This window comes from Streptomyces sp. NPDC017979 (genome assembly GCF_044328175.1).
Taxonomy (GTDB): domain Bacteria; phylum Actinomycetota; class Actinomycetes; order Streptomycetales; family Streptomycetaceae; genus Streptomyces.
Genome location: NZ_JBIRGU010000010.1, coordinates 1 through 57,671, shown reverse-complemented (window position 1 = coordinate 57,671; position 57,671 = coordinate 1). Strand labels below are relative to the sequence as shown.

General features: G+C 72.6%; 49 protein-coding genes and 1 pseudogene (1 of these 50 running past the window's edge). 18 read left to right on the top strand and 32 right to left on the bottom strand.

Going from position 1 to position 57,671, the window contains the following annotated elements; genetic code table 11:
• Both ACH4E8_RS24095 and ACH4E8_RS24090 read left to right on the top strand, forming a co-directional pair.
• Nucleotides 1-2,768, top strand: the 3' portion of a protein-coding gene (locus ACH4E8_RS24095; protein WP_398451399.1) for an AAA family ATPase. It extends 10 nt beyond the left edge of the window; 2,768 of the gene's 2,778 nt are visible here — the last part of the coding sequence; its start codon lies off the left edge, out of view; its stop codon occupies nt 2,766-2,768.
• Between the two features lie 181 nt (nt 2,769-2,949).
• Nucleotides 2,950-3,324, top strand: coding sequence for a beta/gamma crystallin domain-containing protein (locus tag ACH4E8_RS24090; protein ID WP_398451397.1), 375 nt, complete (start codon nt 2,950-2,952; stop codon nt 3,322-3,324).
• Between the two features lie 128 nt (nt 3,325-3,452).
• Here the strand turns inward: ACH4E8_RS24090 and ACH4E8_RS24085 are convergent, their stop codons facing one another.
• From ACH4E8_RS24085 to ACH4E8_RS24075, 3 genes are all read right to left on the bottom strand, one after another.
• On the bottom strand, nt 3,453-4,610 hold the full coding sequence (locus tag ACH4E8_RS24085) for an acetyl-CoA C-acetyltransferase (RefSeq protein WP_398451395.1): 1,158 nt from the start codon (nt 4,608-4,610) through the stop codon (nt 3,453-3,455).
• 29 nt (nt 4,611-4,639) lie between these two features.
• The gene (locus ACH4E8_RS24080; RefSeq protein WP_398451885.1) at nt 4,640-5,251 is read right to left on the bottom strand and encodes a TetR/AcrR family transcriptional regulator; all 612 of its coding nucleotides are present in this window, start codon (nt 5,249-5,251) and stop codon (nt 4,640-4,642) included.
• A gap of 280 nt (nt 5,252-5,531) precedes the next feature.
• Entirely contained in the window at nt 5,532-6,353 is an 822-nt protein-coding gene (locus tag ACH4E8_RS24075) for an SDR family oxidoreductase (RefSeq protein WP_398451883.1), read from the bottom strand.
• Between the two features lie 54 nt (nt 6,354-6,407).
• Between ACH4E8_RS24075 and ACH4E8_RS24070 the strand changes: the two genes are divergently transcribed.
• Together ACH4E8_RS24070 and ACH4E8_RS24065 are read left to right on the top strand one after the other, a co-directional pair.
• Nucleotides 6,408-7,556, top strand: coding sequence for an acyl-CoA dehydrogenase family protein (locus tag ACH4E8_RS24070; RefSeq protein WP_398451393.1), 1,149 nt, complete (start codon nt 6,408-6,410; stop codon nt 7,554-7,556).
• Nucleotides 7,556-8,518, top strand: coding sequence for an acyl-CoA dehydrogenase family protein (locus ACH4E8_RS24065; protein ID WP_398451392.1), 963 nt, complete (start codon nt 7,556-7,558; stop codon nt 8,516-8,518). The genes ACH4E8_RS24070 and ACH4E8_RS24065 overlap by 1 nt, the downstream gene beginning before the upstream one ends.
• A 369-nt stretch (nt 8,519-8,887) precedes the next feature.
• Here the strand turns inward: ACH4E8_RS24065 and ACH4E8_RS24060 are convergent, their stop codons facing one another.
• The 5 genes from ACH4E8_RS24060 to ACH4E8_RS24040 form a co-directional block, all read right to left on the bottom strand.
• The gene (locus ACH4E8_RS24060; protein ID WP_398451390.1) at nt 8,888-9,391 is read right to left on the bottom strand and encodes a pyridoxamine 5'-phosphate oxidase family protein; all 504 of its coding nucleotides are present in this window, start codon (nt 9,389-9,391) and stop codon (nt 8,888-8,890) included.
• 43 nt (nt 9,392-9,434) lie between these two features.
• Nucleotides 9,435-10,157, bottom strand: coding sequence for a VWA domain-containing protein (locus ACH4E8_RS24055; RefSeq protein ID WP_398451388.1), 723 nt, complete (start codon nt 10,155-10,157; stop codon nt 9,435-9,437).
• Between the two features lie 176 nt (nt 10,158-10,333).
• Nucleotides 10,334-11,794, bottom strand: a complete 1,461-nt coding sequence (locus ACH4E8_RS24050; RefSeq protein ID WP_398451386.1) for a glutamate synthase subunit beta — start codon at nt 11,792-11,794, stop codon at nt 10,334-10,336.
• Nucleotides 11,787-16,346: a glutamate synthase large subunit gene (gene gltB / locus ACH4E8_RS24045; protein WP_398451384.1), complete on the bottom strand. Its 4,560-nt coding sequence runs from the start codon at nt 16,344-16,346 to the stop codon at nt 11,787-11,789. The genes ACH4E8_RS24050 and gltB overlap by 8 nt, the downstream gene beginning before the upstream one ends.
• 929 nt (nt 16,347-17,275) lie before the next feature.
• Nucleotides 17,276-18,004, bottom strand: coding sequence for a VIT1/CCC1 transporter family protein (locus ACH4E8_RS24040; RefSeq protein WP_398451382.1), 729 nt, complete (start codon nt 18,002-18,004; stop codon nt 17,276-17,278).
• Between the two features lie 262 nt (nt 18,005-18,266).
• On the opposite strand from ACH4E8_RS24040, the gene ACH4E8_RS24035 reads away from it, so the two are divergent.
• From ACH4E8_RS24035 to ACH4E8_RS24005, 7 genes are all read left to right on the top strand, one after another.
• The gene (locus tag ACH4E8_RS24035; RefSeq protein ID WP_398451380.1) at nt 18,267-19,325 is read left to right on the top strand and encodes an ADP-ribosylglycohydrolase family protein; all 1,059 of its coding nucleotides are present in this window, start codon (nt 18,267-18,269) and stop codon (nt 19,323-19,325) included.
• 77 nt (nt 19,326-19,402) lie between these two features.
• Complete coding sequence (locus ACH4E8_RS24030; RefSeq protein WP_398451882.1) at nt 19,403-20,818, top strand: ADP-ribosylglycohydrolase family protein; 1,416 nt, start codon at nt 19,403-19,405, stop codon at nt 20,816-20,818.
• Nucleotides 20,745-21,950, top strand: a complete 1,206-nt coding sequence (locus tag ACH4E8_RS24025) for an ADP-ribosylglycohydrolase family protein (protein WP_398451378.1) — start codon at nt 20,745-20,747, stop codon at nt 21,948-21,950. The genes ACH4E8_RS24030 and ACH4E8_RS24025 overlap by 74 nt, the downstream gene beginning before the upstream one ends.
• Nucleotides 21,951-22,167: 217 nt before the next feature.
• Complete coding sequence (locus ACH4E8_RS24020) at nt 22,168-23,685, top strand: ADP-ribosylglycohydrolase family protein (protein WP_398451376.1); 1,518 nt, start codon at nt 22,168-22,170, stop codon at nt 23,683-23,685.
• A complete protein-coding gene (gene rbsK / locus ACH4E8_RS24015; RefSeq protein WP_398451374.1) occupies nt 23,682-24,602 on the top strand; it encodes a ribokinase in 921 nt (306 codons plus the stop codon). Before ACH4E8_RS24020 ends, rbsK begins: the two co-directional genes overlap by 4 nt.
• Nucleotides 24,599-25,825, top strand: coding sequence for a CaiB/BaiF CoA transferase family protein (locus ACH4E8_RS24010; protein WP_398451372.1), 1,227 nt, complete (start codon nt 24,599-24,601; stop codon nt 25,823-25,825). The genes rbsK and ACH4E8_RS24010 overlap by 4 nt, the downstream gene beginning before the upstream one ends.
• Entirely contained in the window at nt 25,822-26,631 is an 810-nt protein-coding gene (locus ACH4E8_RS24005) for an HpcH/HpaI aldolase/citrate lyase family protein (protein WP_398451370.1), read from the top strand. The genes ACH4E8_RS24010 and ACH4E8_RS24005 overlap by 4 nt, the downstream gene beginning before the upstream one ends.
• A 359-nt stretch (nt 26,632-26,990) precedes the next feature.
• Here ACH4E8_RS24005 and lgt read toward each other — a convergent pair whose 3' ends face one another.
• The 11 genes from lgt to hisI form a co-directional block, all read right to left on the bottom strand.
• A complete protein-coding gene (gene lgt / locus ACH4E8_RS24000; RefSeq protein WP_398451368.1) occupies nt 26,991-27,926 on the bottom strand; it encodes a prolipoprotein diacylglyceryl transferase in 936 nt (311 codons plus the stop codon).
• Between the two features lie 167 nt (nt 27,927-28,093).
• Nucleotides 28,094-28,930, bottom strand: coding sequence for a DsbA family protein (locus tag ACH4E8_RS23995; protein WP_398451366.1), 837 nt, complete (start codon nt 28,928-28,930; stop codon nt 28,094-28,096).
• Nucleotides 28,931-29,017: 87 nt separating this feature from the next.
• Entirely contained in the window at nt 29,018-29,830 is an 813-nt protein-coding gene (trpA, locus tag ACH4E8_RS23990; RefSeq protein WP_398451364.1) for a tryptophan synthase subunit alpha, read from the bottom strand.
• The gene (trpB, locus tag ACH4E8_RS23985; RefSeq protein ID WP_398451362.1) at nt 29,827-31,065 is read right to left on the bottom strand and encodes a tryptophan synthase subunit beta; all 1,239 of its coding nucleotides are present in this window, start codon (nt 31,063-31,065) and stop codon (nt 29,827-29,829) included. The genes trpA and trpB overlap by 4 nt, the downstream gene beginning before the upstream one ends.
• A gap of 197 nt (nt 31,066-31,262) precedes the next feature.
• A complete protein-coding gene (gene trpM / locus ACH4E8_RS23980) occupies nt 31,263-31,457 on the bottom strand; it encodes a tryptophan biosynthesis modulator TrpM (protein WP_398451360.1) in 195 nt (64 codons plus the stop codon).
• A 13-nt stretch (nt 31,458-31,470) separates the two neighbouring features.
• Nucleotides 31,471-32,280 carry an indole-3-glycerol phosphate synthase TrpC gene (gene trpC, locus ACH4E8_RS23975; RefSeq protein ID WP_398451358.1) on the bottom strand — a complete coding sequence of 270 codons (810 nt, stop codon included), beginning with the start codon at nt 32,278-32,280 and terminating at the stop codon, nt 31,471-31,473.
• Between the two features lie 148 nt (nt 32,281-32,428).
• Nucleotides 32,429-32,902, bottom strand: a complete 474-nt coding sequence (locus tag ACH4E8_RS23970; protein ID WP_398451356.1) for a DUF2752 domain-containing protein — start codon at nt 32,900-32,902, stop codon at nt 32,429-32,431.
• Between the two features lie 103 nt (nt 32,903-33,005).
• Nucleotides 33,006-33,284: an HGxxPAAW family protein gene (locus tag ACH4E8_RS23965; RefSeq protein WP_398451354.1), complete on the bottom strand. Its 279-nt coding sequence runs from the start codon at nt 33,282-33,284 to the stop codon at nt 33,006-33,008.
• Nucleotides 33,285-33,452: 168 nt separating this feature from the next.
• Nucleotides 33,453-34,133, bottom strand: coding sequence for a TIGR02234 family membrane protein (locus ACH4E8_RS23960; RefSeq protein ID WP_398451352.1), 681 nt, complete (start codon nt 34,131-34,133; stop codon nt 33,453-33,455).
• Between the two features lie 6 nt (nt 34,134-34,139).
• Nucleotides 34,140-35,699: an anthranilate synthase component I gene (locus tag ACH4E8_RS23955; RefSeq protein WP_398451879.1), complete on the bottom strand. Its 1,560-nt coding sequence runs from the start codon at nt 35,697-35,699 to the stop codon at nt 34,140-34,142.
• A 17-nt stretch (nt 35,700-35,716) separates the two neighbouring features.
• Nucleotides 35,717-36,118, bottom strand: coding sequence for a phosphoribosyl-AMP cyclohydrolase (gene hisI / locus ACH4E8_RS23950; RefSeq protein WP_398451350.1), 402 nt, complete (start codon nt 36,116-36,118; stop codon nt 35,717-35,719).
• A 131-nt stretch (nt 36,119-36,249) separates the two neighbouring features.
• On the opposite strand from hisI, the gene ACH4E8_RS23945 reads away from it, so the two are divergent.
• The gene (locus ACH4E8_RS23945) at nt 36,250-36,888 is read left to right on the top strand and encodes a TIGR03085 family metal-binding protein (RefSeq protein WP_398451348.1); all 639 of its coding nucleotides are present in this window, start codon (nt 36,250-36,252) and stop codon (nt 36,886-36,888) included.
• A 443-nt stretch (nt 36,889-37,331) separates the two neighbouring features.
• Here the strand turns inward: ACH4E8_RS23945 and hisF are convergent, their stop codons facing one another.
• The 7 genes from hisF to hisD are packed head-to-tail and all read right to left on the bottom strand — an operon-like array spanning nt 37,332 to nt 42,692.
• Nucleotides 37,332-38,087 carry an imidazole glycerol phosphate synthase subunit HisF gene (hisF, locus tag ACH4E8_RS23940; RefSeq protein ID WP_398451346.1) on the bottom strand — a complete coding sequence of 252 codons (756 nt, stop codon included), beginning with the start codon at nt 38,085-38,087 and terminating at the stop codon, nt 37,332-37,334.
• Nucleotides 38,084-38,812 carry a bifunctional 1-(5-phosphoribosyl)-5-((5-phosphoribosylamino)methylideneamino)imidazole-4-carboxamide isomerase/phosphoribosylanthranilate isomerase PriA gene (gene priA, locus ACH4E8_RS23935; RefSeq protein WP_398451344.1) on the bottom strand — a complete coding sequence of 243 codons (729 nt, stop codon included), beginning with the start codon at nt 38,810-38,812 and terminating at the stop codon, nt 38,084-38,086. The genes hisF and priA overlap by 4 nt, the downstream gene beginning before the upstream one ends.
• On the bottom strand, nt 38,809-39,453 hold the full coding sequence (hisH, locus tag ACH4E8_RS23930; RefSeq protein WP_398451342.1) for an imidazole glycerol phosphate synthase subunit HisH: 645 nt from the start codon (nt 39,451-39,453) through the stop codon (nt 38,809-38,811). The genes priA and hisH overlap by 4 nt, the downstream gene beginning before the upstream one ends.
• The gene (locus ACH4E8_RS23925; protein ID WP_361548149.1) at nt 39,450-39,614 is read right to left on the bottom strand and encodes a hypothetical protein; all 165 of its coding nucleotides are present in this window, start codon (nt 39,612-39,614) and stop codon (nt 39,450-39,452) included. The genes hisH and ACH4E8_RS23925 overlap by 4 nt, the downstream gene beginning before the upstream one ends.
• Nucleotides 39,611-40,204, bottom strand: coding sequence for an imidazoleglycerol-phosphate dehydratase HisB (hisB, locus tag ACH4E8_RS23920; RefSeq protein WP_398451340.1), 594 nt, complete (start codon nt 40,202-40,204; stop codon nt 39,611-39,613). Before hisB ends, ACH4E8_RS23925 begins: the two co-directional genes overlap by 4 nt.
• Nucleotides 40,201-41,313 (bottom strand): histidinol-phosphate transaminase, encoded by a 1,113-nt coding sequence (locus ACH4E8_RS23915; RefSeq protein ID WP_398451877.1) that lies wholly within the window; start codon nt 41,311-41,313, stop codon nt 40,201-40,203. Before ACH4E8_RS23915 ends, hisB begins: the two co-directional genes overlap by 4 nt.
• 56 nt (nt 41,314-41,369) lie before the next feature.
• On the bottom strand, nt 41,370-42,692 hold the full coding sequence (gene hisD, locus ACH4E8_RS23910) for a histidinol dehydrogenase (protein ID WP_398451338.1): 1,323 nt from the start codon (nt 42,690-42,692) through the stop codon (nt 41,370-41,372).
• Nucleotides 42,693-42,944: 252 nt separating this feature from the next.
• Between hisD and ACH4E8_RS23905 the strand changes: the two genes are divergently transcribed.
• The 5 genes and pseudogenes from ACH4E8_RS23905 to ACH4E8_RS23885 all read left to right on the top strand — a co-directional run.
• Nucleotides 42,945-44,489, top strand: coding sequence for an oxidoreductase (locus ACH4E8_RS23905; protein ID WP_398451875.1), 1,545 nt, complete (start codon nt 42,945-42,947; stop codon nt 44,487-44,489).
• Nucleotides 44,490-44,678: 189 nt separating this feature from the next.
• Complete coding sequence (locus tag ACH4E8_RS23900; protein WP_398451336.1) at nt 44,679-45,701, top strand: hypothetical protein; 1,023 nt, start codon at nt 44,679-44,681, stop codon at nt 45,699-45,701.
• Between the two features lie 11 nt (nt 45,702-45,712).
• A complete protein-coding gene (locus tag ACH4E8_RS23895) occupies nt 45,713-46,453 on the top strand; it encodes an LON peptidase substrate-binding domain-containing protein (protein ID WP_398451334.1) in 741 nt (246 codons plus the stop codon).
• Nucleotides 46,454-46,474: 21 nt separating this feature from the next.
• Nucleotides 46,475-46,990, top strand: coding sequence for a Cys-tRNA(Pro) deacylase (ybaK, locus tag ACH4E8_RS23890; protein ID WP_361959949.1), 516 nt, complete (start codon nt 46,475-46,477; stop codon nt 46,988-46,990).
• Between the two features lie 329 nt (nt 46,991-47,319).
• Nucleotides 47,320-48,165 (top strand): annotated as a pseudogene (locus tag ACH4E8_RS23885) (IS630 family transposase); the annotation flags it as partial.
• A gap of 1,177 nt (nt 48,166-49,342) precedes the next feature.
• Here ACH4E8_RS23885 and ACH4E8_RS23880 read toward each other — a convergent pair.
• The 5 genes from ACH4E8_RS23880 to ACH4E8_RS23860 form a co-directional block, all read right to left on the bottom strand.
• Nucleotides 49,343-49,876, bottom strand: a complete 534-nt coding sequence (locus tag ACH4E8_RS23880) for a hypothetical protein (RefSeq protein WP_398451332.1) — start codon at nt 49,874-49,876, stop codon at nt 49,343-49,345.
• Nucleotides 49,877-50,381: 505 nt separating this feature from the next.
• On the bottom strand, nt 50,382-51,053 hold the full coding sequence (locus tag ACH4E8_RS23875; protein ID WP_398451330.1) for a hypothetical protein: 672 nt from the start codon (nt 51,051-51,053) through the stop codon (nt 50,382-50,384).
• 34 nt (nt 51,054-51,087) lie between these two features.
• Nucleotides 51,088-51,915, bottom strand: a complete 828-nt coding sequence (locus tag ACH4E8_RS23870) for an ABC transporter permease (RefSeq protein WP_398451328.1) — start codon at nt 51,913-51,915, stop codon at nt 51,088-51,090.
• Entirely contained in the window at nt 51,912-52,886 is a 975-nt protein-coding gene (locus ACH4E8_RS23865) for an ABC transporter ATP-binding protein (protein ID WP_398451872.1), read from the bottom strand. Before ACH4E8_RS23865 ends, ACH4E8_RS23870 begins: the two co-directional genes overlap by 4 nt.
• Before the next feature lie 107 nt (nt 52,887-52,993).
• Nucleotides 52,994-54,232 carry an NYN domain-containing protein gene (locus ACH4E8_RS23860; RefSeq protein WP_398451326.1) on the bottom strand — a complete coding sequence of 413 codons (1,239 nt, stop codon included), beginning with the start codon at nt 54,230-54,232 and terminating at the stop codon, nt 52,994-52,996.
• 241 nt (nt 54,233-54,473) lie between these two features.
• On the opposite strand from ACH4E8_RS23860, the gene ACH4E8_RS23855 reads away from it, so the two are divergent.
• Entirely contained in the window at nt 54,474-54,650 is a 177-nt protein-coding gene (locus ACH4E8_RS23855) for a hypothetical protein (protein WP_398451324.1), read from the top strand.
• 87 nt (nt 54,651-54,737) lie between these two features.
• Here ACH4E8_RS23855 and dnaE read toward each other — a convergent pair.
• The coding region (gene dnaE, locus ACH4E8_RS23850; RefSeq protein WP_398451322.1) for a DNA polymerase III subunit alpha at nt 54,738-57,671 on the bottom strand (2,934 nt) is incomplete at its 5' end.

Below are 57,671 nucleotides of genomic sequence, written 5' to 3'. Positions count from 1 at the left end.
GCCGAGACACAGAGTGCAAGGCGATCGAAGAGCTGGTTGCCGGAGCGCGGGCCGGCCGCGGTGGCGCGCTGGTGGTGTGCGGTGAGATCGGCATCGGGAAGACCGCGCTCCTTGAGCACGCCCGCGGTGTCGCACCGGGGTTCCGGGTGGAGCGTGCGGCCGGCGTGGAGTCCGAGACGGAGTTCGCGTTCGCCAGCCTGCACCAGTTGTGTGCGCCGCTGTTGGACCGGCTGGGCTCGTTGCCCCGCCCGCGGCAGGCCGCTTTGGAGGTGGCGTTCGGGCTGCGCGACGGCGACCCGCCGGACCCGTTTCTGGTGGCGCTGGCCGCCTTGGGCCTGTTGACCCGGGCAGCCGAGGAACGGCCGCTGCTGTGTCTGGTGGATGACGCCCAGTGGTTGGACGCGGCGTCCGCGCAGGCCCTCGCCTTCGTGGCGCGGCGGGTGGAGGCCGCGCGGCTGGCGCTGGTGTTCGCGCTGCGCGACCCCGACCCCGGCCCCTGTGACGTACGCACGTTCGCAGGGCTGCCGACGCTGGACTTGGCCGGGCTCGGTGAGGCGGACGCGCGGAAGTTGCTCGCCACGGCGGTCAGGGCGCCGTGGGACGAGCGGATATGCGACCGGGTCATCATCGAAGCGGGGGGCAACCCGCTGGTCCTGACGCAGTTGCCGCTGAGCGCGGAGCCGGCGAAGCTGGCGGGCGGATTCGGGTTGCCGAACGAACTGAGCGTGCCGCGCAAGATCGAGGAGTGCTTCCAGCGCCGGTCGCGCGACGTGCCGACCGAGACGCGGTTGCTGCTGCTGGTCGCGGCGGCCGAGCCGCTCGGCGACACCGCGCTGATGTGGGCCGCGGCCGAGCACCTCGGCATCCGCGCCGACGCGGCTGCACCGGCGGAGACGGCCGGGCTGGTGGCGGTCGGCACCTGGGTGCGGTTCCACCATCCGCTGATGCGTTCGCTGGTCTACCGGGCGGCCACGTCGTCCGACCGCCGCCGCGTGCACCGGGCGCTGGCCGCGGCGACCGACGCCCGGACCGAGCCCGACCGGCACGCCTGGCACCGTGCGCAGGCCACGCCAGGGGCCGACGAGGCGATCGCCGCGGATCTGGAACGCTCGGCCGATCGGGCACGGGCCCGCGGCGGGCTGGCCGCGGCAGCCGCGTTCCTGGAGCGGGCGGTCGCGCTGACGCCCAAGCCCGGCGACCGTGCGCGCCGCGCGCTGTGCGCCGCGCACGCCAAGCACCGGGCCGGTGCGCCCGATGCCGCTCTGGAGTTGCTGGCTCTCGCGAAGGCCGGGCCGCTGCCTGCCGCGGAACGCGCCCGGGTGAAGTTGCTGGGTGCCCAGATCGCGTACTACACGACGGGCAACGACGACGTGCTCGGGATGCTGCTGGACGTCGCGACGGAGCTCGCCCCGTTGGACGCCCCGCTGGCCCGCGAGACCTTCCTGCAAGCACTGGAGTCCTCCCACCTGCCCAGCTCGTCCGGGCGCGGGGTGCTGGAGGTGGCCGAAGCCGCCCAGGCCGTGCCGGCACCGTCACCGTCTCCGTCACCGTCAACGTCTCCGTCGACGTCGACACGAGTGGTGGAGCTCTTCCTCGACGGGCTGGTGGCCAGAGCCACCCACGGATACGAAGCATCCGTACCCGTCCTGAAGCGGGCGCTGGCCTCGCTCGGTCACCGCGGTCACGACCCTCGCCGGCCGGCCGGGCCGGAAGGAGACGACGCCGACGGCCGTTGGTTGCTGCTGGGGTGTCGCGTCGCGATGGCGCTGTGGGACGACGAGGCGCTCCACGCGCTCGCCGTTCGCCGCGTCCGCCTCGCCCGACAGGACGGGGCGCTGACGGCACTGCCCACCGCGCTCAACTGCCTCGCCGCCGTGTCCTTGTTCACCGGCGAACTCGCCCGGGCCGCCGAACTGGGCGCCGAGGCCGCCGCGTACACGCGGGAGACGGGTGCCGCGCCGCTGCCCAGCAACGACATCCTGCTGGCGGCTTGGCGCGGTCAGCGGACCGCGGTCGACACGCTCCACGCGGCCATCGTCCGGGAGGCCGTCGGGCACGGCGGGGGCGGTCTGGCCCAGTACTCCCTGGCGGTGCTGCACAACGGCTTGGGAAACTACGACGTCGCCCTCGCCGCCGCGGTACCGCCGTGCGAGTCCGACGAACTGGTGCACAGCAGCATGGTGCTGCCCGAGCTGATCGAGGCGGCCGTCCGCGCCGACCAGCCGGACCGCGCCACCACCGCCCTGAGACTGCTGAGTTCGCGAGCGCGCGCCAGCGGCACCCAGTGGGCCCTCGGACTTGCGGCCGTCTCACGTGCGCTGACCAGCACCGGGCCGGCGGCCGAAGCGTCGTACGGCGAGGCGATCGAGCGGTTCGGCCGCTGCCGGATGGTCGCCCATCTCGCCCGCGCCCACCTCGTCTACGGCGAGTGGCTGCGCCGCGAACGCCGCCGTCAGGACGCCCGCGAGCAGCTCCGCATCGCTCATCGGATGCTGTCCGACATGGGTGCGGAGGGGTTCGCCGCCCGCGCCGCCCGCGAGTTGCGCGCCACCGGTGAGCAGTGTCACCGGCGGGCCGCCCGACCGGCCGATGCGCTCACCGCCCACGAGCTGCACATCGCGAGGCTGGTGGCCACCGGGGCCACCTCCAAGGAGGTCGGCACGCAGTTGTTCCTGAGCCCGCGCACCATCGACGCCCACGTGCGCAACATCTTCCGCAAGCTCCACATCACGTCCCGCCGCCAGTTGCGCAACCTGCCGCTGCCCTGACCCGCGGGCCGCCCGCGCGAGCTTCCCCGAAGGATCGCCGGGTGTAGGCGATGTTTGCCGATGCGACGGCGGTACGGCGGTCGCGACCATGGAAACGCGTCCCGGGGACGACCGCACCGGATCCACGGCGGCCGGGCTCCCGGACGTACGGGCACGTGTCCGCATCGAAGAAGGAGAAAGCATGAAGCTGTCCTCACGTCGGCCTCTCGCAGTCGCCGTCGCCACGGTGGCCGCCATGGCCGCGATGGCCGTACCCGCCGTCGCGAGCGCCCCGAGCGGCGACTTCTCCACGCTCATCAACGGCGTGCCCTGCAACCAGACCGACTTTCTGGAGATCCACAACAACAACGGTCAGAGCACTCTCTGCTTCGCCAACGGCGGGTCCATGCCGGTCGCCATCTACGGCGTCAACTGGGTCGAGTCCGGCAACAACAGGGTGAAGCTCCAGTTCCAGCGGAACCTGAACAACCCGACGCTCGAAAACGTCACCATGGCGAAGTGGAGCTCGTGGAACCCCGGCCACGTCCACAAGATCATTCGGATCGAGATCTACTGATATCCGAAGGGTGAGCGTCCCTCCGTGACGCCGTGTCCCCGGGCGGGCGCTCCAAGGGCCGCGCCCGCCCGGGGACCGTGCTGGGGCGTGTCTGACGAAGCCCGCCGGTGCGGGCGGCGCACGGGGCGTCAGATGCGTTCGATGATCGTCACGTTCGCCTGGCCGCCGCCCTCGCACATCACCTGGAGGCCGAGCCGGCCGCCCGTGCGCTCCAACTCGTACAGCAGGGTCGTCATCAGCCGGGCCCCGGTGGCGCCCAGCGGGTGGCCCAGCGCGATCGCGCCGCCGTTGACGTTCACCTTCGCCGGGTCGGCGCCCGTCTCCTTGAGCCAGGCGAGGACGACGGGGGCGAACGCCTCGTTGATCTCGACGAGGTCGATGTCGTCGAGGGAGAGTCCGGTCTTCTTCAGGGCGCGGGCGGTCGCCGGGATGGGGGCGGAGAGCATCCGGATGGGGTCCTCGCCGCGGACGGAGAGGTGGTGGATGCGGGCGCGCGGCGTCAGGCCGTGCTCCCGGACCGCGGCCTCGCCGGCGAGCAGCAGCGCCGCCGCGCCGTCGGAGACCTGGGAGGAGCAGGCGGCGGTGATGGTGCCGCCCGGCACGACCGGGTCCAGGGCGGCCATCTTCTCCAAGGAGGTGTCGCGGCGCGGGCCTTCGTCGCGCACGACGTCTCCGTACGCGACGGTCTCGCGCTCGAAGCGGCCCTCGTCGAGCGCGCGGACGGCGCGCTCGTGGGAGCGGAGCGCGTACTCCTCCTGGTCGCGGCGGGTGATGCCCCACCGGGTGGCGATCAACTCGGCGCCGTGAAACTGGTTCACGGGCCGGTCGCCGTAGCGGGCGCGCCAGCCCTCGCTGCCGGCGAAGGGGCCGTCGGTCAGCCCCAGCGGGTCGGCGGCCCGGCGGGAGGCGTACGCGATGGGGATCATCGACATGTTCTGGGTGCCGCCCGCGACCACCAGGTCCTGGGTGCCGGAGAGCACGGCCTGCGCGGCGAAGTGGACGGCCTGTTGGGACGAGCCGCACTGGCGGTCCACGGTCACGCCCGGCACCTCCTCCGGCAGCCCGGCAGCCAGCCACGCCGTACGGGCGATGTCGCCGGCCTGCGGGCCGACCGCGTCCAGGCAGCCGAAGACGACGTCGTCGACGGCGGCCGGGTCGATGCCGGAGCGCCGGACGAGCGCGGTGAGGACGTGGGCGCCCAGGTCGGCGGGGTGGACCCGGGCCAGTCCGCCCCGGCGCCTGCCGACGGGGGTGCGGACCGCTTCCACGACGTATGCCTCGGCCATCGCGCTCTCCTCCTGCTTCCCGTGGGGTTCTACGTGCGTACGGCGATGCCGTCCAGGACCATCGACAGGTACTGGCGGGCGATCTCCTCGGGGCTGTGCTGGCCGCCCGGGCGGTACCAGGACGCGGCGACCCACACCGTGTCGCGCACGAAGCGGTACGTCAGCCGGACGTCGAGGTCGGCGCGGAAGGCCCCCTCCGTGACGCCCCGTTCCAGCGTCCCGAGCCACGCCTGTTCGAACTTCTGCTGCGAGTCGGTGAGGTAGTGGAAGCGGGGCTGGGCGGCCAGCGCCCGGGACTCCTGCTGGTAGATCGCGACGGCGGCCCGGTGCCGGTCGATCTCCCGGAAGGACTCGGTGACCAGCGCTTCGATGGTCTCGCGGGGGCCGAGTTCGGCGGCGAGCACGGCGTCGTACCCCTCCCAGAGCTCGGCCAGGAAGGTGGCGAGGATCTCGTCCAACATCGACTCCTTGGAGTCGAAGTGGTAGTAGAGGCTGCCGGCGAGCATGCCGGCCTCGTCCGCGATGCGGCGGACGGTGGTCGCGTTGTACCCGTGGGCGGCGAACACCTCGGCGGCGAGGTGGAGCAGTTCGCGACGGCGCTCCGGCGAGGCCGTCACCTGGGTCTTCTTCGTCTTCGGCACGGCTCCATTGTCTTCCGTCACGGGACTGGTCCTCGGCGGTGGCCCCGGGACGGGGCCCGTCCGGAAGGTGCCGTGCGCTTGCCTGCGCTTGCTTTCGCCTTCGGAGGTGGGCGCAGGTGCTCTGCGGGTGCGTTGCTCTCTGCGGCCCGGTGGTTGGTGGCAGCGAACACCGGAGCGCCGGGGTCCCCGCAGGGCACAGGGGGGAGAACTGCGCAGCCGGCCCGCCGGGGGCCCGCGGACGTCGCAGCACAGCGCACCGTACGGCGAGACCGGGTCCCGTTCATGCGCGTTGGCTGCTGACCGGGATGACCTCGCCGGTCAGGTAGGACGCGTAGCCGCTGGCCAGGAAGACGATCACGTTCGCGACCTCCCACGGCTGCGCGGACCGGCCGAACGCCTCCCGCTCGGTCAGCTCCGCGAGGAGTTCGGGCGAGGTCACCTTCGCCAGGTGCGGGTGCATCGCGAGGCTGGGGGCGACGGCGTTGATCCGTACGCCGTGCTCCGCCGCCTCGATCGCGGAGCAGCGGGTCAGCGCCATGACACCGGCCTTCGCCGCGGCGTAGTGCGCCTGGCCGGCCTGGGCGCGCCAGCCCACGACGGACGCGTTGTTGACGATCACGCCGCCGCGACCGGTCGTGCGGAAGGCGCGCAGCGCGGCCCGGGTGCAGCGGAAGGTGCCGTTCAGGGTGACGTCCAGGACGCGACCCCACTGGTCGTCGGTCATGTCGACGACGGGGGCCGTGCCGCCGAGGCCGGCGTTGTTGACGACGACGTCCGGCCCGCCGTGCACCTCTGCGGTGCGGGCGAAGAGGGCGGCGACCTGGGCTTCGTCGGTGACGTCGCAGGGCTGCGCGGCGACCGCGTCCGTACCGAACTCGTCGGCCAGCGCGGCGCGCGACTCGACGAGGCGGCGCTCGTGGGCGTCGCTGATCAGGACCCGGGCGCCCTCCTCCAGGAAGCGGCGGGCGGTCGCGCCGCCGATGCCGGCACCGGCCGCCGCGGTGATCACGGCGGTGCGGCCGGCGAGCAGGCCGTGGGGCGGTGCGTACGCGGGCGGCTGCGGTGTTCCCGGTGCGTTCGGCGTCCCGTCTCTTTTGTTCACCACGGCGGCACGTTAACCTACCAAACACTTGTTAGGGAAGCGGGAGGGGACGCTGTGGACCTGGAACTCGGGGCCGAGGACGAGGCGTTCCGGCGCGAGGCCCGCGACTGGCTCGCCGCGCACGTGCCTCGTGAACCCCTCCCGTCCCTGGAGACGCGCGAAGGGTTCGCCGAGCACCGCACGTGGGAGGCGGAGTTGGCGGCGGACCGCTGGTCCGTGGTGTCCTGGCCGGCCGCGTACGGCGGCCGGGGCGCCGACCTCGTGTGCTGGCTCCTCTTCGAGGAGGAGTACTGGGCGGCGGGCGCGCCCGGCCGGGTCTCCCAGAACGGCATCAGCCTGCTGGCGCCCACCCTCTTCGACCACGGCACCGCCGAGCAACGCGCCCGGGTGCTGCCGTCGATGGCGAGCGGCGAGGTCGTCTGGGCGCAGGCGTGGTCCGAGCCGGAGGCGGGGTCCGACCTCGCGGCGCTGCGGTCGCGCGCGGTGCGCACGGAAGGCGGCTGGCTGCTGCGGGGGCAGAAGACCTGGTCGTCCCGGGCGGCCTTCGCGGACCGGGCGTTCGGGATCTTCCGCACGGGCCCGGAAGTCGTGGTGGACCGGCCGCACCGGGGGCTGACGTATCTGATGTTCGACCTCCGCGCACCGGGCGTGACCGTGCGGCCGATCGGACGGCTCGACGGCAAGCCCGCCTTCGCCGAACTCTTCCTCGACGACGTGTTCGTCCCCGACGCCGACGTCATCGGCGAGCCGGGGCAGGGCTGGCGGATCGCGATGTCCACGACCGGCAACGAGCGCGGGCTCACGCTCCGCTCCCCCGGCCGCTTCCTCGCTGCGGCGGACCGACTCGTGACGCGTTGGCGCACGGCGGGGGCGCCGGGCGGGGCGCTGCGGGACCGGGTCGCGGACGCGGTGATCGGGGCGCGGGCGTACGAACTCTTCACCTGGGCTGCGGCGTCCCGGTTCGCCGGGGGCGAGTGCCTCGGAGCGGAGTCCAGTCTGAACAAGGTCTTCTGGTCCGAGTACGACATCGCGCTGCACGAGACCGCGCTCGACCTGCTGGGCGAGGAGGGCGAGTGCGGCGACACGGCGTGGGCGGAGGGTCATCTGTTCGCCCTCGCCGGCCCGATCTACGCCGGGACGAACGAGATCCAGCGCGACATCATCGCCGAGCGGCTGCTCGGCCTTCCGAAGGGCCGCCGCTGATGCGCTTCTTGTTGACGTACGAGCAACGCGCCTTCGCCGCGTCGTTGGACGCGCTGCTGACGGCGGGGGACGTGCCGGCCGCGGCGCGCGCGTGGGCCACGGGCGACCGCGATCCGGGGCGCGCGCTGTGGGCGCGGCTCGCGGAGACGGGGCTCTTCGCACTCGCCGCGGACGAGGAGTACGGAGGCGTGGGGCTGAGGCCGCTGGAACTTGCCTTGGGCTTCGTGGAGTTGGGCCGCCACGGGATGCCGGGCCCGGTGGTGGAGACGGCGGCGGCTGCGGTGTTGTTGGGCGAGGTGGGTGCGGGGCGGGTGCTCGCGGGGCTGGTGGGCGGCGAGACCGTGGCGACGGTGGTGCTGTCCGCCGGCGGGCGCTACGCGCTGGACGCGGACGCGGCGGACGTGGTGCTGGTGGAGTCGGCCGGGGTGCTGCGGGTGGCGCCCGGGCACGGTCCGGTCCGGGTCTCGTCGGATCCGGTACGGAGGTTGGCGGTGCCGGAGGGGGGCGGTGAGGTGGTGGCGTCAGGCGTGGACGCGGGTGCGGCGGCCCTGCTCGCCCGCCTCCTGACGGCGGCGCAGTGTCTGGGCGTGGGCCTGGCCCTCCTGGAGCGCACGGTCGCGTACGTGACCCAACGCGTCCAGTTCGGCGTCCCGATCGGCTCCTTCCAGGCGGTGAAGCACCGCCTCGCGGACACGTTGGTGGGCCTGGAGTTCGCCCGCCCCCTGGTGTACGGCGCCGCGCTCACGCTGACGGCGAGGGATGTGGCGGCGGCGAAGGTGGCGACGTCGGAGGCCGTTTACGCGGCGGCGGGGGCGGCGCTCCAACTCCACGGCGCGGTGGGCTACACGGAGGAGCTCGACCTCGCGCTGTGGCTGCGCAAGGCACGCCCGCTGCGGGGGGCGTGGGGCACGCCGGCGGCGTGCCGCGAGCTGGTCCTCGCGGGCGACACCTCACACGGGTGACGGGTGCGCCGGGCGCGCCTTGCGCTGTTCCCTGCGGCTCGGTGGTGGGCTTGTCGCGCAGTTCCCCGCGCCCCCAAAAACCCCGCCGTACACATACCGCCACGTCAGTCCCCGCAGCCCGGTGGTGGGCTTGTCGCGCAGTTCCCCGCGCCCCCATAACGCCCGCCGTACACATACCGCCACGTCAGTCCCCGCGGGCCGGTGGAGGGTTACTCGCGCAGTTCCCCGCGCCCCCAAAAACCCCGCCGTACGGCATACGGCCGCGTTAAACGCCGCGGGCCGGTGGGCGGCTTGGAGCGCAGTTCCGCCCCCTATGCCAGAGGGCGTGGGGGGCGGACCTGCGCGACAGACAACAGCACGCCCACAGGGCTAGGCGCGGCGGATCGTGCGGAGGGGGGTGCCCGGGTGCCACGTCTGGACCACCAGTTCGGCGCCCTCGACCAAGGTGCGGACCGCGTCCGCGAGGTCCGCGCGGAAGAGGTGGAACGGCTCCGGCGGGTGGACGGCCCCGACGAAGCGGGCCAGTTCCGCGGGGTCGGTCACCAGGGCCGCCCGGCCCGACACGCGGACGTCGCCGAGGCTGGACGCTTCGTCGCCCGAGCCCGGGTTCGCGTGGAGGGCGAAGCGCGGGTCGCGCAGGAGGTCCTTCGCCTTCCAGGAGTCGTACATCATGCCGAGGTACAGCTCGCCGTCACGGAACGTGACCTCCAGGCCGCTCACCCGGGGCGAACCGTCCTTGCGGAGCGTCGCGAGGACGTGGTGGAGGTGCTGCTGGAAGCGGGCCCGGACGGTGTCCGCGAAATCGGGCTCGGCCGCGTGGAAGTCCGCCCAGGAGGTGCGCGAAGACGGCTGAGGAGGGGTCTCGGTGCTCATGGAGCACAGTTCAGCACCCCATCCGGACACCTGCCGTCTGGATTCAGCGGACGATGCCCTGCGCCCGCGCCGCCGACAGCCACCTCGGGAACTCCGCCAGCATGCGGTCGTAGAGCTCCGCGTCCGCGACCTTCGACGGCTCCGCGCCGGCGTGGAAGAAGCCCGCGTTGTCCACGGCGCGCTTGGTGGGGACCGGCAGTTCGTCGAGCTTGCGCAGGAAGTCGAACTGGGTGCTGCGCGTGTTGCCGAAGCCGACGAACTGCCAGAACAGCGGCAGCTTCGACGACTTGCACAGGTAGCGCTCCGCCGCGAGCTTGTTGATCGGGCCGCCGTCGGTCTGGAAGACGACCAGCGCGGGGTCCTTCGCTCCGCCGTCCGTCTGGTCGACGTAGTGGTCGATCACCGCGTCCATCGCCAGGTGGTAGCTGGTCTTGCCCATGTGGCCGAGCCCGGCGACGATCTCGGCGACCCGGCCGTGGTGGTTGTCCAGGGAGATCTCGGTGACGGCGTCGACGTCGGTGGAGAAGAAGACGGTGGGGACCCGGCCGTCGTCGTCGAGGTTCGCCGAGAGGCTGAGGACCCGGTCGGCGAACGCCTGCACGCTGCCGTCGCGGTAGTAGTCCTTCATCGAGCCCGAGTAGTCCAGCACCAGGTAGACCGCGACGCGCTGCCCCTCCATGCTGTGCTTGCGCAGCGAGCGGCCGGCCTTCTTGTAGAGGCTGACGAGCCCTGGGGCCTTCTCCTGGACCTTGCGGAGGTCGATCATGTCGCGAGATTACGCCATCTGTGCGATATCACCGGCAGGATCACCGCCACGGGTCGCACACATGTCGCACGCGTCGCGCACACGCCGCGGCGCCCGCCCTCAGTCCGGTCGGGGACAGGGCGAGCGCCGCGTTCAGTTCCGTACGCCGTTGTACGGGACGTCTGTGTGGTGTTCCGTCAGACCGTGAGCGCGCGGTCCGTCGGGCGGATCGGCGCGGGCAGGTCGCTCGCGCCCGTCAGGTAGCGGTCCACGCCGCGCGCGGCCGAACGCCCCTCGGCGATCGCCCACACGATCAGCGACTGGCCGCGGCCCGCGTCGCCCGCGACGAAGACCCCGTCCACGTTCGTGGCGAAGTCGGCGTCGCGCGCGACGTTGCCGCGCGCGTCCAGCTCCAGGCCGAACTGGTCGACCAGGCCGTTGGACTGGTCGATGCCGGTGAAGCCCATGGCCAGGGTGACGAGCTGCGCCGGGATGCGGCGCTCGGTGCCCGGCTTCGGGGTGAACTTGCCGTCGACGAACTCGACCTCGACGAGGTGGAGCGCCTGGACGTTGCCGTCCTCGTCGCCCTCGAAGTGGGTCGTCGAGACCGAGTACACACGCTCGCCGCCCTCCTCGTGTGCCGAGGTGACCTTGTACAGCATGGGGAACGTCGGCCACGGCTGGCCGGTGCTGCGCTCCTCGCCCGGCCGGGGCATGATCTCCAGCTGGGTGACGGACGCCGCGCCCTGGCGGTGGGCGGTGCCCACGCAGTCCGCGCCGGTGTCGCCGCCGCCGATGACGACGACGTGCTTGCCCTCGGCGGTGATCGGCGGGGCGACGAAGTCGCCCTCCTGGACCTTGTTGGCGAGCGGCAGGTACTCCATCGCGTAGTGGATGCCGGCCAGTTCGCGCCCGGGCACGGGCAGGTCGCGGGAGACCGTGGCGCCGGCCGCGATGACCACCGCGTCGTAGCGGCGGCGCAGCGCGGCGGCGTCGATGTCGCGGCCGATCTCCACCTCGGTGCGGAACTTGGTGCCCTCCGCGCGCATCTGCTCGATGCGCCGGTTGATGTGCACCTTCTCCATCTTGAACTCGGGGATGCCGTACCGCAGCAGCCCGCCGATGCGGTCGGCCCGCTCGAAGACGGCGACGGTGTGGCCGGCGCGGGTGAGCTGCTGGGCCGCGGCGAGCCCGGCCGGGCCGGAGCCGATCACGGCCACGGTCTTGCCGGAGAGCCGCTCCGGGGGCTGCGGGGTGACGTCCCCGGAGTCCCACGCCTTGTCGATGATGGAGACCTCGACGTTCTTGATGGTCACCGCGGGCTGGCTGATGCCCAGCACGCAGGCCGACTCGCAGGGCGCGGGGCACAGCCGGCCGGTGAACTCCGGGAAGTTGTTGGTGGCGTGCAGCCGCTCGGACGCGGCGGTCCAGTCCTCGCGGTAGGCGAAGTCGTTCCACTCGGGGATGAGGTTCCCGAGCGGACAGCCGTTGTGGCAGAACGGGATGCCGCAGTCCATGCAGCGGCCGGCCTGCTTGCTGATGATCGGCAGCAGGGAGCCGGGGACGTAGACCTCGTTCCAGTCCTTGACGCGCTCGGCGACGGGGCGGGTCTCGGCGACCTCGCGCCCGGTGGTCAGGAAGCCCTTGGGGTCAGCCATTGGTCGCCGCCTCCATCATCTTCTCGGTGGTCTCCTGCTCGGAGAGACCGGCGAGCTCAGCGGCGTCCTTGGCGGCGAGCACTGCCTTGTACGTGGTCGGGATGATCTTGCTGAACCGGTCGGCGTTGGACGCCCAGTCGGCGAGCAGCTTCTCGGCGACGGTGGAGCCCGTCTCCTCCTGGTGGCGGCGCACCACGTCGTGCAGCCACTGCTTGTCGGCGTCGCTCGGGGCCTCGACGGCGGCCAGGTTCCCCGCGTTGACGTTGTCCTCGTCGAGGTCGATGACGTACGCGACGCCGCCGGACATGCCGGCCGCGAAGTTGCGTCCGGTCTCGCCGAGGACGACGGCGTGGCCGCCGGTCATGTACTCGCAGCCGTGGTCGCCGACGCCTTCGGAGACGACGGTCGCACCGGAGTTGCGGACGCAGAAGCGCTCGCCGGTGCGGCCGCGCAGGTAGATCTCGCCGCCGGTGGCGCCGTAGGCGATGGTGTTGCCCGCGATGGTGGAGTACTCGGCGAGGTGGTCGGCGCCGCGGTCGGGGCGGACCACGATCCGGCCGCCGGACAGGCCCTTGCCGACGTAGTCGTTGGAGTCGCCCTCCAGGCGCAGCGTGATGCCGCGCGGCACGAAGGCGCCGAAGGACTGGCCGGCGGAGCCGGTGAAGGTGATGTCGATCGTGTCGTCCGGCAGGCCCGCGCCGCCGAAGCGGCGGGTGACCTCGTGGCCGAGCATGGTGCCGACGGTGCGGTTGATGTTGCGGATGGCGACCTGGGCGCGCACCGGCTGGGCGGCTTCGGCGTTCTGTGCGGAGAGAGCGTCGGAGGCCAGCTTGATGAGCTGGTTGTCGAGCGCCTTCTCCAGGGCGTGGTCCTGGGCCACCAGGGCGTGCCGGACGGCGCCTTCGGGCAGCTCGGGCACGTGGAACAGCGGGGCGAGGTCCAGGCCCTGGGCCTTGAAGTGGGTCACGGCCCGCTCGGTGTCGAGCAGTTCGGCGTGGCCGACGGCCTCCTGGAGGGTGCGGAAGCCCAGCTCGGCCAGGAGCTCGCGGACCTCTTCGGCGATGTACTCGAAGAAGGTGACGACGTGCTCGGCCTTGCCGGCGTACCGCTCGCGCAGCACCGGGTTCTGGGTGGCGATGCCGACCGGGCAGGTGTCCAGGTGGCAGACGCGCATCATGACGCAGCCGGAGACGACCAGCGGCGCGGTCGCGAAGCCGAACTCCTCGGCGCCGAGCAACGCGGCGATGACCACGTCGCGGCCGGTCTTGAGCTGCCCGTCGGTCTGCACGACGATCCGGTCCCGCAGGCCGTTGAGCAGCAGGGTCTGCTGGGTTTCGGCGAGGCCCAGCTCCCAGGGGCCGCCCGCGTGCTTGAGGCTGGTGAGCGGGGATGCGCCGGTGCCGCCGTCGTGGCCGGAGATCAGCACGACGTCGGCGTGCGCCTTGGAGACGCCGGCGGCGACCGTGCCCACGCCGACCTCGGAGACCAGCTTCACGTGGATGCGGGCCTGCGGGTTGGCGTTCTTCAGGTCGTGGATGAGCTGCGCCAGGTCCTCGATCGAGTAGATGTCGTGGTGCGGCGGCGGCGAGATCAGGCCCACGCCCGGGGTGGAGTGCCGGGTCTTGGCGACCCAGGGGTACACCTTGGGGCCGGGGAGCTGGCCGCCCTCGCCGGGCTTGGCGCCCTGGGCCATCTTGATCTGGATGTCGTCCGCGTTCACCAGGTACTCGCTGGTGACGCCGAAGCGGCCGGAGGCGACCTGCTTGATGGCGGAGCGACGGGTGGGGTCGTAGAGGCGCTCGGGGTCCTCGCCGCCCTCGCCGGTGTTCGACTTGCCGCCGAGCCGGTTCATCGCGATGGCGAGCGTCTCGTGGGCCTCGCGGGAGATGGAGCCGTACGACATGGCGCCGGTGGAGAAGCGCTTGACGATCTCGGAGACGGACTCGACCTCGTCCAGCGGCACGGGGGTGCGGTCGGCGGCGAAGCCGAACAGGCCGCGGAGCGTCATCAGCCGCTCGGACTGCTCGTTGACCCGCTGCGTGTACTGCTTGAAGACGTCGTAGCGCCCGCTGCGGGTGGAGTGCTGGAGGCGGAAGACCGTCTCCGGGTCGAACAGGTGCGGCTCGCCCTCGCGGCGCCACTGGTACTCGCCGCCGATCTCCAGCGCGCGGTGCGCCGGGGCGAGGCCGGAGGCCGGGTACGCCTTGGCGTGGCGGGCGGCGACCTCGTCGGCGATGACCGCGAGGCCGGCGCCGCTGATCTTGGAGGCAGTGCCGTGGAAGTACTGCTCCACGAAGCCCTCGTCCAGGCCGATGGCCTCGAAGACCTGGGCGCCGCGGTAGGAGGCGACGGTCGAGATGCCCATCTTGGACATCACCTTCAGCACGCCCTTGCCGAGGGCGTAGATCAGGTTGCGGATCGCCTGCTCGGGCTCGATGCCGTCGATGAAGGTGCCCGCGCGGACCAGGTCCTCCACGGACTCCATGGCCAGGTACGGGTTGACCGCAGCGGCGCCGTAGCCGATGAGCAGCGCGACGTGGTGCACCTCGCGGACGTCGCCGGCCTCGACCAGCAGCCCGACGTGGGTGCGCTGCTTGGTGCGGATGAGGTGGTGGTGGACCGCGGAGGTCAGCAGCAGCGAGGGGATCGGGGCGTGCTCGGCGTCCGAGTGGCGGTCGGAGAGCACGATCAGCCGGGCGCCGTCCTCGATGGCCGTGTCGACTTCGGCGCAGACGGCGTCGAGGCGGGCGGCGAGGTCGACGTGACCGCCGCCGACGCGGTAGAGGCCGGAGATCGTCGCGGCCTTCATGCCCGGCATGTCGCCGTCGGCGTTGATGTGGATGAGCTTGGCCAGCTCGTCGTTGTCGATCACCGGGAACGGCAGGGTCACGCTGCGACAGGACGCGGCCGTCGGTTCGAGCAGGTTGCCGCCCGGGCCGAGGGAGGAGTGCAGGGAGGTGACCAGCTCTTCCCGGATGGCGTCCAGCGGCGGGTTCGTGACCTGCGCGAAGAGCTGGGTGAAGTAGTCGAAGAGCAGCCGGGGCCGCTCGGAGATGGCGGCGATCGGGGAGTCCGTGCCCATGGAGCCGATGGGCTCCATGCCGGCGCGCGCCATGGGGGCGAGCAGGACGCGCAGCTCTTCCTCGGTGTAGCCGAAGGTCTGCTGGCGGCGGGTGACGGAGGCGTGGGTGTGGACGACGTGCTCGCGCTCGGGCAGGTCACCCAGGCCGATGATGCCGGCCTGGAGCCACTCCTCGTAGGGCTGCTCGGCGGCGAGGGTCGACTTGATCTCGTCGTCCTCGATGATGCGGTGCTCGGCGGTGTCCACGAGGAACATCCGGCCGGGCTGGAGGCGGCCCTTGCGGACGACCTTGGCGGGGTCGATGTCGAGGACGCCGACCTCGGAGGAGAGCACCACGAGGCCGTCGTCGGTGACCCAGTAGCGACCCGGGCGCAGACCGTTGCGGTCCAGGACCGCGCCGACCTGGACGCCGTCGGTGAAGGTGACGCAGGCGGGGCCGTCCCAGGGCTCCATCATCGTGGAGTGGTACTGGTAGAAGGCGCGGCGGGCCGGGTCCATCGAGTCGTGGTTCTCCCACGCCTCGGGGACCATCATCAGCACCGCGTGCGGCAGGGAGCGCCCGCCGAGGTGGAGCAGTTCGAGGACCTCGTCGAAGGAGGCGGAGTCGGAGGCGTCCGGGGTGCAGACCGGGAAGATCCGCTCCAGGTCACCCTTGCCGAAGAGGTCGGTGGCGAGCTGCGACTCCCGGGCCCGCATCCAGTTGCGGTTGCCCTTGACGGTGTTGATCTCGCCGTTGTGCGCCACGAAGCGGTACGGGTGGGCCAGCGGCCAGCTCGGGAAGGTGTTCGTGGAGAACCGCGAGTGCACCAGCGCGACGGCGGTGGCGCAGCGGCGGTCGGAGAGGTCCGGGAAGAAGGGCTCCAGCTGCCCGGTGGTGAGCATGCCCTTGTAGACGATGGTGCGCGCGGAGAGCGACGGGAAGTACACGCCGGCCTCGCGCTCGGCGCGCTTGCGCAGCACGAACGCCTTGCGGTCCAGGTCGAGCCCGGCGCTGGAGCCGTTGCTGACGAAGAGCTGGCGGAAGACCGGCATGGTGGCGCGGGCGCCGTTGCCGAGCAGGTCCGGGGTGGTGGGGACGGCACGCCAGCCGAGGACGGTCAGGCCCTCCTCCGCGGCGATCGTCTCGATGTGCGAGACGGCGCCATCGGTGTCGTCCACGGGCAGGAAGGCGATGCCGACGGCGTACGAGCCGGCCTCGGGCAGCTCGATGCCGCTGACCTCGCGCAGGAACGCGTCGGGCACCTGGAGCAGGATTCCGGCGCCGTCTCCCGAGTCGGGCTCGGAGCCGGTCGCACCGCGGTGCTCCAGGTTCCGCAGGACCGTCAGCGCCTGTTCCACCAGCTCATGGCTGGCAACACCGGTCAGGGTGGCCACGAACCCGACGCCGCATGCGTCGTGTTCGTTACGGGGGTCGTACATCCCCTGAGGGGCGGGGCGACCGTCCATGGGCGACCAGGCGTCGGAACGCATCGGCTCTCCCGTCGTCGTCGTGGCATGTGCTGTGCCGAGGGACGACGTTGGCCCTCTGCGAAATTTCGTGCAGGTTACATGATGGACTGATTCCCGGAAAGTGGATTCTTCATTCCAACATGCGGACATGTGGTGGGGGCCGAGGGGCCGCCACGGAGGTTCCACCGGGGGGGGAGGAAAGGGGTCTGGTGCGATCTGGCGCGATCTGGTGCTGTGCTGTCGGCGCTGGCTTCTTTGCCGTAGCGCTTTCGGCTCATGCCCGGTGGTGGGCCAATCGAAACCGCGATGTCCGCAGGGTTTCGCGGACGTCACGCACAGTCTCTCACCCCGGACGGGTCCCGTCCCGGGGAGCTACGTCACACGAGTGCGGTTTCCCCTGCGGGGGGCTTGGCGGGGGCCTCGCGCCGGTTCTCCGGCGGGAGCGTTGGCCTCCGCGGCCCGGTGGTGGGCTTGTCGCGCAGTTCCGCCCCCTGTGCCCTGCGGGCACGGGGGGGGACCCCCCCAGCGCCCCTGATTCACCGCGGGAGCGTTGACCTCCACGGATACGTCGTGGCTGCTCGCGCCAAGCCGCGCCGTTCCCCTGCGGGAGCGTTGCCCCGTGCGGGCCGGTGGTGGGCTTGTCGCGCAGTTCCCCGCGCCCCTAAAACCCCCTGCTTCGGCCCGCAGGCGAATGACGGGGCAGCGAAACAGGGGCGCTGGGGGTCCCCCGTGCCCGCAGGGCACAGGGGGCGGAACTGCGCGACAAGCCCACCACCGGACCGCGGAGACCAACGCTCCCGCAGGGAAACGGCGAGCACACCCAGGGGCGCTGGGGGTCCCCCCGTGCCCGCAGGGCACAGGGGGCGGAACTGCGCGACCAGCCACCCACCGGGCCGCACGGGGTAACGCTGCCGTAGGGAAACGGCGAGGTCACACGAAACGGGGCGCAGCTAGAGCGCGGCGCCCAGGACCGTGCCCAGGCCGTAGGTCAGCGCCGCTGCCACGCCGCCGAGCACCAGTTGCCGCAGCCCGCTGAACCACCAGCTCCGCGCCGTCACCCGGGCCACCAACGCACCCGCCGCGAACAGCCCCAGCAGCGCCAGCAGCACCGCCGGCCACAGCGCGCTCGCCCCCAGCAGGTACGGCAGCACCGGCACCAGCGCGCCGAGCGCGAACGCACCGAAGGAGGAGACCGCCGCGACGACCGGCGACGGCAGGTCGTCCGGGTCGATCCCCAGCTCCTCGCGCGCATGGATCTCCAGCGCCTGCTCCGGGTCCTTGGAGAGTTGCATCGCGACCTCCCGGGCGAGCTCGGGCTCCACGCCCCGCGCCACGTACAGCGCCGCCAGCTCCTCCATCTCGTCCACCGGGTGCTTGCGCAACTCGCGCCGCTCCACGTCCAGTTCCGCCTGGACCAGCTCCCGCTGGGAGGCCACCGAGGTGTACTCCCCCGCCGCCATCGAGAACGCGCCGGCCGCGAGCCCCGCGAGCCCGGTGACGACGATGGTCTGCGAGGACGCCGCGCCGCCCGCGACACCGGTCATCAGGGCGAGGTTGGAGACCAGCCCGTCCATCGCGCCGAAGACCGCCGGCCGCAGCCAGCCGCCGTTGACGTCCCGGTGCGTGTGGTTGTCGCGGTGCGCCTCGTGCAGCGTCGCGGCGGACTCGATGATGGACATGCCTCTCCCCTTGCTTCCCCGTCCGTTCATAGCGGAACCGATCGCTCCGCCCCCTCGAACATCCTCGAAAATACGCGCGATGTAAGGGGCGCGCTAGCAAGGTAGGCCGTACTTACCTGGGCTCCCGCAGAGTCACCCGGCCTCTCCCGGGTGACAGTTGGGGTGATAGTTGGGGTGACAGGGACGTTTCTCAGACTCGTCCCGCGCCGCGTGTGGCACAGATGCAGGCAACAGGCTCGCGCGCGCGAAAGGGGCCCTCCTCATGGAGCTGGTTGCATGCAGTCCCGCCGATCCGTTCGACCCCGCGCCACGGCCCTCGGCCGCCCCCGCACCCACTCTGCGCGACCGCGCCCGCGGCGCGCTCCTCGGCCTCGCGGTGGGCGACGCGATCGGCGCCCCCGCGGAGAACCTGCGCCCCTCCGAGATCCGGGCCCGCTGGGGCCGCATCGAGGGCTTCGTCGAGGACGACCCGGCCGGTACGGACGACACCGAGTACGCCATCTTCTCCGGCCGCCTCCTCGCCCGGCACGGCTCCGCGCTGACCGTGGCCCACGTGGAGAGGGCGTGGCACCACTGGATCGCCGACCTGGACGAAGGCCCCTTCAGGGGCGCGGGCTTCAGCGAGCGCGGCACCCTGGAGAACCTGCGGCGCGGACTCGCCGCCCCCATCTCGGCCCAGCACCGCCACGCGTGGAGCGACGGACTCGCCATGCGCGCGGCGCCGTTCGGCGTCTTCGCCGCCGGCCGGCCCCTGGAGGCGGCCCGGCTGGTGGCCATCGACGGGTCCGTCAGCCACGACGGCGAGGGCATCTACGGCGGCCGGGCGGTCGCCGCGGGCGTCGCCGCCGCGATGACGGGCGCGGGGCCGGCCGGGGTGATCGGGGCCGCGCTGTCCGTGATCCCGATGGACTCCTGGACGGCGCGCTCGCTGCGCCGCGGGGTGGTCACCGCGCAGCGCACGTACCCGGACACCCTGACGATGGAGCGCGCCGTGCGGTCGTCGGTGGTCATCGGCGGCTACCCGTGGACGGACCTCGCGCCGGAGGCGGTGGGGCTGGCCTTCGGCGCGTTCGCGGCGGCCCGCGGCGACTTCCGCGCCTCGGTGCTGACCGCGGTCAACATGGGCCGGGACGCGGACACGACGGCCGCGGTCGCGGGTGCGCTGGCGGGCGCGGTCCACGGGGCCGCGGCGATCCCCGCGGCGTGGGCGTCGGCGATCGGCCCGGTGCGCGGCAGTTGTCTGCCGTCGATGGCGGGTCAACACGTCCTCGACGTCGCCGACCTGCTCACCCCGGACGACGGCCCGAAGGCGGCGTCGTGAGCACCGGAGCGCAGGCCGGGTCCGAGGGCGCCGGTCGCGCCGCGTCAGCCCGTACGAGCTCCGGCGAGCAACGCACCCTGCGCACCGCGTCCACCGCCTCCACCGCCTCCACCGCCTCCACCGCAGGAACGGTCCGCCTCCCCGGCGCCGCACCCGCATCAGCGCCGCTGGCTCCCGAAGGCGCCCGCGTCGTCATCGCACCCCCCGCCGCCGCGGGCCCGAGCACCCGCCGGACCGACCGTCCCTCCGCCCGCCGCCGTGACCCCGGCCCCTGGACGCGCCCGGTCGAGGGCCTGCTCCTCGGCCTCGCCGCGGGCGACGCCGCCGGCTGGCCCGCCGCCCGGCACCGGGCCGCCCGGATGCCCGAGTGGACCCGGCGGCTGACCCGGGAGTTGGACACCTTCGCCGAGCAGAACGCGACGACCACCCTCCCCGTCCCCATCGCGCTCAACCAGCCCCCCGAGCCCCTGCGCCTCGGCCCGTCCGACGACGCCGAATGGGCGGCGTTCGCGGCCGAGACCGTGCTCACCGCGGCCGGCGACCTCTTCGCCGACCTCGCGCCCGGCGCCCGGCTGCGCGCCGCCGTCGACCTGGCGTGGAACTCGCTCGCCGCCGAAGTCGCCGCCGCCGCGGCCCGCGCGCCCGAGGTCGAGTCGGCCGTCCTGCCGCTGCGCGCCCGGATCTCGGTACGCGCCGGGCTCGGCAACCTCGCGACCGGGCTGCGCCCCCCGGCGACCGGCCACGACAACCCGCACTACTTCGACGACGCCGCGTGCGTGCGGGCCGCCGTCCTCGCGGTCGTCCACCCGGGCGACCCCGACTCCGCCGCGGCGCTGGCGGAGTTCGACGCCCGCTACACCCAGGACGGCGACGGGGTCCACGGCGCCCGTGCGATGGCCGCCGCGGTCGCCGCCGCGCTCGGCGGCGCGGGCGTGGACGACGCCGTGGACGCCGCACTCGCCCAACTGCCGGACTCCACCGAGATCGGCCGCAACGCCCAGCACGCGGTGCGGCTCGCCCGCTCCATGGAGGGCGACTGCGTGGCGTTCGACCTCGTACCGCTGCTGGAGCACCAGATCGTCGACCACGTCTACAGCTACGGGATCGCCGCGGCGGAGACCGTTCCGGTGGCGCTCGCGGTGGTGACGGCGGCCGGCGGGCGGGTCGCCGAGGCCGTGCCGACCGCGGCCTGCCTCTCCCGCGTCGCGGACTCGGCGCCCGCGCTCGCGGGGGCGCTCACCGGCGTCCTGGGCGGCGGCGGTGCGATCCCCGACACCTGGCGGCAAGCCTGCCGCACCCTCGCCGGCTGCGCCCTGCCCAGGCTCGCGGGCACGGACCTGGTGGAACTCGCCGAGCGGCTGGCACCCACGGAACCGACCGCCCGAGGTGGACAATTCCGGCATGACGCAAACGGCACCAATGACGCCAAACGTGACACACGCTCCAGTCACCCCGACGACCCCCACCGCACCCGCATCGCCGGGACTCGATGACCGCGTCGTCGGTGCCCTGGTCGGCGCGGCCGTGGGGGACGCGCTCGGCGGCCCGGTCGAGGGCTACGCCCCCGAGCAGATCGCCGAGCGCCACGGCGGCCGGGTCCAGGGCGTCGTCGGCCCCTGGAACGGCCCCGAGTGGCGCACCGCCCGCCCCATCGCGCCGTACCACAAGGGCGACGGGCACATCACCGACGACACCCTGATGACGCACGCGCTGATCCGCGTGTACGCCACCGTCCGCGACCACCTCGACGCGTACGCCGTCGCCGACCACCTGGTCCCCGACCTGATGACCACCCCGCGCTGGATCCCCGAACTGGAGGCGGAGGCGCTGCCGCTGCAACGGCTCTTCCTCGCGGAGAAGTGGCTGGTGGCCCGGGTGCACTACGGCCACGTCGACCCGCGCGAGGCGGGCGCGGGCAACATCGTCAACTGCGGCGCCGCGATGTACATGGCCCCCGTCGGCCTGGTGAACGCGGCCCACCCGGCCGCCGCGTACGCCGAAGCCCTGGACGTCGCCGGCGCGCACCAGTCCTCGTACGGGCGGGAGGCGGCGGGCGTCTTCGCGGCGACCGTGGCCGCGGCCTGCGCCCCCGGCGCCACCCCGGCGTCCGTGGTGGACGCGGCGCTCGCCCTGGCGAAGGACGGCACCCGCGCGGCGATCGAGGCGGTCGCCGAAGTCGCCGTGCGGCACGCGGACTTCGAGCCCGCGCTCACCGCGCTGCGCACGGCGGTCGCCCCCTTCGACACGGTGGGCCCGGACTACCGCGCCCCCTCGCTCGGCGCGCGCCGACCGTCCCGGCTGCACGCGATCGAGGAGTTGCCGATCGCCCTCGGCATGCTGCTGATCGGCGGCGGCGACTACCGGCGCACGGTGCTGGGCGCCGTCAACTACGGCCGGGACTGCGACTCCATCGCCACCATGGCCGGTGCGATCGCGGGCGCCCTGCACGGCGAGTCGGCGATCCCGCGGGAGTGGTCGAAGACCGTCGCCGAGGCCAGCCGACTGGACCTGCACGCGCCCGCCCGCGAACTGGCCGCCGTCGCCCGCGAGGTCTTCGCCCGCGACCTGGACCGCCGCCGCACCCACGAGGAGAACTTCACCCTCCTGGCGGGTGACCCCAGATGACCGCGCCCGCACCGCGAAGACGCGTCCCGCGAGCCCCACGGGCGGCAGGCGCCGCTTGGACGGCGCTGCCCGGCGGGGGCCGGAACCCGGCCGGGTCCGCCCCTACGGCGAGCGGGAGCCGGTCCGGGCCCCGATTGCGGACCACCCCGACGACACCGCACGGAGCCGCCGGACACCGCGGCCCCCTGCGCACGCACGCCGCGGGAGGTGGGGCGGCATGACCTCGATCGTGGCCGCCGTCGCGGAGACCGAGGAGGCGCGGCCGGTCGTGGGCCGGGGCGGGGCGTTGCGGGTGACGTGGGTGCAGCCGGAGGACCTGGTGGGGCACGAGTTGCGGCAGGCCGCGGAGGACGGGCGGGATCCGCGGGCCGTCGCCGCCGTCGCGGAGACCTGGCGGGACGCCGGTGGCGCGCCCTCGCCCGTCGCCGCCGGGGCGTCGCCCAGCCCCGCCGCCCCGCGGCTGCGGGCCCTCGCGGAGCGGCTGTTGGACGAGTTGGCCGCACTGCCGGTGCACTGCGCCGACCGCGAGCCCACCGACCTGGCGGCGATCCTCGCCGCGTGCCCCGACTGGCCGGCCGCGCCCCGGTGCGGCAGCCAGGGCGGGCCGGTGGACGACGAACCGCCCGGCTCGGACGCTGCGGTCGGCTCCCGGCACCTCCCCCGCCCGGCCTCCCCCGGGCACGCCCGCATCGACGCCCTGCACGCCGCCTGGCTCGGCCGGGCCGTCGGGTGCCTGCTGGGCAAGCCGGTGGAGAAGCTGCCGCTCGCCGGGATCCGGGCGCTCGCCGCCGCGACCGGGAACTGGCCGCTGCGGACCTGGTTCACCGCCGAGGGGCTGCCGGACGACCTCGCCCGCGCCCACCCCTGGAACCGCCGCTCCGCCGCCACCTCGCTCGCCGAGAACATCGACGGCATGCCCGAGGACGACGACCTCAACTACCCGCTGCTCAACCTCCTGCTCCTCCAGCGGTACGGGCGGGGCTTCACCACCCGCGACGTGGCCGCGCTCTGGCTGGACGAACTGCCCGCCGGCCGGACCTTCACCGCCGAGCGCGTCGCGTACCGCAATCTGCTGACCGGGGTGGAGCCGCCCGAAACGGCCCGTCACCACAACCCCTTCCGGGAGTGGATCGGCGCCGCCATCCGCGCCGACGTGCACGGCTGGACGCACCCGGGCAACCCGGGCGCCGCTGCCGCCCAGGCCCATCGGGACGCCGTCCTCACCCACACCGCGAACGGCGTGTACGCGGCGATGTTCGTCGCCGCGACGATCGCCGCGGCCGGCGGCGGCGCCGGGGTCCACCAGGCGCTGGCCACCGGGCTGACCGTGGTGCCACCGGGCTCCCGACTCGCCGGCGCGGTCCGCCTCGGCATCGAAACGGCCCGCGCCGAAGCGGAGTTCGACGCGGTCGTGGACCGGCTCCACCGGACCCTCGGGCACTACCACTGGGTGCACGCCGTCCCCAACGCCGCCCTGCTCGCCGCCGCGCTCACGCACGCCGACGGCGACTTCGGCGGCGCCGTCTGCCGCGCCGTGTCCGGCGGCTGGGACACCGACTCCAACGGCGCCACCGCCGGCTCGATCGGCGGCCTGCTCGCCGGCCACCCCACGGCCCTCGGCGAACGGTGGACCGGCCCGCTGAAGAACCGACTCGCCAGCTCCGTCGGCACGTTCGACGGGATCGGCTTCGACGCCCTCGCCCACCTCACCCACCAGGAGGCCCAGCGCCCATGACGACGATCGTGGTGCTCGGCAGCACCAACATGGACCTCGTCGCCTACGTCGCCCACCCGCCCAAGCGCGGCGAGACCGTCACCGGACGCGCCTTCCGCACGGTCCCCGGCGGCAAGGGCGCCAACCAGGCCGTCGCCGCCGCCCGCGCCGGCGGGGACGTGGCCGTCATCGGCGCGGTCGGCTCGGACCCCTTCGGCGAACGGCTGCGGCACGCGCTGGAGGCGTCCGGCGTCGACACCGACCTGCTGCGCACCGCGGACGGCCCCTCCGGCACGGCGCACGTCGTGGTCGACGACGACGGCGGCAACGCGATCGTCGTCGTCCCCGGCGCCAACGGCACCGTCACCGCCCTCTCCCCCGGCGACGAGACCCTGATCGCCGCCGCCGACCTGCTGCTGCTCCAACTCGAACTCCCCCTCAGCGCCGTGCTCGACGGCGCGGCCGCGGCCCATCGCCACGGCGTGCGGACCGTGCTGACCCCCGCGCCCGTCCAGCCGCTGCCGCCCGAACTGCTCGCCGTCACCGATCTGCTGGTGCCCAACGAGCACGAGGCCGCGCAGCTCACCGGCGTCGCCGACCCGCTCGGCGCGGCGCAGGCGCTGCTGCGTCAGGTGCCCGAGGTGGTGATCACCCTGGGCGCGGCGGGCTGTCTGCACGCCAGCCGGGACTGCGCGCCGACCGTCGTGCCGGCGCCGCTGGTGAGAGCCGTGGACACCACCGGCGCGGGCGACACCTTCACCGGTGCGCTCGCGGTGGCGCTCGGCGAGGGCCGGCCCGTGGGCGAAGCCCTGCGTTGGGCGTCCTGCGCGGCGGCGCTCTGCGTCCAGCGCGAGGGCGCGTCCACCTCCATGCCGTACCGCCCGGAGATCGACGCGTCCTTCGCCCCGACCCACGCCCCGGAGGACGACACCCCATGACTCCCACGCCGCACACGACGCCCACGCCTCCCGCCCCCCACGCCCCGCTGCGCGAGCTGCGCGTGTTGGACCTCGCGACGCTCTTCGCCGGCCCGCTCGCCGCCACCATGCTCGGTGACTTCGGCGCCGAGGTGATCAAGGTCGAGCACCCCGAACGCCCCGACCCCTCCCGGGGCCACGGCCCCGCCAAGGACGGCGTCGGCCTGTGGTGGAAGCTACTCGGCCGCAACAAGCGCACCGTCACGCTCGACCTGTCCTCCCCCGGCGGCCGGGACACCCTGCTGAAGCTGGCCGCCACCGCGGACGTCGTCATCGAGAACTTCCGCCCCGGGACGCTGGAGCGCTGGGGCCTGGGCTGGGACGAACTCAGTCGGGCCAACCCCCGGCTGGTCCTGACCCGGGTCACCGGCTTCGGGCAGTTCGGCCCGTACTCCCACCGCCCCTGCTTCGGCACCCTCGCCGAGGCCATGAGCGGCTTCGCCGCCGCCACCGGCGAGCCCGACGGCCCGCCCACGCTCCCTCCCTTCGGTCTCGCCGACTCGATCGCGGCCCTCGCCACCTCCTACGCCGTGCTCACCGCGCTCGCGGCCCGCGCCACCACCGGACGCGGCCAGGTCGTCGACATGGCGATCATCGAACCGATCCTCACCGTCCTCGGGCCCCAGCCCCTCTGGTACGACCAACTCGGCTACGTCCAGCCGCGGCTGGGCAACCGCTCCCGCAACAACGCCCCCCGCAACACCTACCGCACCGCGGACGGCCATTGGGTCGCCGTCTCCACCTCGGCGCAGTCCGTCGCCGAACGCGTGGTGCGGCTCGTCGGCCGCGCCGACCTCGTCGACGAGCCCTGGTTCGCCAGCGGTGCCGGGCGCGCGGAGCACGCCGACGAACTCGACGCCGCGGTCGGTGGCTGGATCGCCCGCCGCCCCCGCTCCGAAGTGCTGGCCGCGTTCGAGAAGGCGGAGGCCGCGATCGCGCCCGTCTACGACGTCCGGGACGTGCTGGACGACCCCCAGTACCGAGCGCTGGACACCGTCACCGAGGTGGACGACCCGGAGCTCGGCCCGATCCGTATGCAGAACGTCCTCTTCCGGCTCTCGGAGACCCCCGGCGCGATCCGCTGGGCCGGCCGCCCCCACGGCGCCGACACCGACGCCGTCCTCACCGAGCTGGGTCTGAGCCCGGACGAGATCACCGCACTCCGCACCCAGGGCGCGCTATGAACATCTCCCTCACCTATCTCTACGCACCCGGCGACCGCCCCGAGGTCGTGCGCAAGGCGATCGGCTCCGGCGCGGACGTCGTGATCGTCGACCTGGAGGATGCGGTCGCGCCCGACCGCAAGAAGTACGCGCTCGCCGCGACCGTCGAACTCCTCACCGACCCGCAGCCGCTGCCCGTCCACGTCCGCATCAACTCCCCCCGCTCACCCGAAGAGATCGAGACCCTGACCGGACTCCCCGGCCTGGCTGCTCTCCGTGTTCCCAAGGTGACACACGGCACTGACATTCCCCCCGTCGCCGCCCTCGCACCCGGCGTCCCGCTCTACCCGCTGCTCGAATCCGCGCTCGCGATCGAGCACGCGTACGCCATCGCCAGCGCGCACCCGGCCGTCCGCGGCATCGGCATCGGCGAGGCGGACCTCCGCGCCGACCTGGGCGTACGCGGCGGGGCGGGGCTGGACTGGCCGCGCACCCGGATCGTGGTCGCCGCGCGGGCGGCGGGGCTGGCGCCGCCGGTGCAGTCCGTCTTCCCGGACATCCGGGACCTGGACGGCCTGTACGCCTCCTGCACCCACGGCCGCTCCCTCGGCTTCGTGGGCCGCGCGGCGATCCACCCGCGTCAGCTCCCGGTCATCGAACGCGCCTTCCGCCCGACGCCGGAGGAGATCGCGGCGGCGGTGGAGGTGGTGCGGGCGGCGGCGCGGGACGTGGGCGCGCAGGCGTTGCCGGACGGTCGCTTCGTGGACGCGGCGATCGTCGCGACGGCGGAACGCGTCCTCGCCCTGGCCCGCCGAGTGGCTCCCTGACGGGAGCGACCTCAGGGGGAGCCCTGCCGTCTGCGGCCGGCCGCGCCCCTGGACGCCCTCGCCGTGTCCCTCGCGGGAGCGTTGGTCCCTGCGGCCCGGTGGGGCTTGCTCGCGCAGTTCCGCCCCCTGTGCCCTGCGGGCACGAGGGGACCCCCAGCGCCCCTGGGTTGCCCGCAGTCACCTGACTTCCACAGGCAACCCGGTGCAGGTGGAGCCTTTAGGGGCGCGGGGAACTGCGCGACAAGCCGCCCACGGTCCGCGGAGACCAGCGATGCCGCAGGGAAACGGCGAGTGCGTCAGGACAGCGCCGCGCCCCCGTACCCGCAGGGCACAGGGGCGCGAACAGACTCCGCAGGGGGCTACTTCTGGGCTTCCGTTGGGGTCGGGGAGCTCGGGGATTGCGCGGGGGACTCGGGCTTGGGGTCCGCGTCGCCTTCCGCGTCGCCTTCCGCATCAGCGGAAGCCAGGGCGCCCTCGGGCTTGGCGTCCGGCTCGACGACCTCCTCGCGCCCCGGCCGCAGCCGGGACGAGATCACGATGTACGCCACCGCCAGCACGAACACCACGATCGCGGTCCAGACGTTCAACCGCAGGCCCAGGACCTCGTGCGCCTCGTCCACCCGCATGTACTCGATCCAGCCGCGACCCGCGCAGTAGCCCGCCACGTACAGGGCGAAGGCCCGCCCGTGGCCCAGCTTGAAGCGACGGTCCGCCCAGATGACCAGGACCGCGACGCCGATGCACCACAGGGACTCGTACAGGAACGTCGGATGGTAGAGGCCGGCCTCGCGGTTCGTCCCCTCGCTGATCTTCAGCGCCCACGGCAGGTCAGTCGGCTTGCCGTACAGCTCCTGGTTGAACCAGTTGCCCCAGCGGCCGATCGCCTGCGCGAAGGCGATGCCCGGCGCGAGCGCGTCGGCGTAGGCCGGCAGCGGGATGCCGCGGCGGCGGCAGCCGATCCAGGCGCCGACCGCACCGAGGGAGATCGCGCCCCAGATCCCGAGGCCGCCCTCCCAGATCTTGAAGGCGTCGACCCAGTTCTTGCCCTCGCTGAAGTACAGCTGGTAGTCGGTGACGACGTGGTACAGCCGGCCGCCGACGAGGCCGAAGGGCACTGCCCAGACGGCGATGTCGGCCACCGTGCCGGCTTTGCCGCCGCGGGCGATCCAGCGCTTGTTGCCGTACCAGACGGCCACGAAGACGCCGATGATGATGCACAGTGCGTAGCCGCGCAGCGGCAGCGGTCCGAGGTGGATCGCGCCGGACGACGGGCTGGGAATGTAGGCAAGGTCCATGGCAGGTCCGACGCTACCTTGCTTAGCAGTGGGAGCGACAACCTCCCCCGGCAACTTCTGCATAACTCTGCGCACACGAAGGCCCCGTGCGCGCCCGGGCGAGCCGGCGGAGAACCGGCGCACTGCCCAGGCGCGGCACGGGGCCGCAACGCTCCGCGAGCGCTTCCTTACGGGGTCGCGCTCCCCGTCTCCTTGCCCGGTTCCTTGCCCTTGTTCGCCTCGGTGACCCACTTCTTCAGGTTCTCCGGGGAGATCTGCTCGCCGTCCTTCGTCGGGAAGATCGACTCGCCGTTGAGCAGCACCGTCGGGGTGCCCTGGAAGCGGCCGTCGGCGAACGCCTTGTTCGACTTCGCGACCCAGGAGTCGTGCGTCCCGTCCTGGACGCAGCTGCGGAAGCCGGGGGTGTCCAGGCCGTCGACCTTCTTCGCCAGGTCGATCAGCTTGTCGTTGTCCGCGAAGGCGTCGTCCGGCTCCGGCGGCTGGTTCCGGTACAGGACGTCGTGGTACGGGGCGAACTTGCCGACGTCCTGGGCGCAGGCCACCGCGTTGGCCGCGCGCAGCGAGCCGCTGCCGCCCATGTTCCCGTCGATGATCGTCGCGAAGTGGTACTCGACCTTGAGGTCGCCGGACTTCTCCAGGTCCTGGATGGAGTCCCGCAGCACGTTCTCGAACTGGGCGCAGACGGGGCAGCGGAAGTCCTCCCACACCGTGAGCGTGGAGGGGGCGTCGGGTGCGCCGACGCGGATGGCGAGTTGTTCCTTGCCCTCCGCCCCCGCGGGGGCCAGCAGCGGCCCCGCGGTGTTGTTGCCGCTCTTGCCGCTCTTGCTGCCCTTGTCGGCGTTGGCCGCGACGACGCCGACCACGGCGGCCAGCCCGAGGACGCCCACGACGCCCGCGGACACCACCAGCAGGCGCCGCCGCTTCTCCTGCGCCTTCTCCCTCTCGCGCTCCTGCTGCATGCGCTCGCGCGCGGTCCTCTTCGGTCCCTGATTCTTCTCGCTCACACCCCGCAAACGAACCGGGGAGGCGCACCCGCGCCTCCCCGGTCCCAGATCCACCCGTACGAGCGATCCGTACGAGAAGCGTCCGTTTCAGCCCGCGCGCACGCCCGCGGCGAGCTCGGCGGCCAGCTCCCGCACCGCCGCGGTACCGGCCGCCGCGTCCGGCGCGTCGAGGATCCGCTGGACGAACGCCGATCCGACGATCACGCCGTCCGCGAAGGCCGCGACCTGGCGGGCCTGGACGGCGTCGGAGACCCCGAGGCCGACGCAGACCGGCAGGTCGGTGGTGGCCCGGGTGCGCCGCACCAGGTCCTCCGCCTGGGCGCCCACGGACTCGCGGGTGCCGGTGACGCCCATCAGCGACGCCGCGTAGACGAAGCCGGACCCGGCCTCGGCGATCCGGGCGATGCGGGCGTCCTGGCTGCTGGGCGCGACGACGAAGACGGTCGACAGGCCGTGCTTGGCGGCGTGCTCGCGCCAGAGGTCGGACTCCTCGACCGGCAGGTCCGGCAGGATGCAGCCGGCGCCGCCCGCCTCGGCCAGCTCGGCGGTGAACCGGGCCACGCCGTAGCGGTCGATGGGGTTCCAGTACGTCATCACCAGCACGGGCTTGCCGGTGGCGGCGTGCGCCTCGCGGACCGTGCGCATCACGTCCGCGATCCGCACCCCGCCGCGCAGGGCGATGTCGTCGGCGGTCTGGATGACGGGCCCGTCCAGGACCGGGTCGCTGTGCGGCAGCCCCACCTCCACGACGTCGGCGCCGCCGTCGAAGACGGCCTTGATCGCCTCGATGCCGCCGTCCACGGTCGGGAACCCGGCCGGGAGGTAGGCGATCAGGGCGGCGCGGCCCTCGGCCTTCGCCGCGGCCAGCGTCTCGCTGAGCAGCGTCGCGTTACCGCTCACTTCGCGTCCTCCCCGTCGTACAGCCCGAAGTAGCGGGCGGCGGTGTCCATGTCCTTGTCGCCGCGGCCGGACAGGTTGACCACGAGCAGCCCCTCCGGGCCCAGCTCCCGGCCGACCTCCAGGGCGCCGGCGAGCGCGTGCGCGGACTCGATCGCCGGGATGATGCCCTCGGTGCGCGACAGCAGCCGCAGCGCCTGCATCGCCTGGTCGTCGGTGACGGGGCGGTATTCGGCCCGTCCGATGTCCTTGAGGTACGAGTGCTCGGGGCCGATGCCCGGGTAGTCGAGCCCGGCGGAGATCGAGTACGGCTCGGTGATCTGGCCCTCGTCGTCCTGGAGGACGTACGAGCGCGAACCGTGCAGGATGCCCGGCTCGCCCACGGTCAGCGTCGCCGCGTGCTCGCCGCTGTCCACGCCGTGGCCCGCGGCCTCGCAACCGATCAACCGGACGGAGGCGTCCGGCACGAAGGGGTGGAAGAGCCCGATGGCGTTCGAGCCGCCGCCGACGCAGGCCACGGCCGCGTCCGGGAGGCGCCCCGCGCGCTCCAGGACCTGGCGGCGCGCCTCGACGCCGATGACGCGGTGGAAGTCGCGGACCATCGCCGGGAAGGGGTGCGGGCCGGCGACCGTGCCGAAGAGGTAGTGGGTGCGGTCGACGTTGGCGACCCAGTCGCGGAACGCCTCGTTGATGGCGTCCTTGAGGGTCCTGCTGCCGGAGGAGACCGGGATCACCTCGGCGCCGAGGATCCGCATCCGGGCGACGTTCAGCGCCTGGCGCTGGGTGTCGACCTCGCCCATGTAGATGGTGCAGTCCAGGCCGAAGAGGGCGCACGCGGTGGCGGTGGCGACGCCGTGCTGGCCGGCGCCCGTCTCCGCGATCACCCGCGTCTTGCCCATGCGCTTGGTCAGCAGTGCCTGCCCCAGCACGTTGTTGATCTTGTGGGACCCGGTGTGGTTCAGGTCCTCCCGCTTGAGGAAGATCCGAGCCCCGCCGGCGTGCTCGGCGAACCGGGTCACCTCCGTCAGCGGGCTGGGGCGGCCGGTGTAGTGGACGAGGAGGTCGCCGAGTTCGGCCGCGAACGCGGGGTCGGCCTTCGCCTTGTCGTACTCGACGGCGACCTCGTCGACCGCGGCGACCAGGGCCTCGGGGATGAACTTGCCGCCGAAGGCGCCGAAGTAGCCCGCGGCGCTCGGGACCTGACCTGCTGGGTCCGGAATGAAGAAGTCAGAGGACATCCGACGTACTCCTTGGGGGCGTTGTGCCCCCGCTCAAGGGTGGATGGATCGATGGGCCGGTACGGGGCCGTCGCCCGCGCGCACCGGTGCGACCGTCGACGACACCGCGGGCGTGCGGTCACGACGAACGGCCGGGCAGCGACCCGGGGCGACAGGGGCCACCGTGCCCGCAAGCACAGGGGGCCGATCCGGTCGTCTCAGCGGACCGCGCGGGCGGCGGCCGCAGGCCATCGCATCCCGTTGACCTGGCCCGGCTCGGAGCCGATCACATAGCGCACCCTGCGCCCGTGCACCCGCCGCGCCGGCGCGCGGCAGCCCCGGGGACGGCAGCCGCGCGCGAGGCGGGCGTACGCGTCACCGGAGGCCGGCGCGGGAGGGCTGACGACGGGCATGGGAGTTCGCGTCCTAGTTGCGGCCGTGGCGCAGCGCCGGGTGGGCGCCGGCGGCGACGAGGTCGGCGACGGCCGTCTTCGGGTCGCGGCCGGTCACCAGGGACTCGCCGACGAGGACGGCGTCCGCGCCGGCGTTGGCGTACGCGATCAGGTCGTGCGGCCCGCGCACGCCGGACTCGGCGACCTTGACGATGCTCGCCGGGATCTCCGGGGCGACCCGCTCGAAGGTGGTGCGGTCGACCTTGAGCGTCTTCAGGTCGCGGGCGTTCACGCCGATGACCCGGGCGCCGGCGTCGACGGCACGGTCCACCTCGTCCTCGTCGTGGACCTCGACGAGCGGGGTCAGGCCGATGGACTCGGCGCGCTCGATCAGGGAGACCAGGGCCTCCTGCTCCAGCGCGGCCACGATCAGCAGGGCGAGGTCGGCGCCGTAGGCCCGGGCCTCCCACAGCTGGTACGAGGTGACGATGAAGTCCTTGCGGAGCACCGGGACGTCGACCCGGGCGCGCACCGCCTCCAGGTCCGCCAGCGAGCCGCCGAAGCGGCGCTCCTCGGTGAGGACGGAGATCGCGGCCGCGCCGCCCGCTTCGTAGTCGGCGGCGAGTCCGGCGGGGTCGGCGATCGCGGCCAGCGCGCCCTTCGACGGGCTGGAGCGCTTGACCTCGCAGATGACCGTGACGCCCTCGCCGCGCAGCGCTGCGGCGCCGTCCTTGGCGGCGGGCGCCTTGGCCGCGCGCTCCTTGAGTTCGTCGAGGCTGACCCGCGCCTGCCGCTCTGCGAGGTCGGCGCGGACGCCTTCGATGATCTCGTCGAGCACACTCACGCGAGCGGCCCCCTTCCGGGACGGTGATGATGGTCAGGGATCAACCATCTCGATGGTATCCGCAGGACGGCCCGGACTTCGCATCCGGTGGTCCGCCGTCCCACTGACTGGGACCGCGTCACGGGCCGTTTCCGGCCGGGTGCGGCGCTCACGGGGCCAGCGCGGAGCCGAAGGGCAGGTTCCGTACGACGCTGAAGACGAGCACCGCCGCGCCCGCCAGCCACCACACGAGGGGCCGGACGGTGATCTTCCAGGTGGCGCCGGGGGTGCCCCGGACCACCTGGACCAGCCAGAGCGTCCACAGCACGGCGAAGATGCCGTAGCCGACGACGGCGACCGCGTTGGCCCCGAAGGCGGTCGCCAGGTCGCCGTGGACGAAGGCGTGGGCGCTGCGCAGCCCGCCGCAGCCGGGGCAGTAGATGCCGGTGACGGCGAGCAGCGGGCAGGTCGGATAGTGACCGGATTCGTTCGGGTCGACGGCGCCGACGTACGCGAAGGCGGCGCCGGCGGCGGCGAGGGTGGCCAGCGGGGCGACCAGCCGCCGCGCGAGGGGCGCGGGCCGGGCTGCGGCACCGGTCTCGGGCGGGGTGGAAGGCGCCGGGGGCGCGGTCGGTGGGATCACCGTGCGATTCTCCCCGCTCGTGCGAAAAGGCGCAGCCCGGCGGTGCCGGTCTGCGCCTCGCGTCGTACGGCCGCGGGGGCGCCCGCGGGCCTGGAGGGGGTGGTCAGACGGTGGACTGGGCGGCCACGCGCTCGGCGACCACGCGGCCGGCCTGCTCACGGGCCTGCTTGCGCTCCGCGGACTCCTTCTGGGCGCCCAGGCCGGCGGCCTTCATGCCGTAGCCGACGACGCCGCCGACGAGCGTGATCGCGATGCCGCCCCAGAACCCGAGGGGGTTCGCCGCGACCATGAAGACACCGGCGACGCAGAAGCCGATGAAGGAGATGGTGACGCCGGTCCAGGCGGCCGGGGTGTGTCCGTGTCCGTGGGCGCTGCCCGCCATGAATTGCTCCTCGTTGCTGAGTGCGCGCTGACGCGCGGGGTACTGCGAACGCGGCGTCGGTCCGTCGCGCTCCGGGGGTGGGGTCGTCAGACCCTTCCGTCCTCCATTGTCCCGTACTCCATCCGTGGTCGGGAGGCAGGGTGACGCGTCTGACAGTTCTGGTGGCGGTCAGGCGTCCCGGGCGGGGTCGGTGGGGTCCTCGCCGCGGTCGAGGGCCTTCCACACGTCCTCGGGGCGGTCCGGGTCGACCGCGGGCGCCTTGCGGGGCCGGGGGGTGCCGTCGCGCTCGTAGCGGCCGGACATCGCGGGCCAGAGCTTGCCGTACCGCAGGGCCAGCAGCCCGGCGAGCAGGATCAGCAGGCTGGCCGCGGCCGTCACGTACGGCCAGGGCGTGTGCGTCACCCCGGACACGGCGGCGGCGGTGTCGCTGGTGTACTTGGCCGCCTGCGCTTCGAGCGCGTCGGAGTCGCCGGCGCCGAAGAGGGCGGCGGCGGTCGCGCCGGCGCCGCTGAGGGTCAGCAGCCCGGAGACCACCAGCCGGCCCTTGCGGCGCACCGCGAAGACGGCCACCAGGGCGGCGAGGCCGACGATGGCGAGTGCGGTGGGGACGCCGGTGACCTCACCGCCGTCGACGTCCACCGGGAGGGTCCCGCCGGGGACCGCCGCACCGCCCTCCGCCCAGGTCTGGCCGGCGGCGAGCAGGACGACGGTGGCGCCGACGGCACCGAGGAAGAGGGCTGCGCCGAGGGTCCGCCGGCCGGTGTCCGCGTTCTTCGCGGCGACTGCGGCTTGGGAGGAGTGAGCCCCGGCGCGGGGCTGGGGTACGGGAACAGCGCTCACGCACCCCACTATCCCTTACCCGCCCGCGGGCTCCGCAGCCGCCCTCCGGCCGTCGCCGTTCGCGCTGGTCGTCGCCGCGGCGGCCAGCCGGTTGGCGGTGTGCACGGCCCGCAGCACCGCGGCGGCCTTGTTGCGGCACTCGGTGTCCTCGGCGACGGGGTCGGAGTCCGCCACCACGCCCGCACCGGCCTGGACGTACGCCGTGCCGTCGCGCAGCAGGGCGGTGCGGATGGCGATCGCGGTGTCCGAGTCCCCGGCGAAGTCCAAATAGCCGACGCAGCCGCCGTACAGCCCGCGCCGGGAGGGCTCCAACTCGTCGATGATCTGCATCGCGCGGGGCTTGGGCGCCCCCGAGAGGGTGCCGGCGGGGAAGCAGGCGGTGAGCACGTCGAAGGCAGTGCGGCCGGCGGCGACCTCGCCGGTGACCGTGGAGACGATGTGCATCACGTGCGAGTAGCGCTCGATCGACATGAAGTCGACGACCTCGACGGTGCCGGGCTCGCAGACCCGGCCCAGGTCGTTGCGGCCGAGGTCGACGAGCATCAGGTGCTCGGCGCGCTCCTTGGGGTCGGCCAGCAGTTCCTCGGCGAGGTCGTGGTCCTCCTGCGGGGTGGCGCCGCGCGGCCGGGTGCCGGCGATGGGGTGCAGCAGGGCGCGCCCGTCCTCCACCTTGACCAGCGCTTCGGGGCTGGAGCCCACCACGTCGAAGGTGCCGCCGTCGCTGTCGGGGAAGCGGAACAGGTACATGTAGGGGCTGGGGTTGGTCGCCCGCAGCACCCGGTAGACGTCCAGGGCGCTCGCCGCGCACGGCGTCTCGAACCGCTGGGACGGCACGACCTGGAACGCTTCGCCGGCGCGGATCCGCTCCTTCACGTCCTCCACGGCGTCCTGGTACTCGGGCCCGCCCCACAGCGCGGTGAAGGGCGGCAGCTCGGACGGCGGCAGCGCGACCGGCGCGGAGGCCAGCGGGCGCGCCAGGTCGCGCTCCATGGCGTCGAGCCGGGCGACGGCGTCCGCGTACGCCTCGTCGACGCCGGTGTCCAGGTCGTTGTGGTTGATCGCGTTGGCGATCAACTGGACGGTGCCGTCCCAGTGGTCCAGTACGGCGAGGTCCGAGGTGAGCAGCATCGTCAGCTCGGGCAGCTTCAGGTCGTCGCGCTCGCCGGGGCCGATCTTCTCCAACCGGCGCACCACGTCGTAGCCGAGGTAGCCGACCATGCCGCCGGTGAAGGGCGGCATGCCGGCGTCCGGGTCCCCCGGAGTGTGCAGGGTCTCGACGGTGGCGCGCAGCGCGGCGAGCGGATCGCCGTGTGCGGGGACGCCGACGGGCGGGGCGCCCAGCCAGTGGGCCTGGCCGTCCCGCTCGGTGAGCGTGCTGGCGCTGCGCACCCCGACGAAGGAGTACCGCGACCACGACCTGCCGTTCTCGGCGGACTCCAGCAGGAAGGTGCCGGGGCGTTCGGCGGCGAGCTTGCGGTAGAGCGCGACGGGGGTGTCCCCGTCGGCGAGCAGCCGACGGCTGACGGGGATGACGCGGCGGTCGGCGGCGAGCTTGCGGAAGGTGTCGAGGTCCATGGTCATGGGGCCGGACCCTACTTTCCGGGCGTTTCGCCGGGCAGTGCGCCTTGTACGTCCAGCGCGTCCAGCACGTCCGCGTCGAAGCAGGTGCGGTCGCCGGTGTGGCAGGCGGCGCCGACCTGGTCGACCTTGACGAGCACGGTGTCCGCGTCGCAGTCGAGGGCGACGGACTTCACGTGCTGGACGTGTCCGGAGGTGTCCCCCTTCACCCAGTACTCCTGCCGGCTGCGGGACCAGTACGTGGCGCGTCCGGTGGTGAGGGTGCGGTGCAGGGCCTCGTCGTCCATCCAGCCGAGCATGAGCACCTCTCCGGTGTCGTACTGCTGGGCGATGGCGGGCACGAGCCCGTCGGCGCTGCGCTTGAGGCGGGCGGCGACCGCGGGGTCGAGGGAGCTTTCGGGGACGCGGCTGGTCATGCGGCCATTGTGCCGCGTCGGGTGCGACGGGCGGGTGGTCCGTCCACTGGACGGACCCGGCGGTGGACCGGGCGGTGGACGGGTGCCGGGTCGCTGGGCGGAGGCGGTCGGCCCGCCGTACGCTGGCGGACATGTCGACCCATGCGAAGCGCGAACGGCTCATCCTCGCCGACCTCCTCGAAGGCGTCGGCCCCGATGCACCGACCCTGTGCGGTGGCTGGCGGACCAGGGACCTGGCGGCCCACGTGGTGGTGCGCGAGCGCCGCCCGGACGCGGCCGGCGGCATCCTGATCGGTGCGCTCAAGGGGCGGCTGGAGCGCGTGCAGGAGGAGTTCGCGGCGAAGCCCTACGAAGAACTGCTCCAGCTCATCCGCACCGGGCCGCCGCGGCTGTCGCCGTACGGCATCAAGCAGGTGGACGAGGCGGCGAACACCGTCGAGTTCTACGTCCACGCCGAGGACGTCCGCCGGGCCCAGCCCGACTGGACCCCGCGCCCGCTGGACCGGGTGTTCGAGGACGCGCTGTGGTCCCGGCTGGAGAAGGCGGCACGGCTGCTGGGCCGCAAGTCCCCCGCCGGCCTGGTGCTGCGCCGTCCCGACGGTCAGACGGTGGTGGCGCACCGGGGTGCGCCGGTGGTGACGGTGACGGGTTCGCCGGGCGAGCTGACGATGTTCGCGTTCGGGCGGCAGGAGGTTGCGCAGGTGGACGTGGAGGGCGAGCAGGACGTCGTGGACAAGGTCCGCGGCTCCCACTTGGGCCTCCCCATGTAACTTCGCGCCCCGCGCGCCCTGGTGGCGCGTTCCCCGCGGTGGCGAGTTCCTCGCGCCCCTGACCTGCCCGCCGTTGGTCTCCGCGGCCCGGTGGTGGGCTTGTCGCGCAGTTCCCCGCGCCCCTCGACACCCCGCCGTAGCCCAGCGGACAGTTCGATCCCCGCGGGCACATCGTGGCTTGTCGCGCAGTTCCCCGCGCCCCTAAAGACCCTCGGGTCGAGCAACTCAGGGGCACTGGGGTCCCCCCACGCCCTGCGGGCGTAGGGTGGGCCACTCGCAGGAAAACGACGGGCTCAGCCACTCAGGGGCGCGGGGAACTGCGCGAGAAACCCACCACGGTCTGCGGAGACCAACGGCCCCGCAGGGAAACGGCGGGGGTGTCACCGGGGCGCGCTCGCGAGGTGGTCGCAGTCGTTGGCGCCGAGCACAGCGCAGCGGCAACCTCAGCGGACCGGATGCCCCGCATCCCGCAGCGCCGACTTCACCTGCGCGATCCGCAAGTCGCCGAAGTGGAAGACCGACGCCGCCAGCACCGCGTCCGCTCCCGCCTCCACCGCCGGGGCGAAGTCCGAGACGCGGCCCGCGCCGCCGCTCGCGATCACGGGGACGGTCACATGGCGGCGGACCGCCGCGATCATCTCGGTGTCGTAGCCGTCCTTCGTGCCGTCCGCGTCCATGGAGTTCAGCAGGATCTCCCCGGCCCCCAACTCCGCCGCGCGGTGCGCCCACTCCACCGCGTCGATCCCGGCGCTGCGACGGCCGCCGTGAGTGGTGACCTCGAAGGCGCCGGACGCGGTGCGGCGGGCGTCCACCGACAGCACCAGCACCTGGCTGCCGAAGCGCTCCGCGATCTCCTGGATCAGCTCGGGGCGGGCGATCGCCGCGGTGTTGACGCCCACCTTGTCCGCGCCGGCCCGCAGCAGCCGGTCAACGTCCGCCACGGAGCGCACCCCGCCGCCGACGGTGAGCGGGATGAAGACCTGCTCGGCGGTGCGGCGCACCACGTCGTAGGTGGTCTCCCGGTTGCCGGACGACGCGGTGATGTCGAGGAACGTGAGTTCGTCCGCGCCCTCCGCGTCGTACAGCTTCGCCATCTCCACCGGGTCGCCGGCGTCCCGCAGGTTCTGGAAGTTCACGCCCTTGACGACCCGGCCGGCGTCCACGTCCAGGCAGGGGATGACCCTGACGGCGAGGCTCATGCGGACGCCACCGTCGCCAGGGCCTCTTCCAGGGTGAACGCCTTCGCGTACAGCGCCTTGCCGACGATCGCGCCCTCGACGCCCTGCGGGACGAGGCCGGCGATGGCCCGCAGGTCGTCCAGGGAGGAGACGCCGCCGGAGGCGACGACGGGCTTGTCGGTGGCGGCGCAGACGTTCTTCAGCAGCTCCAGGTTGGGGCCCTGGAGGGTGCCGTCCTTGTTGATGTCGGTGACGACGTAGCGGGCGCAGCCCTCGGCGTCGAGGCGGGCCAGCGTCTCGTAGAGGTCGCCGCCGTCCCGGGTCCAGCCGCGGCCGCGCAGGGTGGTGCCGCGCACGTCGAGCCCGACGGCGATCTTGTCGCCGTGCTCGGCGATGATCTTGGCGACCCACTCGGGGGTCTCCAGCGCGGCGGTGCCGAGGTTCACCCGGGTGCAGCCGGTGGCGAGCGCCGCGGCGAGCGAGGCGTCGTCGCGGATGCCGCCGGAGAGCTCGACCTTGATGTCCATCGCCGCGGTGACCTCGGCGATCAGCGACCGGTTGTCCCCCGTGCCGAACGCGGCGTCCAGGTCGACCAGGTGCAGCCACTCGGCGCCGGCGCGCTGCCAGGCGAGGGCGGCCTCCAGCGGGGAGCCGTAGGAGGTCTCCGTACCGGACTCGCCGTGCACGAGACGTACGGCCTGGCCGTCGCGGACGTCGACGGCGGGGAGGAGTTCGAGCGTGGTCACAGGGTTCCGATCCAGTTGGTCAGGAGCTGGGCACCGGCGTCGCCGGACTTCTCGGGGTGGAACTGGGTCGCCCACAGCGCGCCGTTCTCCACGGCGGCCACGAAGCGTTCGCCGTGGGTGGCCCAGGTGACCTGGGGCGCGCGCATCGCGGCGTTGGTGATCTCCAGCTCCCAGTCGTGCACGGCGTAGGAGTGCACGAAGTAGAACCGGGCGTCGTCGGGGACGCCGGCGAACAGGGCGCTGTCGGCGGGGGCGTCGACGGTGTTCCACCCCATGTGGGGGACGACGGGGGCCTTCAGCGGGCCGACCGTACCGGGCCACTCGTCGAGCCCTTCGCTCTCCACGCCGTGCTCGATGCCGCGGGAGAAGAGGATCTGCATGCCGACGCAGATGCCCAGCACGGGCCGCCCGCCGGAGAGCCGGCGGCCGACGAGCCAGTCGCCGCGGGCCTCGCGCAGCCCGCCCATGCAGGCGGCGAAGGCGCCGACGCCGGGCACCAGCAGCCCGTCGGCGTTCATGGCCCGGTCGAAGTCGCGGGTGATCTCGACGTCGGCGCCGACCCGGGCGAGGGCCCGCTCGGCGGAGCGGACGTTGCCGAAGCCGTAGTCGAAGACGACGACGGACTTGCGCCGGGCGCTCATGACCACACGTCCAGCCGCATGACGCCGGCGACGAGCGCCATGGCCGCGCCGATCGACAGCAGCACGACGACGCCCTTGGGCTGCTCCTGCTTGACGAAGGCGTACACGCCGCTGAGCAGGAAGATCCCGACCGCGATCAGGATCGTCGACAGGCCGTTCACAGCGCTCCCTTGGTGGAGGGGAGGATGCCGGCGGCGCGCGGGTCGCGCTCGCTGGCGTAGCGCAGGGCCCGGGCCAGCGCCTTGAACTGGCACTCGACGATGTGGTGGGCGTTGCGCCCGTACGGGACGTGGACGTGCAGCGCGATCTGCGCCTGCGCCACGAAGGACTCCAGGATGTGCCGGGTCATCGTGGTGTCGTAGGTGCCGATCATCGGCGCCATGTTCTCCGGCTCGGTGTGCACCAGGTAGGGGCGGCCGGAGAGGTCGACGGTGACCTGGGCCAGCGACTCGTCCAGCGGCACGGTGCAGTTGCCGAAGCGGTAGATGCCGACCTTGTCGCCGAGGGCCTGCTTGAAGGCGGCGCCGAGGGCGAGGGCGGTGTCCTCGATGGTGTGGTGGGTGTCGATGTGCAGGTCGCCGTCGGTCTTGACGGTGAGGTCGAACAGTCCGTGCCGGCCGAGTTGGTCGAGCATGTGGTCGTAGAAGCCGACCCCGGTCGACACATCCGTCCTGCCCGTGCCGTCGAGGTCGATCTCGACGACGACGGCGGTCTCCTTGGTCGTGCGTTCGACCCGCCCAACGCGGCTCATGTGCTCTGCTCCTTCTTCAACTCTGCGGCGGCGTCCAGGAACGCGTCGTTCTCGGCGGGGGTGCCCGCGGTCACCCGCAGCCAGCCGGGGACGCCGTTGTCGCGGACGAGGACGCCCCGGTCGAGGATCGACTGCCAGGCGCGGTGCGCCCCGTCCGGGCCGTCGAACCGTCCGAACTGGACGAAGTTCGCGTCGGACTCGGTCACCTCGTAGCCCATCGCGCGCAACTCGACGACCAGGCGGTCCCGCTCGGTCTTGAGCTGCTCGACGTACCCGAGCAGGGTATCGGTGTGCTCCAGCGCGGCGAGCGCGGTGGCCTGGGTGACGGCGGAGAGGTGGTACGGCAGCCGGACGAGCTGGACGGCGTCGACGACGGCCGGGTCCGCGGCGAGGTAGCCGAGCCGCAGCCCGGCGGCGCCGAACGCCTTGGACATCGTCCGGGAGACGACCAGGTTCGGGCGGCCCTCGATCAACGGCAGCAGGCTGGGGCGGTGGCTGAACTCCACGTACGCCTCGTCGACGACGACCAGCGAGGGCCGGGCGGCCTGGGCCGCGTCGTACACGGCGACGACGGTGTCCGCGTCGACCGCGGTGCCCGTGGGGTTGTTGGGCGAGGTGACGAAGACCACCTCGGGCCGGTGCTCGGCGATGGCCGCCACGGCGGCTTCGGCGTCGATGGTGAAGTCGTCGTTGCGGGGGCCGGAGAGCCAGCCGGTGCCGGTGCCGCGGGCGATCAGTGCGTGCATCGAGTACGACGGCTCGAAGCCGATGGCGGTGCGGCCGGGGCCGCCGAAGGTCTGCAGGAGCTGCTGGATGACCTCGTTGGAGCCGTTGGCCGCCCACACCTGGGCGACGGTGACGGGGTGGCCCGCGGTGCGGGTGAGGTACGCGGCGAGGGCGGTGCGCAGCTCGATCGCGTCCCGGTCGGGGTAGCGGTTCAGCCCGCGGGCCGCTTCGCGCACCCGCTCCGCGATCCGCTCGACGAGCGGCTCGGGCAGCGGGTAGGGGTTCTCGTTGGTGTTGAGCTGGACGGGGACGGCGAGCTGGGGCGCACCGTAGGGCGACTTGCCGCGCAGCTCGTCCCGGACCGGCAGGTCGTCGATCCGCACCCGGCCGACGACGGGCGTGCGCCGGTCGGGCGTCGTGCGCTGGTCGTGCGTGTCGTTCACTCGCTGGGCACCTTCCAGGCGAACCGGGCCTTCAGGGCGGCGCCGTGGGCGGGCAGGTCCTCCGCCTCGGCGAGGGTGACCACGTGGTGGGTGACCTCGGCGAGGGCGTCGCGGCTGTAGTCGACGATGTGGATGCCGCGCAGGAAGGACTGCACGGACAGGCCGGAGGAGTGGCAGGCGCAGCCGCCGGTGGGCAGGACGTGGTTCGACCCGGCGGCGTAGTCGCCGAGGGAGACCGGGGACCAGGGGCCGACGAAGATCGCGCCCGCGTTGCGCACCCGGGCGGCGACGGCCGCGGCGTCGGCGGTCTGCACTTCCAGGTGCTCCGCGCCGTACGCGTCGACGACCCGCAGGCCCTCCTCGACGCCGTCGACGAGGACGATCGCGGACTGCTTGCCGGTGAGCGCGGGCACGATCCGGTCCTCGACGTGCCGGGCGGCGGCCACCTGCGGCTCCAGTTCCTTGACGACCGCGTCGGCGAGGTCGGTGGAGTCGGTGACGAGGACGGCGGCGGCCATCGGGTCGTGCTCGGCCTGGCTGATCAGGTCGGCGGCGACGTGCACCGGGTCGGCGGTGTCGTCGGCGAGGACGGCGATCTCGGTCGGGCCGGCTTCGGTGTCGATGCCGATGCGGCCGGTGAAGTAGCGCTTGGCGGCGGCCACCCAGATGTTGCCGGGGCCGGTGACCATGTTCGCCGGGGCGCACTCCTCGGTGCCGTACGCGAACATGGCGACGGCCTGGGCGCCGCCGGCCGCGTACACCTCGTCGACGCCGAGCAGCGCGCAGGCGGCGAGGATCGTGGGGTGCGGCAGTCCGCCGTGCTCCTTCTGCGGCGGGGAGGCCAGCGCGATCGACGGGACGCCGGCTTCCTGCGCCGGCACCGCGTTCATGATCACGGAGGAGGGGTACACGGACCGGCCGCCGGGGGCGTACAGCCCGACGCGCTCGACGGGGACCCACTTCTCGGTGACGGTGCCGCCGGGGACGACCTGGGTGGTGTGCGTGGAGCGGCGCTGCGCGCGGTGGACGATCCGGGCGCGCCGGATCGACTCCTCCAGGGCGGCGCGGACGGCCGGATCCAACCCCTCCAGGGCCTCGGTCAGGGCGCTCACGGGCACCCTGATCCGCTCCAGGGCGACCCCGTCGAACCGCTGCGCGTAGTCGATCAGCGCCGCCGTGCCGCGATGGTGCACGTCCTCGCAGATGGGCCGCACCTTCTCCAGGGCGGCTTCCACGTCGAACTCGGCACGGGGCAGCAGGTCGCGCAGGGCGGCCCCCTCGGGGAGGGCGTCGCCGCGCAGATCGATTCGGGAGATCACACCGACAATTCTCGCAGACCCGGAACGGCGGCCGTCGTCCGTATCACTGGCTGATACGGACCCCCGAGGGGTGAAGCGGTGCGCACGAACCTGCCATGACCACTAGCGTTCACCCCGTCACTCAGCGGGAATAACGGCTGTACGCGCCCGGGTACGGGAGTCGCGCGACGCCGTCGAGGAACGGGGGAAGCGCCAGTGGCCGAGCCGTCGGACGACGGTCCTCCGGACGGGCTCAGCCCGACCGAGCAGCGCATGTGGAACGCCTTCAGGAACGGCAGCACCTTCGACCTGAGCGATCCCGATCCGCTGCGCAACGATCCCTTCTCGCCCCATCCGTGGGGGCCGGAGCGCCAGGTCCGGGCTTTGGTCGTGGCCCTGCTGCTGTTGGACGGGCCCTCGCCGCACCCCGGCCGGGTGGCCGCGCTCAAGCTCCGCGGGGTGCAGGTCACGGGCACGCTGAAGCTGGCCGGCGGCACCGTCGGGCCGTACGTCGAGCTGCACGCCTGCCGCTTCGACAGCGAGATCCTGATGCCGGAGGCGCACGTGACGACGCTGCGCCTGGTGGGCTGCGTCTTCCCGCGGCTGGAGGCGGCCCGACTGCGCACCGAGGGCGATCTGCACCTGCCGCGCTGCCGGGTCGAGCACGGCATCCGGCTCACGGACGCGCAGATCGGCACGGACCTGCTGATCAACCAGATCCACGTGCGACCGGACCGTCGCGGGCGGGCGATCACCGCGGACGGGCTCTCGGTGGCCCAGGACCTCCAGGCCGAGCTGATCCAGACGTACGGCGAGTTCAGCCTGCGCGGCGCGAAGGTCGGGGTGTCGCTGAGCCTGCGCGGCAGCAAGCTGCGCGCGGCGGCCGACCGGCGCGCGCTCAACGCGCCCCAGCTCTCGGTGGAGCGGACGCTGTACCTCACCGGCGCGTGGGTGAGCGCGGCGACGGGTGACCCGGGGAGCACCCCCTCGTACGGCGTGATCCACACCTCCGGCGGGCGGCGCGGCACCCGGCTCCAGCCCTTCGAGTGCCACGGCGGGGTGCGGCTGGACGACGGCCGGTTCGGCGACGCGATCGACCTGCACCGGGCGCGGTTCTTGATGAACGCGGGCGAGGAGCTGTCGCTGCGCCGGATAGTCAGCCCGGAGCTGCGCTTCAACGCGGAGCGGCCCGAGGAGGGCCGGGTGGTGCTGAACGGCGCGAAGGTGGTCACGCTGGTGGACGTGGCGACGAGTTGGCCCGGCCCGGGCGGCCTGGCGATGGGCGGCTTCGTCTACGAGAACCTCGTCCCGATCGACTCCTTCCCGCTGAACCGCCGGCTGGCGTGGGTCGAGTCGGCGACGCCGGAGTACTCCCCGGAGCCGTACGAGCGGCTGGCGACGGTGCTGCGCAACAGCGGCGAGGACGCGGACGCGCGCGAGGTGCTGCTGGCCAAGCAGCGGCGCCGGCGCGAGACGCTGCCGCTGGCGGGAAAGGCGTGGGGGCACATCCAGGACCTGACGGTGGCGTACGGCTACCGGCCGGGGCGGGCGGCGCTGTGGATGGCCGTGCTGTGGGCGGCGGGCGCGCTGGTCTTCGCGGGCAACCGGCCCGCGCCGATGAAACAGGGGGAACACCCCGAGTGGAGCGCCCCGTTGTACGCCCTGGACCTGCTGATCCCGGTGATCAACCTCGGCCAGGACGGCTATTGGCGCCTGGAGGGCGTCTGGCAGTGGGCCGCGGCGGGGCTGGTGATACTGGGGTGGATTCTTGCGACGACTGTGGCTGCTGGTGCGACGCGCTTGCTGAGCCGCAATTAGTGCCCCGAACTGATCGTGCTTCCGTACGCCGGGGGCGCACGGAAGCATGATCAGGCCCTCACTTTCTTCATGGGTGCCCCCGGATCAGCACCTTTCTTTACGCTCTCTTGGCCTTGGTCAGAACAACCTTTCGGCCACCACCAAAGCTTCACACCGTTTCGCTGGCGCCGCCCCCACCTGCGGTTTTCAATGGTCCGCACCATGTCATTGCTCCGCGCCCTGCTGCGCACCGCACGCATGATCCGCCACACGCCCCGGCTCGCGGACGGACTGCCGCCGGACGACGCGGTACTGCTCGACGCGCCCGACGGGCGCATGGCCCCGTCGTTGGTGGCCGCCGCGCTCGGTGACTGGGCACCGGCCGCACGATTGCTCTCCGAAGTGCGCGAAGGCGCGGACTGGGAGAGCCGCGACCGCTACGTGGCCCGGCTGTCGTCCTTCGCGTACGCCCGCGACGACTGGCTGTCGGGCTGGCTGGCGCACGCCCCGTGCGACCCGGACGCCCTGGTCGTGAAGGCCGAGTTGGAGGTCCGCCGGGCGTGGGCCTCCCCCGCGCGCGCCGAGCGGCTGCGGGAGATGGGCCCGTTGATCGACGCCGCCGCGGACTGCGCCCCGCAGGACCCCGTGCCCTGGCGGATCGCGCTGGACCACGCGCGCGGCACGCACGCCACGCACACCGCCTTCGAGGCGCTGTGGGAGCGGGCCGTGCGCCGCAGCGCGCACCACTACGGCTGCCACGTCGCCGCCCTGCGCTACCTCTCCGCCCAGTGGTACGGCTCCCACGGGGAGTGCTTCGACTTCGCCGAGAAGGCCGCGGCCGACGCGCTGCCGCACTCCCTGATCCAAGCGCTGCCGGTGCACGCGGCCTTCGCCCGGCTGTTGAACGGCGAGGGCAGCTCCGTGCACCAGGACCGCATCGACGAGGCCGCGGACCGGGCGGTCGTGCTGCTGGCGGACTATCCGCCCGCCGAGCCGTGGCCCGCGGAGGTGCGGAACCTGACCGCGGCGGTGCTGGTGCGCCGGGGGCGCTGGGAAGCGGCGCTGGAGCAGTTCCGGCAGATCGGCCCGTACGCGACGACGTTTCCGTGGTCGTACTTCTCCGACGACCCCCTCGGTCGCTTCCTCGACGCGCGCCAGGGCGTACGGCACCGGTTGGCGTCCACGACGCCGTTGCGGACCAGGGCCGCCCGGGGCAGCGCCGCGGACCATTAGGCTTGTCCGTCGTGACCACCGCACGTCTGCCGCTCTTTCCCCTGAACTCGGTGCTGTTCCCCGGGCTGGTACTGCCGCTGAACGTCTTCGAGGAGCGCTACCGCGCCATGATGCGCGAGCTGTTGAAGACCGACGAGTCCGAGCCGCGCCGCTTCGCCGTGGTCGCCATCCGCGACGGCCACGAGGTGGCGCCGACCTCACCGGGCATGCCCGACCCGACGGCACTGCCCGAACGCGGGCCCGCGGCCGGCTTCGGCGCGGACCCGCTCGCCGCGTTCCACCCGATGGGCTGCATCGCGGACGCGGCGACGATCCGGGAGCGCGCCGACGGCGGCTTCGAGGTCCTCGCCACCGGCACCGTCCGGGTCCGCATCCACTCCGTCGACGCTTCGGGGCCGTTCCTGACCGCCGAGGTCGAGGAGGTCCCCGACGTCATCGGCGAGGGCGCCGGCACGCTGGCCGAAGGCGTGCTGCGGGCCTTCCGCACGTATCAGAAGCGGCTCGCGGGGGCGCGCGAGGCGACCCTGTCCGCTCCCCCGGACCTCCCGGACGACCCGTCCGTCGTCTCGTACCTGGTCGCCGCCGCGGCGATGCTCGACACCCCGACCAAGCAGGAGCTGCTGGAGGCGGCGGACGTGGCCTCCCGGCTGCGCCAGGAGCTGACCCTGCTGCGCTCGGAGACGGCCGTGATCCGACACCTCCCGTCGCTGCCCGCGGTGGAGCTGACGCGGGCGCCGACCAACCCCAACTGACGTCATCAGGAGCGTTGCGCAGTGGCGAAGAAGGCGAAGAAGCCGGCGAACGGCGCGGGCGGTGCGGGCGGGACTCCGGCCACGGTCGCGCTGACGGCCGCGGGCACCCCCTTCACGGTGCACGCGTACGACCACGACCCGTCGTCGCCCTCGTACGGCGAGGAGGCGGCCCGGGCGCTGGGCGTCTCCCCCGACCGGGTCTTCAAGACGCTCGTCGCCGACGTCGACGGCCAACTGACCGTCGCGGTCGTGCCCGTCGCGGGCCAACTCGACCTCAAGGCCCTGGCGGCGGCGGTCGGCGGCAAGCGCGCGACGATGGCGGACCCGGCGGCGGCGGAGCGCACCACGGGCTACGTGCGCGGCGGCATCTCCCCGCTGGGCCAGCGCAAGCGCCTGCGCACGGTCCTGGACGCCTCCGCGTCCGCCCACCCCACGATCTGCATCTCGGCCGGCCGCCGCGGCTTGGAGGTAGAGCTGGCCCCCGGGGACCTGGCGGGCCTGACGGGGGCGGTCGTGGCTCCCATCGGCCGCGCGTAGTCGCACGCGGGGGCTCGACGCGGGTGCGTTCCTGCGGTACGACCCCAGGAGGCGTCGAAGAAGGGACCCCCGCGATGTCCAAGCGCACCCGCAAGCGCAAGTGGCGCACCCGCAAGGCCAACCACGGCCGCCGCCCGGCGTAGCACCCGCGCCTTTGGGGTTCGGCTGCCCCCCAATTAGCCCCCGGAAGCCGCCTCGCGCCTGCGAGCTGAGCCCGACTCACGCTCTGAGCGACCTGTTCGTGCCGCACTGCGGTGCGCGGAAACAACCTGGGCCCGCGTGGTCCTTGCTGTCACGCGTTGCGGTGCGCCGGAGCAACCTAGGGGCGCGGCCGTCCCCGCCTGCTGAACAGTGACGACGAGGACTTCGTCGTCCAGACGGCCACCACCCGTCCAACCTTGCTGGGTAGGCCCTTCACCCGCTGGTCGATCCGCAAACTCGCCGACCACCTGCGCCGGAACGTAGCCAGGCCCGTCCTGATCGGCCGCGAGGCACTGCGGTGCCTGCTGACCCGGCGCGGGATCACCTTCCAGCGGACGAAGACCTGGAAGGAGTCACCGGACCCCGCCTTCGACGCCAAGCTGGAACGGATCGAGTACGCGGTCAACGAGCGCCCGGACCGCACGTTTACCTTCGACGAGTTCGGCCCGCTCGGCATCCGCCCCACTGCCGGACCCTGCTGGCAGAAGCAGGGCAGCCCCGACCGGCTGCCGGCCACCTACCGCCGCACCCACGGCATCACCTACTTTCACAGCTGCTACTCGGTCGGCGACGACAAACTGTGGGGTGTCAACCGGCGCCGCAAGGGCATCGACCACACCCGGGCCGCCCTGCGGTCCATCCGCGCCGCCCGTCCGGAGGGCGCCCCGATCTACGTGATCCTCGACAACCTCTCCGCCCACCTCAACTGGAAGATCCGCAGGTGGGCGACGAGGAACAAGGTCGAGCTGTGCTTCACACCCACCTACGCGTCCTGGGCCAACCCCATCGAGGCCCACCTCGGACCGCTGCGACAGTTCACCCTGGCCAATTCCCACCACCCGAACCACACGATCCAGACCCGGGCCCTGCACCGCCATCTGCACTGGCGCAACGCCAAAGCCCGCCACCCCGACGTCCTCGCGGCCCAGTGCAAGGAACGCGCCCGCATCCGCTGCGAGAAGAGAACCCGCTGAGATGGCAGACCAGCCCTCCCCGCCTGAGTCAGGTGACCCGGTCCGAACCCTGCTTCGCGAAGTTGATCGCTGCCGCTCGACGCAGAGAGCGCCGCAACTCCCGCACCTCGCCCTCCGAGCGCGCGTGGCCTCGCACAGCGTCCTCCAACGTGCGTTCCGACTCCTCGAGGGATCTCTGGCGCCTGGCGGCTCCCGCTCGAACGACAGCGTTCCAGTCCTTGACAGGACCACTGGACCTGACGAAATCGGCCAGCTCACTCCGTTCCCGGCAGACCGATACGTGAAGATCCACGAGATCATCTGACACCTGCATGGCGAAATTTTGTCACGAGCCAGGACGGCGGGCGTGTACTCGCCACGCGATCAGACAAATCGGTGAACCTTCGCCGGTCACAGCACTAGGTCGTGTCTGGTGCACGGCCAGGCCGGTGATGTAGAGCATCGACTGATCGCGACCATAGCGACCTCGGAGGCTGTTGGTACCTGGCGTCTACTCGCCTTGCCGTGTCTCCACACACACCTAGTGTCGCACTTGTGTGCACACGCACAGGAGCGAATACACCGAGGAGGCAACGTGAGTCACGTGAAAGGATGTCAGCTTCCCACATGCGGACTTAGACTTGATCGCCTGCTGCGGCGCTGCTGTGGCACTGTCTCTTCTCCTGGTCGCAGAGACTTCCCTGCTTGCGTCGGGTTCCACCGCGGCAGCATCAGCACAGGAAAACCCGGAAACGCAGCCATCCGCGATATCAGTTCCTTCGGCTGAAGAAATCCTCCGTTCGGACATGTCATGGGCTGCCCAACATGCTCGGGGATCGCAGGCATGGGGTCTTAACGAAGCCAAACGGACTGAGAAGAAGGTGGTCGTGGATGACGAGACGACCGCTACCACTTGGACCGTTGCCAATCCGGACGGCACACTGACCACCGAACTCACCCCCGGCCCAGAACGGGTGCGGCACGACGGCGGGTGGCGCACGGTCGACGTCTCGCTGACCACGGCGTCAGACGGTTCCGTCCGGGCCAAGCGACACCGGGCGGGCTTCGGCTGGCGACTGCTGCTGGCGCGATACCCGCTTCGCTGCAGGCCGCAGACTTCTCGACAAGGATCGATACTCCGTACAAGTCCCAGGATTTCAGAACTGTAGGTTCGGAACCCCCACCGCAACTTGTACGTTCACTCCGTGAAAAGCTGGGGATCAAACCTGCCCAAGGGTGGCTCTGGCAGGTCAAAGTAGTCCGTGATCGCGCGGATGGTTTCCTCTCCGTGAAGATTGAAGTCCTCGTCCTCGTAGCGCGAATCATCTTCACCAATGATCCCCGCAGCCTCGAGGACGGGGGCGAGGAAATCACTCTCCCCTTCACCCATCAGGCGTTCCTCTTCCTCACCTCCACACCCCATACCGAAACCTAATGCAAATAGACCATCTCTGGCGTAAGTGAATGTCGAGGGCGGATCCCACGAGCGAGTGGAGAAAAAGATCACCTCCGCCCCACCGGAAGAAGCGGCGATCGCAGGAACCTGTGGTTCGTCAGGAGCGTTCCTGGCCCGATCGATCGTCTCCACCGCGTACACCCACCCCTTAGCCTCGGCCAGTACGAGCGGCGGCTGAACGCCGACGAGTCGATCTCTTAACTCTTCAAGTGTGATCCCGCGCGCATAGGTGACATATACGTCATCCGTAAAATTCTCCACCCAGATAAACGCCATAACGGTGATCCTAGCCACTGCATCTACCAGCCCACCCGGAAAACGCGTGGCCGGCCAATCGCTCGGCATTCCGTGGCCTGTTCGTGCCCGGGTGCCCGGGACGACCCGCGCACTGCCGAACTGCAGCGGAGTGTCGGAGTGGTGGCACGGCTCAGGCACGACAGTCCATCGGCGGGCCGACCGCCCTGAACGACACCGGGCACGGTCCTGGCCGACAATGCCCATCTCCTGCTCTCCCAGCGCGGCGAGGTGTGGACGTCCCTCGGCGTCCGCGCCGGTGACGACGTCGCGGGCCACGTCATGTGGGCGTACGACGACGATCACGGCACCCACTGGATCGGCGGCGTGGTGGTGAGCATGACCGGACAGGGCAAGGGGGTGGGCCGCACCACCCCGGAATTGCCCGGCCGACCGTGTGACTACTCGGCCACGGTGGAGGACTCACCGCGCCCCAAAGGTGGCCGCGGCGCGCGTCACAGGCCGGCTCGCCGGCCCGTGGGCTACGTCAGCGGGCCCCACTGAGGCATGCCGGCGGGGGTGCCGGGTCGCGGGGGCCCAGGAGCCCCGTCAGGGTCAGGTGGACTGCCATCGCCGACAGCGGCCACGCCACCAGCACGCCGTACGCACGCAGCTCCAGCGGGCCGTCGAAGGGCACGTTCGGCCCCACCGACTTCGCATGGGCCACCAGGTCCGTCGTGGGGCCCAGCCACACGCCGAGCCGCCAGGCCACCAGCCCGCCGACGAGCCCGCCGAGCGCGAGCGCGAGCACCAGGACGATGCCGCCGCGGCGGCGCCACCAGAAGACGCCCGCCGCACTCACCGCGCCGAAGACGAGGGCGAGTAGGGCGAACGTTCCGTCCGCGCCGATCGCCTCTTCGCCCTCCGTGTCCCGGAGGTAGATCTCCCGGCCGTTGGAGATCAACTGCACCTTGGGCGCCAGCCACAGCCACAGCAGCCCGAGGACGATCCCGAGGACCGCCAGGGCCACCACCGTCAGCGCGCCGTCGCGCAGGTCGGCCCGGAGCTCTTCGCCGGTGGACGGGGCATCGCCGGCCTCGTAGTCGCGCCCGTCGTCCACGGGCGGCGCGGGCCGGCCCCCGGCCTGCGGCGCCCGCCAGGGGTCGGGCTCGCCCGACTCGTGGTGCGGCTGGTGCGGCGGTGTCAGCGGTGCGGTCACTCCGCCATCGTGCCAGGCGTGTCGCGACCGCGCCTCATCGGACCGCCGCCCGGCGATACGCCCAGGTCGCGACCGTCAGCGAAACGACGCCCACGGCCGCGCAGACGCCCAGGTCGAACCCGACCGCCGCCCAGTCGGGGCTGGTCTCGAACGTCCCGGCCAGCGCCTCGACGCCGTACGTCGACGGCAGCAGGTCCCGCGCGTAGACGATCGGCTCCGGCAGCCGCGCGGCCGGCAGCACGCCCAGCAGCAGCGCCGCGGACATGCCCAACTGACCGAGCAACGTGGCCAGTTCCTGGCGGGGCGCGAGCAGCCCGAGGGCCGCGCCCAGGCCGGCCAGCGCCGCCCCGGAGATCGGAATGACGGCCACCAGCACCCACAGGTGCGTCAGCGGCAGCCCGAACAGGACGCTGCCGGTGACCGCGGTGACCACGGTGCCCGGCGCGGTGAAGGAGGCGTACGCCGCCGCCGCGCCCAGCACGACCGCCGCGGGCGGCACGGGCAGCGTGGCGTAGTGGTCGAGGCCGCCGCTGGCCCGTAGCTGGCCGAAGTACTGGGCGAGCAGGTTCAGCGCCACGAAGGCGACGACCAGCACCGCCGAACCGGCGACCACGGCCCGCGCCTCGTCGCCGCCGTCGACGACCCCGCGCATCAGGATCATGATCCCGACGGACTGGAAGGTCGCGACGAAGAGCAGCGGAATGCGGGCGACCCGGGCCCGGGAGAGCTGCGCCCGGTACACCGCGGCGAGCGAGGGCAGCAGCCGCGCCCGGGGGGCGAGCGGTGCCGGAAGCGGCGGGGCCGCGTCCCGTTCTCTGTTGCGCGCCCCGGTGGACACCGCAGCCGCGGGCACGATGCTCACGCTTTGACCAGCCCCTTCGTCATGTTCCCCCCGAGCGCCAGGTACACGTCCTCCAGGCTGGGCGTGGCCAGCGTGAAGTCGTCGAGCGCCGCGAAGGCCGCGCCGCCCGTGACCGCCGCGACCGCGGCGCGCGCCTCGTCCGGTGCGAGCCGGAGCACCCAGCGGCGACCGGACTCCTGCGCCGAGCCCCGTAGCGCGGCGACCTCGGGCACGTCCAGCGGCGCGCGTTCGCGCCACACCAACTCCACCCGCACCTCGCCGGCGATGCGTTCCTTCAGGCCCCCGGGGGTGTCGCAGGCGATCACCCGCCCGCGGTCGAGCACGGCGACCCGGTCGAGCACGGTCTCCGCCTCGATGACGTTGTGGGTCACGAGGACGACGGTCGTGCCGCGCTCGGCCCTGCGGCGGTCCACCGCGGCCCACACGGCGCGCCGGGCGACCGGGTCCATGCCGGTGGTCGGCTCGTCGAGGACCAGCAGCGGCCGCTCGCCGACCAACGTGGCGGCGACGCAGGCGAGCCGGCGCTCCCCGCCGGAGAGCTTCTTCAGGGCCCGGCCCGCGAGCGCGGTCAGGCCCAGTTCCTCCAGGACGGCGTCGCGTTCGGCGCGCGCGTCGGCGACGGAGAGCCCGCGCAGCCGCCCGGTGGTCTCGGCGGCGAGCGAGACGGTGAGTTCGTCGAGCGCCGTCGACTCCTGGCCCAGGTAGCCGATGAGCCGCGCCGCCCGCTCCGGGTGGCGCACCAGGTCGTGGCCGAGGACCTCGACGCTGCCGGCGTCGGGCCGCATCAGGCCGGTCAACTGTCGTACGAGGGTGGACTTGCCGGCGCCGTTGGGCCCGAGGAGCCCGAAGATCTCGCCGCCCTGCACTTCGAGGCTGATGCCGTCGGTGGCCCGCACTTCGGGGGTGGCGGGGACCCCGCGGCGGGCGCGCACGGCAGGGTACGTCTTGACCAGTCGCCGCACCACGCACACCGTTCTCACGAGGTATGAGGGTACGGGGTCGCCCGGGGCCCGCCGTGCGCGGGGGCGGGCGCAGCACGGGCGCGGGGGCCGTCGCCCGCACGGCGCCGGGGCGGGGGTCAGTCGGCCGCGGGAACGTGGTCCGCGGCGGTGCGGACGTCGATCTCGCGCCAGAACCCGGCCCGGATCGCGTACCGGTCGTGCTCGTCGATCTGGTCGTCCTTGTGGGCCAGGAGTCCGAAGCGGGCTGCGTAGCGCAACAGTTCCCCGTCGATCCGGTGCGGGATGCGGGGGTAGAGCGTGGAGAGCTTCTGGACGTGTCCGCTCTCCGGCAGCCGCGCCATCCAGCGGCGGGCGAAGACCTGGCCGACTTCGAAGGGGTCGCCGCCGACGGTGGTGATGTCCTCCTCGCGGTCCGCCCAGCGCTGTTCGGCGCTGGTGAGCTGGGCGAGGGTGGGCAGGGATGCGGTCTCGGGCGGCTCGCCCAGCGCGCCGGCGCCGGGGCGGTCGATCCAGCCCTTGTCGGACGACCAGCGCAAGGTGGCGCCGGCCAGCGGCTGGGCCGGCTGCGGCGGCCCGGGGGCGCGCAGGCCCGCCAGATCCTTGGGGGTGGGTACGCCCTTGGCGGCGGGCGCGGGGGCGTCGGCGGGCGCGGCGGCGGGCCGCTCCCCGTTGCCGCTGACGGGCTGCGCGGCGCGCTCCTGGGCCGCGGCGGCGAGCGCGGCCTCGGGCAGCGGGGCGGAGAGGATGGCGGCGATCTCGGGCCGGGGCACCGGCGGGGGCGCGCAGACGCCGCCGATCTCCTTGGCGCGCACGGCCCGGGTGATCCAGGCGCGGTCCAGGACGCGCCGCTCGTCGGCCTCCGCCACCAGGTCCTCGGACTGGTTGTAGTCGCCGTCGGCGGCCTGGACGGCCCAGAGGTGGACGGCGACGCCGTGTTCCTTGGCGGACATCAGCCCGGGCAGCAGGTCCCCGTCGCCGGTGACGAGCACGACGTCGGAACAGGCGCGATTTCTGGCCAGCTCGGTGAGCTCCGCGTGCATGGCCGCGTCCACGCCCTTCTGCGCCCAGCGGCCGTCACTGCGAGTCAGCGCGCCCAGGCGGACCGTGACCCGGGGCATCACGCGCAGCCGGCGGTGCTCGGGCTGCGGCACCCGGTCCGGTGCGCCGTCGAACCAGTAGATGCGGAGCAAGGGGCGCTCGGTGTCGCCTTCGGCGAGCTCCCGCAGGCCCTGGATGAGGGCGGCGTGGTCGACCGTGATCCGGGAGCGCGTCGGCTCTCCGGCGAGCAGGCTCGCGGCGGCACCCAGGAGATAGCCGGCATCCACCAGGACAACGCAGCGGTCCACGCGCTCCACCCTCTTTCGGGAGACTTCCGGGCCGGTCGGGAGGTTCTTCCGGGTTCACGACGAGTCTGCCCGACCTCGTGACGCTTAACGGCCGGAACTCGATCAACGGCGTGGCGGAACCCTGAAAACAGCCCTTGACAAGGACCCCTTACCCACCGCAATGATCCAAAATGCGCTGTATGCCCCTATGTGTGAGTCTGGTCGCGGCCCCAAGAGAGGCACCCCCGAACCGCCGATGGAGGCATCCGTCATGGCCAAGAACAAGAACCGCAAGGGAAGCCACCGAGATCGCACCGCACCGGCCGAGCACGGCCGGGAGCAGGCGAAGTCGACCGCCTACGAATCCCAGGCCCAGCCGCAGTCGCAGGCCCAGGGCAGCCCGGCGGACGTGGCCCGCAAGCACCAGCGCCGCTTCGGCCACAACTGAGCCGGCGCGAGGGATCGAGGATCAGGGATAACGAAGCAGGGGCGCGCCCGTGACGACGGGCGCGCCCCTGTGTGCGTGCGTCCGGGCTCAGCCGGCCAGGCAGGACGGGCCGAGGAGCACCTTCAGATCGCCGAAGAGCGCCGGGTCCGCCTGCACCCGGTGGCGGTCGAGCCGTAGGACCGTGGTGGAGCGGGGGCCCTGGAGCTTGATCCGCACCTCGGTGTTGCCCTTGTGGTGGCTGAGGATCTCCCCGAGCCGGGTGACCATCGGCGGATTGACCTTGACGGTGGGGATGGTGACGATCACCGGCGCGTTGGTGCCGGCGTTCGACAGGTCGGGGACCTGCATCTCCATGGCGACCAGCCGGGGCACGTCCTCGCGCTTGTCGAGTCGGCCCTTGACGAAGACCACCGTGTCCTCCACGAGCTGGGTGGAGACGAGTTGATAGGTGGCGGGGAAGAACATGCACTCGATGGAGCCGGCCAGGTCCTCGACGGTGGCGATGGCCCAGGCGTTGCCCTGCTTGGTCATCTTCCGCTGGAGGCCGGAGATGATGCCGCCGATGGTGACCACCGCGCCGTCGGCGTGCTCACCGCCGGTGAGCTGGGAGATCGCGGCGTCCGACTTGTCCGACAGCACGTGCTCGATGCCGAAGAGCGGATGGTCGGAGACGTAGAGGCCGAGCATCTCGCGCTCCTGCGCGAGGAGGTACGCCTTCTCCCACTCCACGTCGGAGAACTCGACGTCGAGTCCGAAGCCGGGCTCGTCGCTCGACTCGTCCCCCATCCCCCCGAAGAGGTCGAACTGTCCCTCGGCCTCCTTGCGCTTGACCGCGACCACGTTGTCGATCATGGGTTCGTGGTGGGCGACCAGGCTCTTGCGGGTGTGGCCCATCTCGTCGAAGGCGCCGGCCTTGATCAGCGACTCGACGGTCCGCTTGTTGCAGACGACCGCCTCGACCTTGTCGAGGAAGTCGGGGAAGGTGGAGTACTTCCCCTTGGCCTTGCGGCAGCGGATGATCGACTCCACCACGTTCGTGCCGACGTTGCGGACGGCGGAGAGGCCGAAGAGGATCACGTCGTCGCCCTGCGCGGCGAAGTTCGACTGCGACTCGTTGACGTTCGGCGGGAGCACCTTGATGCCCATGCGGCGGCACTCGTTGAGGTAGACGGCCGACTTGTCCTTGTCGTCCTTCACCGAGGTCAGCAGGGCGGCCATGTACTCGGCCGGGTAGTTCGCCTTGAGGTAGGCGGTCCAGTAGGTGACCAGGCCGTACGCGGAGGAGTGCGCCTTGTTGAACGCGTAGCCGGCGAAGGGGACCAGCACGTCCCACAGCGCCTGGATGGCCTCGTCCGAGTAGTTGTTCTTGCGGGCGCCGGCCTGGAAGATCGTGAAGTTCTTCGCCAGTTCCTCGGGCTTCTTCTTGCCCATGACGCGGCGGAGGATGTCGGCTTCGCCGAGCGAGTAGCCGGCGATGATCTGGGCGGCCTTCTGCACCTGCTCCTGGTACACGATCAGGCCGTGGGTGAGGTCCAGGACCTCCCGCAGGGGTTCCTCCAACTCCGGGTGGATCGGAGTGATCTCCTGCTGCTTGTTCTTCCGCAGGGCGTAGTTCGTGTGGGAGTTCATTCCCATCGGGCCCGGGCGGTACAGCGCGGAGACGGCGGAGATGTCCTCGAAGTTGTCGGGCTTCATCAGCCGCAGCAGCGAGCGCATCGGGCCGCCGTCGAACTGGAAGACGCCGAGGGTGTCACCGCGGCACAGCAGTTCGTACGTCTTGGGGTCGTCGAGGGGGACGGAGAGCATCTCCAGCTCGACGCCCTTGTTCGCCTTCACCATCTTGACGGCGTCGTCCATGATGGTGAGGTTGCGCAGGCCGAGGAAGTCCATCTTCAGCAGGCCCAGCGACTCGCACTGGGGGTAGTCCCACTGGGTGATGGTGACGCCGTCGGTGTGCCGGACCCAGATCGGGGCGTGGTCCACGATCGGCTCGCTGGACATGATCACGCCGGCCGCGTGCACGCCCATCTGCCGCACCAGGCCCTCCACACCGCGCGCGGTGTCGATGACCTTCTTCACGTCCGCCTCGTTCTCGTACATCCCCCGGATCTCGGCGGCCTCGCTGTAGCGGGGGTGCGAGGGGTCGGTGATGCCGGAGAGCTCGATGCCCTTGCCGAGCACGTCGGCGGGCATCGCCTTGGTGAGCCGGTCGCCCATCGCGTACGGGTAGCCCAGCACGCGGGCCGAGTCCTTGATGGCGTTCTTCGCCTTGATCTTTCCGTAGGTGCCGATCATGGCGACCTTGTCGGCGCCGTACTTCTCCGTCACGTACCGGATGACTTCGACGCGCCTGCGCTCGTCGAAGTCGATGTCGACGTCCGGCATCGAGATGCGCTCGGGGTTCAGGAACCGCTCGAAGATCAGGCCGTGCTCGATCGGGTCGAGGTCGGTGATGCCCATGGCGTACGCGACGATCGAGCCGGCCGCGGACCCTCGGCCGGGGCCGACCGCGATGCCGTTGCGCTTGGCCCACATGATGAAGTCGGCGACGACGAGGAAGTACCCCGGGAACCCCATCTTGATGATGACGTCCATCTCGTACTCCGCCTGCCGGGTGCGGTCGTCCGGGACGCCCCCCGGGAAGCGGCGCTCCATGCCGGAGCGGACCTCGGCCTGGAACCAGGTGGTTTCGGTGTAGCCGTCGGGGATCTCGAACTTCGGCATCAGGTTCCGGGACTCGAACATCCCGGACGTGTCGATCTGCTCCGCGACCAACAGGGTGTTCCGGCACCCCTCCTGCCACGCGTCCGACGAATCCACCGCGTACATCTCGTCCGTCGACTTCAGGTAGTAACCCGAACCGTCGAAACGGAACCGATCCGGGTCCGAAAGGTTCTTCCCCGTCTGAATGCACAACAACGCATCGTGCGCCTGCGCCTCATGCGCATACGTGTAATGCGAGTCGTTCGTCACCAACGGCGGAATCCCGAGCTTCTTACCGATCTCCAGCAGCCCGTCCCG

Bases quoted from the DNA above. Each gene is read 5' to 3' on its own strand.
- gltB (WP_398451384.1), bottom strand. From the start codon at position 16,346: ATGCGTTCCGACGCCTGGTCGCCCATGGACGGTCGCCCCGCCCCTCAG.
- ACH4E8_RS24085 (WP_398451395.1), bottom strand. From the start codon at position 4,610: ATGGCCGAGGCATACGTCGTGGAAGCGGTCCGCACCCCCGTCGGCAGG.
- ACH4E8_RS24005 (WP_398451370.1), top strand. From the start codon at position 25,822: ATGAACATCTCCCTCACCTATCTCTACGCACCCGGCGACCGCCCCGAG.
- ACH4E8_RS24065 (WP_398451392.1), top strand. From the start codon at position 7,556: ATGCGCTTCTTGTTGACGTACGAGCAACGCGCCTTCGCCGCGTCGTTG.
- rbsK (WP_398451374.1), top strand. From the start codon at position 23,682: ATGACGACGATCGTGGTGCTCGGCAGCACCAACATGGACCTCGTCGCC.
- ACH4E8_RS24025 (WP_398451378.1), top strand. From the start codon at position 20,745: ATGACGCCAAACGTGACACACGCTCCAGTCACCCCGACGACCCCCACC.
- ACH4E8_RS23900 (WP_398451336.1), top strand. From the start codon at position 44,679: ATGGTCCGCACCATGTCATTGCTCCGCGCCCTGCTGCGCACCGCACGC.
- ACH4E8_RS24035 (WP_398451380.1), top strand. From the start codon at position 18,267: ATGGAGCTGGTTGCATGCAGTCCCGCCGATCCGTTCGACCCCGCGCCA.
- ACH4E8_RS24020 (WP_398451376.1), top strand. From the start codon at position 22,168: ATGACCTCGATCGTGGCCGCCGTCGCGGAGACCGAGGAGGCGCGGCCG.
- hisB (WP_398451340.1), bottom strand. From the start codon at position 40,204: ATGAGCCGCGTTGGGCGGGTCGAACGCACGACCAAGGAGACCGCCGTC.
- ACH4E8_RS23945 (WP_398451348.1), top strand. From the start codon at position 36,250: ATGTCGACCCATGCGAAGCGCGAACGGCTCATCCTCGCCGACCTCCTC.
- ACH4E8_RS24010 (WP_398451372.1), top strand. From the start codon at position 24,599: ATGACTCCCACGCCGCACACGACGCCCACGCCTCCCGCCCCCCACGCC.
- ACH4E8_RS23855 (WP_398451324.1), top strand. From the start codon at position 54,474: ATGGCCAAGAACAAGAACCGCAAGGGAAGCCACCGAGATCGCACCGCA.
- ACH4E8_RS23880 (WP_398451332.1), bottom strand. From the start codon at position 49,876: ATGGCGTTTATCTGGGTGGAGAATTTTACGGATGACGTATATGTCACC.
- ACH4E8_RS24040 (WP_398451382.1), bottom strand. From the start codon at position 18,004: ATGTCCATCATCGAGTCCGCCGCGACGCTGCACGAGGCGCACCGCGAC.
- ACH4E8_RS24055 (WP_398451388.1), bottom strand. From the start codon at position 10,157: ATGATCGACCTCCGCAAGGTCCAGGAGAAGGCCCCAGGGCTCGTCAGC.
- ACH4E8_RS24090 (WP_398451397.1), top strand. From the start codon at position 2,950: ATGAAGCTGTCCTCACGTCGGCCTCTCGCAGTCGCCGTCGCCACGGTG.
- ACH4E8_RS24050 (WP_398451386.1), bottom strand. From the start codon at position 11,794: ATGGCTGACCCCAAGGGCTTCCTGACCACCGGGCGCGAGGTCGCCGAG.
- trpB (WP_398451362.1), bottom strand. From the start codon at position 31,065: ATGTCCTCTGACTTCTTCATTCCGGACCCAGCAGGTCAGGTCCCGAGC.
- ACH4E8_RS23905 (WP_398451875.1), top strand. From the start codon at position 42,945: ATGTGGAACGCCTTCAGGAACGGCAGCACCTTCGACCTGAGCGATCCC.
- ACH4E8_RS23955 (WP_398451879.1), bottom strand. From the start codon at position 35,699: ATGGACCTCGACACCTTCCGCAAGCTCGCCGCCGACCGCCGCGTCATC.
- hisF (WP_398451346.1), bottom strand. From the start codon at position 38,087: ATGAGCCTCGCCGTCAGGGTCATCCCCTGCCTGGACGTGGACGCCGGC.
- ACH4E8_RS24060 (WP_398451390.1), bottom strand. From the start codon at position 9,391: ATGAGCACCGAGACCCCTCCTCAGCCGTCTTCGCGCACCTCCTGGGCG.
- ACH4E8_RS23965 (WP_398451354.1), bottom strand. From the start codon at position 33,284: ATGGCGGGCAGCGCCCACGGACACGGACACACCCCGGCCGCCTGGACC.
- trpM (WP_398451360.1), bottom strand. From the start codon at position 31,457: ATGCCCGTCGTCAGCCCTCCCGCGCCGGCCTCCGGTGACGCGTACGCC.
- hisH (WP_398451342.1), bottom strand. From the start codon at position 39,453: ATGAGCGCCCGGCGCAAGTCCGTCGTCGTCTTCGACTACGGCTTCGGC.
- lgt (WP_398451368.1), bottom strand. From the start codon at position 27,926: ATGGACCTTGCCTACATTCCCAGCCCGTCGTCCGGCGCGATCCACCTC.
- hisI (WP_398451350.1), bottom strand. From the start codon at position 36,118: ATGACCAGCCGCGTCCCCGAAAGCTCCCTCGACCCCGCGGTCGCCGCC.